The following is a 51,071-nucleotide window of genomic DNA, read 5'->3' as shown; positions in this document are numbered from 1 at the left end:
GCCTTCGCCCTGCTGCTCACCGACGCCAACGGCCAGACCGCCAGCGACAGCCTGGACATCCTGATCACCGACACCCAGCCCGTGGCCGAAGGCGAAAGCCATGCCCTGGTCGAGGACAGCGGCAGCTACGCAGTCGAAGGCGACGCCCTGGCCAACGACAGCGCCTTCGACGGCCCGGTGACCTTCGCCGGCTGGAGCGCCGGCAACGCCGCCCAGTACGGCAGCGTCACCCTCAACGCCGACGGCAGCTACGGCTACCTGCTGAACAACGCCCACCCGCTGGTCAACCTGCTCCAGGACGGGCAGGTCCTGACCGAGACCTTCAGCTACACGGTGCAGGATGCCGACGGCGACCAGGCGATCGCCACCGTCACCATCCGCATTGAGGGCCATACCGACGGACCGCCGAGCATCTCGGTGCCGGACAGCAACGGCCCGCTCCTGGGCGATCACTCCATCGCCGAGGATGCCGGCACGCCGATCAGCGGCAGCTTCAGCATCGCCGGCGCGGCCGGCATCGTTTCCCTGCAGATCGCCGACACCACCCTGACCCTCGTCCAGCTCCAAGCGCTGAGCCCCGCCACCCCGGTGAGCCTCGACACCGCCAAGGGCCTGCTGACCCTCACCGGCTTCGACGGCAGCAGCGTCAGCTACAGCTACGCCGTGGACGGCGCCCAGGACCACAGCGCCGGCGACACCAGCGTGCTCGACGCCTTCGCCCTGCTGCTCACCGACGCCAACGGCCAGACCGCCAGCGACAGCCTGGACATCCTGATCACCGACACCCAGCCGCTGGCCGAAGGCGAAAGCCATGCCCTGGTCGAGGACAGCGGCAGCTACGCAGTCGAAGGCGACGCCCTGGCCAACGACAGCGCCTTCGACGGCCCGGTGACCTTCGCCGGCTGGAGCGCCGGCAACGCCGCCCTCTACGGCAGCGTCACCCTCAATGCCGACGGCACCTACGGCTACGTGCTGGACAACGCCCACCCGCTGGTCAACCTGCTCCAGGACGGGCAGGTTCTGACCGAGACCTTCAGCTACACGGTGCAGGACGCCGACGGCGACCAGGCGATCGCCACCGTCACCATCCGCATCGAGGGCCATACCGACGGGCCGCCGAGCATCTCGGTGCCGGACAGCAACGGCCCGCTCCTGGGCGATCACTCCATCGCCGAGGATGCCGGCACGCCGATCAGCGGCAGCTTCAGCCTCGCCGGCGAGGCCGGCATCGCCTCCCTGCAGATCGCCGGCACCACCCTGACCCTGGCCCAGCTCCAAGCGCTGAGCCCCGCCACCCCGGTGAGCCTCGACACCGCCAAGGGCCTGCTGACCCTCACCGGCTTCGACGGCAGCACCGTCAGCTACAGCTACGCCGTGGACGGCGCCCAGGACCACAGCGCCGGCGACGCCAGCGTGCTCGACTCCTTCGCCCTGCTGCTCACCGACGCCAACGGCCAGACCGCCAGCGACAGCCTGGACATCCTGATCACCGACACCCAGCCGGTCCTCGGCACCCTGGCGCCGGCCGTGCTGAACCTGGAGGCGGGCACGACGGCCATCGGCGACCTCAACCTCGAGCCGATCGTCGATCTGGATGGCGCGAGCATCAGCTTCAGGGGCGCGGTCGACGCCAGCGGCTACATTCTATCCACCACGCTCAACGAAGACGGCACCACGACCGCGGCCTACCTGACCTACCAGGGCAGCAAGCTCACCTATGTCAGCAATCCGGACGGCTCGCTGACCGCCGTGGTCGCGGGGACCAGCACCGCGATCTTCACGGTCTCGGCCAATCCGCTGACCGGCCTGTACAGCATCGAGCTGCTCCAGGATCTGGACCCGGCCATCACCACGACCACCCAGGAGAACTTCACCATCTCCGGCGGCAACCAGGACTCCTACACGGTCTCGGCCGCCCTTGGCGAGCAGTTCAATCTGATGGCCACCGCCCTGGAGTCCAATGGCACGGCGGCGACCGTCAACACCAGCAACTTCTCCTTCGGCGTCTCCGACGGACAGAGCATCGATCAGGGCGAAAAGCTGACCTTCCAGTTCCTCGACCAGTCGACGAACGCCGCCGCCGGCATGTCCTCCCTCAGCCTGACCGCCCTGCAGCTGGGATATGGTGAAAGCCTCACCTGGCAGGCCTTCGACGCCTCCGGCGCGCAGATTGCCACCGGCACCGTTCAGGGCCAGAACAGCCAGGGCACGCACGGCAGTGCGCTGGACATCGCCTTCACCATCACGGACGCAGGCGCGCGAATCGCCAGCATCACCCTCACCAGCGACACCGCCAGCACCTCGTTCAAGCTGGAGCTCGAAGCGGTTTCCGGCCAGTCCAGCACCCATGCCCAGCAGATCGAGCTCTACGCCACCGCCGAGGACGGCGATGGCGACAGCAGTGCCGAACAGACCCTGAGCGTGACTTTCGAGCCGGAGTCGACCCTGGCGGCCGGCGACAGCGGCTCGGCCCTGGCCGGCGACAGTGCCGACAACCTGCTGATCGGCAGCGACGAGGACGACATCCTCATCGGCGGCGCGGGCGACGACACCCTGACCGGCGGCAACGGCGCCGATACCTTCGTCTGGCGCGCCGGCGATACCGGCAACGATGTCGTCACCGACTTTGACCCCAGCGAAGGCGACACCCTCGACCTGAGCGACCTGCTCCAGGGGGCCGGCGAAAGCAACATTCTCGAGTTCCTGCAGCTGGACCAGGGCACCTCGACCCTGCGCATCAGCACGACCGGGGAGTTCGACACGGGCGGAACCGCGGATGCGACCATCCAGCTGCAGGACGGGGCCGGCGGCGCGCTGGATCTGTCCGCCTACGGCTCCACGGCGAACGACATCATCACCGAGCTGGTCAAGCAATCGGTCGCCAAGGTGGAGAACACCTGACCGGCCTGCCCCGCCGCCTTCCGGCGGCGGCTTGCCAGCTCACCCATTGGTCATGCGAGCGGGAGGCTCGATGCTGTATGTGAAACGCGATGCCCACGGCAACCTGCTGCGGGTGGAACAGGTGCCGTTCGAGGACATGGACGGCGGAATCGACGCGGCCAGTCCCGAGGCCCTGGCCTGGAAAGCCGGGCAGGCGGCGCAGAGCAGCCTGCTGCAGTTGCGCCAGAGCGACCTGGAGATGATCCGGGTGCTGGAAGACCTGATCTACGCGCTGATCGACAAGGGCGTGCTGCGCATCACCGACCTGCCGGAGGCCGCCCAGGCCAAGCTGGCCGGGCGCAGCCGGGCGCGCGACGCGCTGCAGGGACGCCAGCGGCTGCTCGACGAGGAGGACGGCGGGCTGATCTGAAGGCCCGCCAGCCTGTTTACAGTCCCCATGCCCAGGGCGCCGGCTCGCCGAGTCGGCGTCCCTGCCCGCCGGCGAAGCCCATCGCCTGCACGACCTGCCATTCCCCGTCGCTTTCCACCCGCTCGGCGATCAGCGGCAGGTCGATGCTGTGGGTCGCGCGATACATGGCCTCGATGAACAGCCGCTTGTCTTCCTCGCGGTCGATGTCGCGGATGTAGCTGCCATCCACCTTGAGGTAGGCCAGTCCGAGCCGGGCGAGGTTGCCGATCAGGCTGAAGCGTCCGCCGAAGTGCTGTACGCCGAGCGCGAAGCCCAGCTCGTGCAGACGCCGGACCAGGGCCTCCAGCGCCCCCGGCTCGGGCAGCTGCTCCTCGTCCGCCTCGAGAATCAGCCGCTCCCCCAGGCGGGAATGATGCTGCAGCAGCTCGGCCAGCCGCTCGAGGGCCAGGGGATCGCGCAGCGTGGCCCCGGTCAGGCTGAGGGCGAGCTGACCGTCGTGCTCCTCCAGGTGCCGCAGGACCTGCTCGAGCATGGTCAGATCAAGGCGCGTGCTCCAGCCGAAACGCTCCAGCCAGGGCAGGAACTGCCCCGCCGGCAACAACCGGTCCTGCCCGTCTGGCAGGCGGGCGAGCACCTTGTAGTGGAGGACGCGCCCGGACTCGCCGGCGCCGACCACCGGCTGGAAGTGCAGCTGGAACAACCCTTCCCGAAGGGCGTGGTCGAGCCGGCGATACCAGCCGTCCCGCTCGTCCGCCGGCGGCGCCACGGTGCCGGGCTCGCCGCAGGCCCAGCGCGGCCCGCTCTGGCTGGAGGCCTGGGCCAGCGCCTCGTCGAGGGCGCGATAGAGATCTCCCGGCACCTCTCCGGCGCTGAAGGGCGTCAGGCCGATATGGGCGACCGGCAGGCGATCGCAGGCGCCGGTGTGGTAGAGGCTGCTCATCGCCTGGTCGAGCCGCTCGGCCAGCCGCTCGGCTGCATCGCGCTCCAGACCCGCCGCGAGGATGGCGAACTCGCCGCCGCGGGTGCGCGCCAGCAGGTCATGCTCGGCACAGGCCAGGCGCAGCTGCTCGGCCACCGCGACCAGCAGACGGTCGGCACGCTGCCCGCCCAGGCGCTGGTTGAGGCCGACCAGATCGTCGATGCGCAGCAGCAGCATGAAGCCGCTGCTGGCCCGCTCCTCGCCGGTCAGCCGCGACTGCAGCTGGAGGTCGAAATGGCGGCGGTTGCCCAGCCCGGTGAGACTGTCGCGGTAGGCCTCGGCGTGCAGCCGCTCGCTGCGCAGGGCCTCCTCGCGGAACAGCGCCTTGAGCTTTTCCACCATCTGGTTCATCGCCTCGACCACCCGGCGCAGCTCCGGGGTGCGCGGCAGCTCGGGCAGGCTGAGGAATTCCCGCCGGGCGATGGCCCGCGACTGCTCGACCAGATAGTCCAGCGGCCGCAACTGGCGGCGCAGCAGCAGGGCGCCAAGCACGGCGCTGACCGACCCGCAGAGCAGCAGCCAGCCGAGCCAGCCCAGCGCGCTCTGCCACAGGCGGTCGATGGCGAACAGCGGATGGCTGATCACCTCGACCCGCGCCGCCTGCTGCCAGCCGCGGCTGACGATGGCGTCGGCACCCTCGGCGCGCAGGCCGACCAGCCGGGCGAACCAGTCCGGCGCATTGCCGCCGTCCGGCCCGCCCTGGCGCTCGACGATGAGCCTGTCGTCCAGGCCGACCACCCGGATGCTCGAGTAGTAGCCGCTGTCGAAGATCGAGCTGACCATCAGCTCGGCCATTGCCGGATCGTCGATGTGCGGCGCGAGGGACAGGCCGAGGGCGGTGGCGGCGTCCTGGGCGTGGGCGCGCAGCTGGTTGGCGTACTGGCCGCGCGAGGTTTCCAGGCTGACCACGAAACTGCCGGCAAAGGCGACCAGCAGGAACAGGCAGATGGCGATCAACAGCTGTTTGAACAGCGACATTTCGGCTCCTAATGCTGCAGCGGGAAACCCTCGGCCTGCATCTTCTTCAGCAGATCCTGCCAGCGCGACAGCCGCTTGCTGTCGCCGACCTTCCTGTCGACCGCACCGCCGGGCAGCCAGAGGCCTTCGCCGTTGAAGGCGTACACCGGCAGCAGATCGTCGCGCCGGCTGGCCGGGAGGATCTCGCCGATCAGGTTGTCCAGCACCAGCGGCACCGCGTCCGGGCGCGGGTAATAGGTGAGCACCATGTGCGCCTGGTTCAGGCGCAGCGCCTTGACGTAGGTGATGCGCAGCTTGCCGGCGGGCACGCCGAGGCGGCGCAGGCTGACGTACTTGGCGATGGCGAAGTCCTCGCAGTCGCCGGCGCCGCGGCGCAGCGCCTCGACCGGCGTGGCCCAGTAGTCGGCCTGGCGCCAGAGCACGGCGTCGTCCTTGAACTGCAGGCGCAGGTTGAAGAAATCGTTGATGGTACGCAGCTTGTCCAGCTCGCTGTCCCTGGCGCTGTCGGCCAGCAGGCTCTGCCAGGCGACGAGCCGCGCGCGCCCTTCGCCCAGCGGCCCGTAGAGCTTCTCCGCCCGTTCGAGGATGCGGGCGAAATCCCAGTCCTGCGCCAGCGCGCCGAACAGGCCGCCGAGGAACAGGCCCAGCACGGCGACGACGGCACCCATTCGACTTCTGCGCGGTCGCCTCGGGCGGAACATTCGACTGCAATCCAGGTGGAGGGGACGGGCCAGCGGCGATCTCCGCACGCATAATGGCTCATTGCCATTTAATGGCCGGCATGGTGGACAGTCGCCGGGGAAAACACAAGGCCGCCGCGCCTGCGCCCGGCCGTTATAATCGCCCTCCCCTGTGGCCGCTGCGGCCACCTTCCCCCGCCCAAGCAGGAAGTCATATGGATAGCATCAACGCCCGCATCGCCGAGGAACTCGGCGTCCGCCCGCAACAGGTCGCCGCCGCCGTGGCGCTGCTCGACGAGGGCGCCACCGTGCCCTTCATCGCCCGCTACCGCAAAGAAGTGACCGGCAGCCTCGACGACACCCAGCTGCGTACCCTGGAGGAGCGCCTGCGCTACCTGCGCGAGCTGGAGGAGCGGCGCACGGCGATCCTTTCCAGCATCGAGGAACAGGGCAAGCTGACCCCGGAACTGGCCCGCGAGATCGGGCTGGCCGACACCAAGACGCGCCTGGAAGACCTGTACCTGCCGTACAAGCAGAAGCGCCGCACCAAGGGCCAGATCGCCCTGGAGGCCGGCCTCGGCGAACTGGCCGACGCGCTGTTCGGCAACCCCGGGCTGGCCCCCGAGGCCGAGGCGGCACGCTTCGTCGATGCCGAGAAGGGCTTCGCCGATGTGAAAGCGGTGCTGGAAGGCGCCAAGTACATCCTCATGGAGCGCTTCGCCGAGGACGCCACCCTGCTCGAACGGCTGCGCGGCTTCCTCAAGACCGAGGCCACCCTGAGCGCCCGCCTGGTCGCCGGCAAGGAGCAGGAAGGCGCCAAGTTCAGCGACTACTTCGAGCACGACGAGCCGCTCAAGGGCGCGCCCTCGCACCGCGCCCTGGCGATCTTTCGCGGACGCCAGGAGGGCGTGCTGAGCGCCGCCCTCAGGGTCGGCGAGGAGCTGCCGGGCAGCATGCACCCCTGCGAAGGGATGATCGGCGAGCGCTTCGGCATCAGCAACCAGGGCCGCGCCGCCGACAAGTGGCTGGCCGAGGTGGTGCGCTGGACCTGGAAGGTCAAGCTCTACACCCACCTGGAAACCGACCTCTTCGGCGAGCTGCGCGAGGCCGCCGAAACCGAGGCCATCAACGTGTTCGCCCGCAACCTGCACGACCTGCTGCTCGCCGCCCCGGCCGGCCCACGGGTGACCCTGGCCCTCGACCCGGGCCTGCGTACCGGCTGCAAGGTCGCCGTGGTGGATGCCACCGGCAAGCTCCTGGACACCGCCACGGTCTACCCGCATGCACCGCGCAACGACTGGGACGGCACCCTGGCGACCCTCGCCAGACTCTGCGCCAAGCATGGGGTAGAGCTGATCGCCATCGGCAACGGCACGGCGAGCCGCGAGAGCGACAAGCTGGCCGGCGAGCTGATCAAAAAGCACCCGGAGCTGAAGCTCACCAAGATCATGGTCAGCGAGGCCGGCGCCTCCGTTTATTCGGCGTCCGAGCTGGCCGCCCGCGAATTCCCCGCGCTCGACGTGTCGCTGCGCGGCGCGGTGTCGATCGCCCGCCGCCTACAGGACCCGCTGGCCGAGCTGGTGAAGATCGAGCCCAAGGCCATCGGCGTCGGCCAGTACCAGCACGACGTCTCCCAGCTGCAGCTGGCGCGCTCGCTGGATGCGGTGGTCGAGGACTGCGTGAACGCCGTCGGCGTCGACGTCAACACCGCCTCGGCCGCGCTGCTGGCGCGAATCTCCGGCCTCAACGCGACCCTGGCGGGCAACATCGTCGCCTACCGCGACGCCAACGGCGCCTTCAAGAGCCGCGCCGAGCTGAAGAAGGTGCCGCGCCTGGGCGACAAGACCTTCGAGCTGGCCGCCGGCTTCCTGCGGGTGATGAACGGCGACAACCCGCTGGACGCCTCGGGCGTGCACCCGGAGGCCTACCCGGTGGTCAAGCGCATCGCCGCCGACACCGGCCGCGATATCCGTTCGCTGATCGGCGACTCGGGCTTCCTGAAACGCCTCGATCCTGCCAGATTCACCGACGAGACCTTCGGCCTGCCGACCGTCACCGACATCCTCAAGGAGCTGGACAAGCCCGGCCGCGACCCGCGCCCCGAGTTCAAGACCGCCGAGTTCCAGGAGGGCGTCGAGAGCCTCAAGGACCTGGTGCCGGGGATGATCCTCGAAGGCGTGGTGACCAACGTGACCAACTTCGGCGCCTTCGTCGACATCGGCGTGCACCAGGACGGCCTGGTGCACATCAGCGCGCTGTCGGAGAAGTTCGTCAAGGACCCCTACGAGGTGGTCAAGGCCGGCGACATCGTCAGGGTCAAGGTGATGGAGGTGGACATCCCGCGCAACCGCGTCGGCCTGTCCATGCGCATGGGCGACACCCCCGGCGAGAAGGTCGAAGGTCCGCGCGGCGGCGGCAAGCCGCGCGGCAATGCCCCGCGCAGCGAGCGCCATTCCGGCCAGGACAAACCGGCGCCGGCGAACAACGCCATGGCCGCGCTGTTCGCCAGCGCCAAGCAACTGAGGAAGTGAACCCCGTGAGCATGCAAGAAGAAGCCATCGGCAGGAGCAGCGCCTTCGGCCGCCTGCTCGGCCTGGAGATCCTCGCCGCCGGCGGCGGCGAGGCGACGGTGCGCCTGGCCATGCACGACGGCCTGCGCAACCTGCACGGCAAGCTGCACGGCGGCGCGCTGTTCTCGCTGATCGACAGCGCCATGGGCCAGGCCAGCCACAGCCTCAACGACGGCACGCCGGACAGTGTCACCCTGGAGTGCAAGGTCAACTATATCCGCCCGGTCAGCGAGGGCGAGCTGACCTGCCGCGCCTGGGTCGAGCACAGCGGCAAGCGCACCCAGGTGATCGAGGCCGAGGTGCACCAGCACGGCAAGCTGGTGGCCAAGGCGCTGGCCACCTTCGCCCGCCTGTAGGCGCTCCGTTGCCCCGCTTTGGGTAGGGTGGGAAACGGCCGCCGGCCTTTCCCACCACAAGCGGCGCCCTGCTCCTGTCCTGCCGCCGCCATTTCCCCTCCGGCCCCGGGCCGACGATACTTGTATAGCCGTCCGTCCGTCCCCATATTGGGCCGACCGTGCCTGAAGGAATCCGAACTTGAGCGAGCTACTTTCCCGCCGTCTGGCCCTGCTGGGCGAGCCCGCCAACCAGTCCCTGCTCAGGCACTGCCTGCACGGCATCGAGCGGGAATGCCTGCGCGTCGATGGCAATGGCGAGCTGGCGCAGACCCCTCACCCAGAGACACTGGGCTCGGCGCTGACCCACCCGCAGATCACCACCGACTACTCCGAGGCGCTGCTGGAGTTCATCACCCCCGCCGAGACCGACCCGGCGGCGACCCTCGCCGACCTGGAGCGCATCCAGCGCTTCGCCTGCGCCACGCTCGACGGCGAATACCTGTGGAGCCCGTCGATGCCCTGCCCGCTGCCGGAGGAAGAGGACATCCCCATCGCCCGCTACGGCAGCTCCCACATCGGCCAGCTCAAGCACGTCTATCGCAAGGGACTGGCGCTGCGCTACGGCAAGACCATGCAGTGCATCGCCGGCATCCACTACAACTTCTCCCTGCCGGAAGCGCTCTGGCCGCTGCTGCAGCAGGCCGAGGGCGACACCCGCAGCGTCCGCGACTTCCAGTCCGAACGTTACATCGCGCTGATCCGCAATTTCCGCCGCTACAGCTGGCTGCTGATGTACCTGTTCGGCGCCTCGCCGGCGCTCGACAGGAGTTTCCTGCGCGACCGATCGCACCATCTGCAGGAACTCGACGCCGAGACCCTCTACCTGCCCTGGGCGACCAGCCTGCGGATGAGCGACCTGGGCTACCAGAACAACGCCCAGGCCGGTCTCACCCCCTGCTACAACGACCTGGCCAGCTACACCGACAGCCTGCGCCGGGCGGTTTCCACGCCCTATGCGCCGTATGCCGCGATCGGCACCCAGCGCGACGGCGAATGGCTGCAGCTCAACACCAACGTGCTGCAGATCGAGAACGAGTACTACTCGAGCATCCGCCCCAAGCGCATCACCGGCAGCGGCGAGCGGCCGATCCAGGCGCTGGTCGCCCGTGGCGTGCAGTACGTCGAGGTGCGCTGCCTGGACATCGACCCCTTCCTGCCGCTGGGCATCGACCTCGACGAGGCGCGCTTCCTCGACGCCTTCCTGCTGTTCTGCGCCCTCGAGGACAGCCCCTGCCTGGCCCCGGACGAATGCGCCAGCTGCACCGGCAACTTCCTCAAGGTGGTCAAGGAAGGCCGCCGCCCCGGCCTGCACCTGCAGCGCCGGGGCAAGCCAGTGCTCTTCGCCGACTGGGCCGGCGAGTTGCTCGAACGCCTGCAGCCCTGCGCCGAGCTGCTCGACCGGGCCTACGGCGGCGACGGCTACGCGAGCGCCCTGCGCGCCCAGCAGGCCAAGCTCGCCAACCCGGACCTCACCCCCTCGGCGCGCGTCCTCGCGACCCTGCGCGAACGCGGCGAAAGCTTCCGCGCCTTCGCCCTGCGCCAGAGCCTGGCCCACGCCGAAAGCTTCCGCGCCCGCCCGCTGGGCGAGGAGGAGCGCCAGGCCTTCGAAACCGAGGCCCGCGCCTCGCTGGCCGAACAGGCCGAACTGGAACGCCGCGACAGCGGCAGCTTCGACGACTTCGTCGCGGCGTATCAGGCGAGCATCCAGACCGCCGGAGCCTGAGCGCTACCACCAAGGCCGGCAAGCCGGCCGTCTTGTCGGCAGGCGCCCCCTAGCGAATCCACCTGCCGCTTAACGGGGCATTCATTGCGGCGCAAGCTTTTGCGCCCGCCCGCTGGACGAGGAGGCGCGCCAGGCCTTCGAGGCAGAGGCCCGCGCCTCCCTGGCGGACCAGGAACGCCGGGGCAGCGCTAAACCAGACGCTTGCTTCGCCGCCTATCGGTCGGCCTGGACACCACCACCAAGGCCCTTTCAGCCAGTCCGTGCAGTTAAGGGCGGGTTACAGCCGAACGAACTCGTCCCGTCACCCAAGGACTCCTCCAATCCGGCAGGATTGCTCCTTATTTTCTCCTTTTCACCGCAATTAGCTAACGAAGAATGCAATGTGTCGATCAACCAAACCGTTCATCGAAGTCAACATATACGAATGTATATCAGCATGTTATCGTTAGCTTGCTTGTAAAGACAGCGCTGTCTTTTGGACAGCACCACAGCTTCGCTCCCTTGGTCAACTCACTCCACGTGAGCGGAAGCTGAACTGAAAAAGGCAAAACCATCGAAAGATGGCGACGCAAAGTCTCCGGTCTAAAGGAAATTTTCCGATGATAGCGGGACCGCCAGTTTTGTATGTCGACACGGTTTCTGTGCTCGCTTCTGAACTATTGCTCTTTCACTCGCCCCTGCTGGTACCCCGTGCCTGCAGTGCGGTCGCGTCGCGTGCGGATCAGGCCGCCCGAGTGAATGCAGCAATGCCTGGCAAGACTGCGCATGTCCTCTTTCGATGGGTCATTCAACCGAGAAGAGTCAGGGATATCGACATGAGCACACCCGACGCCACCCTGGCCAGCAGGAAGTTGCCCCTGGCAGCGCTCCTGTCGTGACTTCTCATCACACAAGGTAAAGCGACTCCCCATGAGAACATCACCAAGCCAATTTTTTGCAATTTCCCTGCTCAGCATCGCAATTTCAGGCCTGTTGTCAGGCGCAGCGGTTGCGGCACCAGCCACCCCTCCCGCGGCACTCGAGCAGGTGCCCGACGGCAAGGGCGGCGTGAAATGGCAGGAAGTCCAGGCCGACGAAGCGACCACGGAAGAGCAGAAAGGCCAGGGGCGGAAAAAGTTTCTCGGCATCCAGGCGATCACCACCGAGCCGGATGGTAGCGTGAAGGTCGAGATGGGCAAGCCCGAAGTCCGGCAGCCCGCGTCGGGTGACGTCTTCGTCTCCAACGAGAAACTCGACGAGCACGTCATCTTCCAGGCGTTCGCGCTCTATCAGCCGAACGACAATGCGACCTACAAGGCCCTGGCCGAGAATGCCCCGCAGTTGGCGCAGTGGGGCATCACCGATGTCTGGTCGCCGCCGCCCTACCGCGCCGCTTCCGACTCCAAGTACGGCGAGGGTTACGCGATCGCCGACCGCTACGACCTCGGCGCCTACGGCAAGGGCCCGACCAAGTACGGTACCGCCGACGAGCTGAAGGCGGCCATCGGTGCCCTGCACAACAACGACATCCGCATCCAGGTCGACGTGGTCCCGAACCAGATCATCGGTCTGAACGAGCGCCACGTGCTGCCGGTGACCGGGATCGACATGTACGGCAAGCCGATGAACCCCTTCCTCGACCACTACCTCTACTCGACCTACAGCAAGGGCTCGGCGCCGGGGCAGACCGAGCACGGCGTGATCAAGGAATGGGACTACTTCCACTTCCACGGCACCACGACGCAGTACCAGGGCCTGTTCCGGGTGCTCAGCGATGCCAACAGCAAGCTCTACCGCTATCTTGGCCCGAACCATCCCGAAAACTACCTCCCGGCTTTCCTGGCCGAGAGCGACGCGGCCAAGTACGGCAAGATCAACACCATCGACGGCTATCTGCTGGCCGATACCTGGTTCGCGGTCGAGAACGCGGAGAGCGAAAACGCCGTGTATGCGCCGCTCTTCCTGTACTACGAAGAGCCGCGCTCCGATGTCGTCGTCCAGACCTTCATGGACTTCGCGCGCAGCAAGGGCTACACGGGCAGCGACGAAGAGATCCGTGCCACCATGCTGGCCGAGCTGCGCATGACCCCCAACCCCATCGGCCCGCTGATGGACGAGTACCTGGCCGCCCAGCCCGGCTACTCGAAGAAATCGGAAGACGACGCCAAGGTCACCGCGCTGCGCTACGATGGCCCCGAGAACGACGCATCGCACATCGGTACCAACGTGCTCGACTTCGAGTTCCTGGTGGGCAACGACCTCGACACCATCCGCGAAGACGTGCAGCAGGAGCAGCTGAACTGGCAGAAATATCTGCTCGACTTCGGTTTCGACGGTTTCCGTATCGATGCTGCCTCCCACATCAATACCGATATCCTGCGCGACGAAGTGACTCAGCGGCTCAACTACTTCGCCGGCGAGGACGTCAACGAGCATCTGAGCTATATCGAATCCTATGTGGCCCAGCAGGTCGATTTCGAGCAGTCCAACAACTACGGCCAGATGGCCATGGACGCCGGCCCCTTCTCGGGCCTGATGTTCTCCTTCGGCCGCGACTGGGCGCCGCTGCGCTACGCCTTCGAGGCGTCGCTGATCGACCGGGTCAACGGCGGTCCGGCACTACCCAACTGGTCGTTTGTGAACAACCACGACCAGGAGCACAACATCCTGGTGAACGTCCCGCTGACCGAGGAAGAGGCCGGGGGCTACGAGCCGAACAGCCAGCCCTACGAGCTGCGTCAGCTGGAGAAGTACGACGCCGACCGCAACAGCGTCGAGAAGCAGTGGGCGCCCCACAACGTCCCGGCCATGTACGCCATCCTGCTGACCACCAAGGACACCGTGCCGACGGTCTTCTACGGCGACATGTTCATGTCCTCGAAGCCGTACATGTCGGCCCCGACACCGTACCGCGACGACATCGTGAACATCCTCAAGCTGCGCAAGCAGTTCGCCAAGGGCGAGCAGGTGATCCGCTACGAGGACAGCAACACTGGCGGCAACGGCGAAGACCTGATCAGCAATATCCGCCTCGGCAACGACCGCAAGACGGGCGTGGCCGTAGTCGCCGGCAACAACCCGGCGCTGGACACGACCATCGTCGTCGACATGGGTGCGCAGCACCGCAACCAGTGGTTCGTCGACGCCATGGGCTACCAGCCGGAGCGGCTCAAGACCGACAAGGACGGCCGCCTCACCGTTCAGGTCAAGGGCACCCAGAACGTGGACGTGAAGGGCTACCTGGCCGCCTGGGTTCCGGATCTCCAGGCCCAGGAGTGAACCTGCTCGTCACCGAGCGGTTCGCTTGAAGGGAGGGCGGCTCGCCAGCGGGCCGCCCTCTTTGACCGATATTTTGACCTGCTCCGTTTTGAAACCTCTCGACGCATGTTGATAGGCGCATCGAATCCCTCGAGCTGATGCGGAAGACCCGATGCACTGCATCGGGTCGACAACCATCGACTCCAACTCTGACGAAGTTATCTTCGGGGCCACCGATCAGACATGCTTAGCGGACGTCCGAAGGCCCGAGTTTCACAATCCGCACCTTGGCAATGCTGGCCCGATTGACAGGACCGCCTATTCCGCCGCTACCGGAATAGATGGCATTCGACTTCAGATAACTCATATTGAAATAATCGCTGAACACGAGACGATAGGTTCCGGGCTCCAGATCGACCGCCATCTCCGTAGACGTCCTCAGCGGTTGCTCACCATTACGCGGATCGACATGCGGCATTTGCACGATACCGGTAGCTACCACCTTGTTGCGGCCTCTCAGCACATCAATTTGTTTCACCGCGTTGGTGACCCCGGTATTAATGGCATATTGATGGTTGTTATAGACCAGCTCGATGGCGTAGCGACCAGACTCCCTGATAGAGATGTCCTGGATTTCCAGCGTATCGGTGGGAGCACCCCAGTCGCGCAACGTCGGCTCGGTAATACCGTCAGAGGGCGGCGTTACCGCAACATTACTAAGCACGCGAGCATCGGTCACAGGAATGACCTGGACCGCTGCCTCCTCGGAGCAGAACGGCGCCGAATGATGCGAACGATGGCCACTGCTGCTGAAGACTGCCTGCACTGCATAGCAGACACGGGATCCGGCGGGAGCCTTGCTGCGGTCAGTCCAGCTCATCTGCGTCAATCGATCGTCAACGAGCTTGCCATCCCGGAAAATACGATAGTACACCGAGTCGCTCGAAACCCCGGTATTTCCATTATCCGTAAAGTGGACAGTGTACTTGCCATCTTTTTGCACAATGGAAGTGACCTGCGGCTCGACAGGAGCAAAGACACGCGGATCCCGATGATCGCCTGGATCGACCTCTGGCGCCATGGTGATACGCGTATCACCGGCATGCAAGTCACCGAAGTCGACTTCGATGACATTCGCAGCATCGTTCAGCTGACTTTCTTCGATGACGCCGGTAACCGGCGCTCCGTTCAAGCGTACCGTCTCAACCATGTAGTAGCCTGTCCCGGACATCGCCTCCGGCAAATTCAGCACCACGTCGAGAGAGCGGCCCTTGTAGTGGAGTCCGGAAAGCCGTGCCTGGGGTGAATCACCGAACAACTGCCGTGCTTTGGCCGTAAGGAATGGTTCGACCGTAATTCCAGACTTGTCGACTTGATATCCAAATATCGTCCCGATGACCATATTCAGATAACCCGCGACAGACCACAGCTGACGCCGGGAGTTGATCACCGGGCCATCATCATAAAAAGGCTTTCCGGTCAGCCACTCCAGGTTTTCCATGTTGGAGAGATTCAATGCCGCTCCCCGCATGAGGGATTGGATCGCGTTATCTGCGACCGCCGAATTACGGACCTTGGCAGCCGCCTGCAGCTCATATGCAGTGACAAAGGGCCATAGCGCACGGTTGTGATAGACCTCTATACCCGGCTGCTGCGGGTAATACACCGGAACGCCCCGCTCGCCATGCGGATAGTTGGCCAGAACCTCCGATGCACGGCTTGACGGAGCGATCCCGCTCAGGATGGCCAGAGCCGAGCCGAGCATGTCGAATTTTTCGACGGGCGCCTGATCCTCGGCCGCGCTCGTCAGACTCGCGTATAAACCAGCCTCTTCCAGCCAGAAATGTTTATTGATTTTGTCCTTCAGCGCATCGGCCCAATCATCATAGCGCTGCGCCAGCGGCGCATCACCATGTTCACGGGCCAGTCGCGCGGTCAGTCGCAGCGCCTGGTAATGAACGACGTTGGTCGACAGAGCCTTGGACTCGGACATGTGACTCAGGTTATCGACGATCCAGGTCGCGTAGGTCTGCGTGCGCCAGTCAAGATAGGATTGCTCACCGTTATACAGGCCGAGCGCCTGATCGAACGCCGCCTGGCGATCAGCTTCAATGGTGCCGCGCAAGGCGGCGTAGGCATAATCCGAGAACTTGTCGTAGGCCTCACCGGACAGGCTGTTGAGAACGCTTTCGGCCGCCAGAGCCCAGGTCACACGGTCCGTGCTCACCGGCCAACTGCCACCGGAGCCGGTATCCTGAACAATCTGAAGGCTGCCCTCGGGAAGGCTCGCAGGCGACTGAGCCCCTTCACGGAAGTCGCTGGTCTTGAAGCGCAGAGAATTGATAACTTGCGCAGGATAAAGCTCGGCCAAGCCGAGCCGGGCCGCATAGGACAAGTCACGGGTCCAGACGTAGGTCCATTTTTCTCCCGTCTGGAAACAGTTGCAGTCAATGGGCTCGCCAGCGTTGTAGCTGCCGTCACGGATCTCGCTGACACTCAGCATCTGCAAGTCGTCCATGGCCATGGCGAACAGGCCATCGAACATCAAATTGCCACTCCGCAGCAAGGGGTGCGCGGCATCTTCGGTGAAAACCCGCCGCTTCTCGGCATCGTCACGAAGGTCCATCGTCGTGCTGATCGTATAGGTGCGCTGCGCCGCTTCCTGATTGGTTACCGACACGGAGACCGTTTCATCGCGACCGTTCGGCTCGAGTGGGTAGGCTGGGAAGATCACCGAGTTATCTACCCCGCCCTCCCCGGTCTGGGCTGCCTGGGGATTGTCAGCATAAGCGCCCCCGTAGAGCGACGCCAAGGACAGCGCTACAGCGGTCATAGCAGTGGTGCCAAGATATTTGCGACGAAACATACGAGCTTCCTATTGTTGGGCTTATTGGTAAGCAGGAGGTGCGTTTCCTTGCGTATCGCGCTTTTTCCTTGAGGTGTACGACCTCAGGACCAAGGGCCCCAGGGTCGGAAGTCAGTGGCGGAGGGATTTGACTCGTAGCTGCAGATAACCGCAGCAGGCAATGTCCGCTGTCCTCCCGGTGCAGAGTGGCTGCCAGGGAAAGGCCAAGGACATCCAGGGGAAGGAGGAACATCGCCCACGATCGTGCGCGCATGGACAGCTGGAAGCATTAGGGATACCTCTTAGCTCTGAGACAGCGCTTTCTTTGCGATCCATAACACCGCAAGGCAGAGTCTGCTGCCGCCATTTTGTTGTTTTTATCGATTGCCATCAGGGCCACCCAACGCGGGCAGGAGAGTAAGCTTGCGCCCAAGTCAATGCCAATGGGATAGCGCAACCCTAGTGCCTGAAGTTTTGTTTGACAAGCGGCTTATTCCATAAAGTTCGCCCAGGTAAAACGATTCATCTAGATTTCCCGGCAATCGCATGAACCCCTTTCTCCCGTCTCCCAAGAATGGAGAGGGGCCGGGGAGAGGCCGTGAATGGCTGCATCCACCCCATCATGCGATTGCCTCGTCTAGATTTCCTTGCACAAAGCTCAATGAATAAGATAACGTTACCAAGAGAAAGTCGGCAGTCACCTACGGTCATTGGGCTTGATTCTTCTTAGCTATTTAGCTATCTGTTCGTTTCGGAGCGACAACGCCCCCCGGATGACAAGAGACAAAAACAACAAAATCACGGTGACAGATGGTTGTGCGGCGAATTCAGACCCCACAAAGACAGCGCTGCCTCCGAATTAAGGTATCCTATGCTTCCCCGACAAGGCTTCAGTGCCTATGGGTGTCGCTGCTTGCGGCACATTCACGGCTCGTCAGGCGCTCTGCCCACGCCCTGCTGCCGCCCTCTTCGTCTCCCACGGGAAACTCGACGAACATGTCATCTTCCAGGCACTCGCGCTCTATCAGCCGAATGACAGCGCGACCTACCTACCACGCGGAGCGGCTCACGAGTGGCAAGGACGGCCGCCTCACCGTTCAGGTCAAGGGCACCCAGAACGTGGACGTGAAGGGCTACCTGGCCGCCTGGGTTCCGGACACCCAGGCCCAGGAGTGAGAGTGAGCCTGCTCGTCACCGAGCGGTTCGCTTTAACGGGGGCGGCCCGCCAGCGGGTCGCCCCTCCGACCGAAATTCCGATCCGCACCGTTTCGAGACGGCTTTACGCATGTTGAATGATCTGATTGGGCACCGGATAGCCGCCGCGACGCTACCCAGAGCGCTCAGCATGATTCTGCTGACAGTTGCCTCGATCCAGGCGGTGGGGATCGCCAAAACGCTCTTTTGGCCTGAGTCATCGGCCTCCGCGGCGCCGGTCAAGCCACGAGAGGCAACGCCGGGCGATACGCCGATGCTGGATCTCAAGGCGATCCAGCAGGCGGAACTGTTCGGCTCGCTTGCAGAGGAGCCGGCCCAAAAGGCGCTTGCGACGCAGGTGAAAAGCCGTCTGAGCGTCAAGCTGCTGGGCGTCGTCAAGGCCCCCCAGGGGAGCACTTCCGTGGCCATCCTCGCAGAAGCCGGTCGGCAGCGAGCCTATGCCGTCGGCGACAGACTGTCAGGCAACGGCGACGCCAGGCTGATCGAAATCCTGGCGGACCGGGTGGTGTTCGAGGTGTCCGGTCAGCAGCAATACGTCGAGCTGGAAAAGCCCGCCCTGAATGACACAAAGGTCTCCATCGCCGCCACGGCGCCGCTCCAGACGAGCCGATCGCCACGGCCTAGCGGAGCCGGCGCGGTCGGCGAAGCGGATTCGAGTCGCCGTGCGCCGGGGCGAACGGACCCGGGCTATCAAAATTGATCCATGAGCTGTCTTTTGAAGAGGTACGGAACCGGATGACCCTCCGCCGATCAGCCAGCCGCCTCGTTGCGCTCGCCTTGCTGGCAGGGCTGGCGACTGGCTGCACCCCCTTCGGAAAAAACCTGCGTTCCGCGTCGTCCCCAGGAGAATCACGGGAGCAGTTGCTCTACGACGAGAGCATGGAGCTCATCCAGTCCCGTCAACATGAGGCGGCGGCAGCCCGGCTGGTCGAGCTGCTGCGCTCCAATCCGCAGGGCAGGCAGCGCATCGAGGCGGCTCTGGCCCTTGCCTACAGCCAGCTGCAGCTCGACCGGCCGAAGGAAGCAGCCCAGATAGTGACTCAGGTGATCGAGGAAAATGCCGAAACAGAGCGTATGGACTATGCGCTCTATCTGCGCGCCAATGCATTGCTGGCCCTCAGCCCCGCCCCCTCGGCCGCGCAGGTTCGTCAGGCAGCAGAGGATCTCGAGCGCCTGAGACAACGCTACTCCGACAGCCAATACGCCGAACGCGCCAAGGAAACGCTGGCCAAGGTCGAGGAACGCCTGGCGGACAACGAACTACAGGCCGCCAGGCTCCAATGGCAGCGCGATCAGCCCGTGGCGGCGCTGAACCGCTGTCGCTACATCATCGAGCGCTATCCCGATAGCGCCGCCGTCGGCGGCGCGCTGGAGATGATGGTTGGCGCCTATCGAAAACTCGGCCTGAATGAGCTAGCCGACAGTACCAGGGCGATACGCAAAGGCAGCGTGCCACCCTAGCCTTGGACTCCGCCTCGCTTTCCTGAGAAATATTACGGATGGATCCGTTTAACGTGAAATTTCATAGTTTGCCGAATAAACGGATACAGCCGTGCATTATAAATACCCATTTACTTTTGACTTATCTGCCTCAGTATCCTCTCGATACGCAGATGCAGTGGTTACCCAGTCGATGGGGTGTGAAAGCCGGGCAGAGTCCTTCTCTGACCTACACCAGCCGACGTATGCAGGCAGATCAGGAAAACTGTCTATCAAGACGCTTGTGGCGTCATTACTGTTCACTTCGTGGCTGCTGGCATGCCCGGCCGGGGCCGACGACTACAGCCTCGACATGCGCGACACCGATATTTCGGAGTTCATCGCCAGCATCGGAAAGCTCACGGGCAAAACCATCGTCATGGACCCGCGCGTCAAGGGAAAGGTCAGCATCAGCACTCCGAAATCGGTGACGAAAGAGGAGCTCTACGAAATCTTTCTGGTGCAGCTCGGCGTCAATGGATACTCCGTCATCAATGTGGGAAAAGACATTCTGAAGGTGATTCCCCAGCAAGGCGCGAAACTGGAAGGGATCGAAGTTCAGGGTGGCAACAATTCCCCGACGCATACCAGTGAAAGAATCGTCACCCGGGTAGTTCAGGTGCAAAACGTCGACGTAGCCGCCCTGGTGCCCATCCTGCGTCCGCTGGTGGATAACCAGAGCGGTATCATCACACCCTACCCCGCCTCCAACGTCATTCTGATCACCGACCGCGAGGCCAATGTTCGGCGGCTATTGGAGGTCATCGAGCGGGTGGACAAGGCCGATAGCGACGATACCGAGATCATCTGGCTACAGAACGCCTCCGCGCCGGAAGTGAGCGAAACCCTGACGGCATTGATCCGCGAGCAGACCAAGGGCAGCGAAGGCTCGCGCCTGATGCCCATCATCAAGGCGGACGATCGGACCAACAGCCTGTTGATCCGGGCCGACAAGGCGAATCGCGAGTATCTCCGCCAGGTCATCGGGCAACTCGACAGCGAGGTCCAGACCGACAACAACACCCGGGTCCACTACCTCAAATACGCCAAGGCCGAGGACCTGGCGGAGGTGCTGGAAAAGATCAGCGGCACCATCAGCGAAGAGGAGGGCAAGGCCCCCCCGGAATCCGCCGGGACCAATCAGGACGCCATCCATATCAAGGCCCACGAGGCGACCAACAGCATCGTCATGTCGGGCAGCCCGAGGATCATTCGCGACCTCGGGCAATTGATCGAGCAACTCGATATCCGCCGCGCGCAAGTCCTGGTGGAAGCGATCATCGTCGAGATGGGGGAAGATCGGGCCAAGGAAGTGGGCGTCCAGTGGCTGCTCGCGGATCGCAACGGCAGCGGACGGGCACTGGCCGGAACCAACTTCACCAATCTCGGCAATGGCCTCAACGGGATATTGGACGCCACCTCCGATGGCGAGCAGTCGGTGGCAGGCGCACTGAGAAACGTCGGCGGCCTGACTGCCGGCGTGGGGCGCCTCAGCGGTTCGGGCCTGAATTTCGCCGTGCTCTTGAAGGCGCTGCAGGACGATACGAAATCGAACATTCTCTCCACCCCCAGCCTGCTGACCCTGGACAACCAGGCGGCCTCCATACTGGTGGGCCAGGAAATACCCGTGTCCACGGGTTCGACGCTCAGTAACGACAACGACGCGAACAACCAATTTCGGACGATCGAGCGCAAGGACGTCGGCGTCAAGCTGCTCATCACCCCGCAGATCAACGAGGGCGGTGCCGTGCAACTGCAGATCGAACAGGAAGTCTCCTCGGTGGGCGAGCAGGTTGGCGATGACGGCGTCAGCTTCAACAAGCGTCAGATCAAAACCGCCGTCCTGGTCGATAACGGTGCGACCATCGTCCTGGGCGGATTGATCGACGACGACATCCGCGAGGGGGGATCGAAGGTGCCCGGGCTGGGCAGCTTGCCGGTGGTGGGTCGCCTATTCCGCTCGGACGTCAGTCGGATTACCCGTCGCAATCTGATGGTCTTCATACGCCCCACCATCATTCGCGACCAGGAGATGCTGACCTCGGTCAGCAAGGCCAAATATGGTTTCATTCGGGACCGGCAATTGATAGACAAGGACAGCGCCGTGGAGCTGTTTCCGGAAGAGAGACCGGCGGTCCTGCCCGAGTGGACGGGGCTTGGCCCCACGTCGATCAACGTTCTGCCGCCCAAGAAGTAAGCCGAGATGGCCGATTCAGTGTTTCCCGATGAAGAAGTCCGGGCGGGTGCCACGCCCCCTCCTCAGCGGCTGCCGTTCAGCTTCGCCGACCGCTATCGGCTGGTTGTCGAGCCCGAGACGAATCGATTGAGGTGTTACCACATCGAGCAGACGCCTCTCGAGGCGATCCTCGAGGCCAGGCGTTTCCTCGATGCGGAATTCGAGCTGGTGCTGGTCACGGCCGAGCAGCTGGAGCGGCGCCTGGGAGCGCTCTACCAGCAGAGCGGTCAGGCCGATATGCAGCTGATCGAGAAGATCGGCGACGACGACGATCTGTTCGAGCTGATCGATGAACTGCCGGAGAGCGAAGACCTGCTCGCCGCCGAGGGCGATGCGCCGATCATTCGCCTGATCAATGCGATGTTGACCGAGGCGATCAAGGAAGGCGCATCCGATATCCATATCGAGCCCTACGAAAAGCGTCTGTCGGTGCGCTTTCGCATCGATGGCGTGCTGCGCGAGATACTGTCGCCCAACTACAAGCTGGCCACCCTGCTGACCTCGCGCATCAAGGTCATGGCCAAGCTCGACATCGCCGAAAAGCGCGTGCCGCAGGACGGCCGCACGGCGCTGCGCATCGGCGGCCGCGCCCTCGACGTGCGGGTTTCCACCCTGCCGTCCAGCTACGGCGAGCGCGTGGTGATGCGCCTCCTGGACAAGCAGACGGCACGCCTCAGCCTCAGCGACCTCGGCATGCCCGAGAACGCCCACCGGACCTTCGAGCGCCTGTTGCTGCAGCCCAACGGCGTCATCCTGGTCACCGGCCCCACCGGCTCGGGCAAGACCACCACGCTCTACGCCGGCCTCGGCATGCTCAACAACAGCTCGCGCAACATCCTCACCGTGGAAGATCCCGTCGAATACGCCATCGAGGGCGTGGGACAGACGCAGGTGAATACCCGCGCCGGGATGACCTTCGCCAAGGGGCTGCGGGCGATGCTGCGCCAGGACCCGGACGTGCTGATGATCGGCGAGATCCGCGATGCGGAAACCGCCGAGGTGGCGATCCAGGCCAGTCTGACCGGCCACCTGGTGCTGTCGACCCTGCACACCAACAGCGCGGCCGGCGCGATCACGCGCCTGCGCGACATCGGCATCGACTCCTATCTGGTGGCGTCCAGCCTGAAAGGCGTGCTGGCCCAGCGGCTGGTGCGGCGACTCTGCCAGCACTGCCGCGAACCGGCGCGGATCACCGAGGAGGAAGCGCAGTGGCTCAACAAGCCCGAACTGGCGGGAACGGATGGCTATCGCAGCCGCGGCTGCGAGCAGTGCAACCAGACCGGCTATCGCGGCCGGGTCGGCATCTATGAGCTGGCGGTGGTGGACGCCGGACTGGCGACACTGATCAACCAGCGGGCCGGAGAGATGGAGATGCAGCAATACTTGAGTAGCAAGATGAATTCCCTGATGGACGAGGCGCGCCTTCTCGTTACCTGCGGCATGACGAGCGTCGACGAAGTGCTGCGCATCATTCGCAGCGATTGAACGCCATGGCCGCCTTCAGCTACCGCGCACTGACTACCGACGGCAAGACCAAAAACGGCCTGATCGAAGCCGACTCGCCGCGCCATGCCCGCGCCATGCTGCGCGAACGGGGCCTGCTGCCCACCGCCGTGGAGGCGGCCGGCCCGGCTCGCGCTGCCAGGACCGGCAAATTCCGCCTGGTCCGGCCGCTGCCGGCGCGCGACGTCGCGCTGCTGACCCGGCAACTGGCGACCCTGATCGACTCCGGCCTGCCGCTGGAAGAGGCGCTCTATGCCATAACCCGGCAAACCAACAATGCCTTGTTGAAGGCGACCGTGCTGTCCGTGCGGGCACGGATTCTGGAAGGCCACAGCCTCGCCTCGGCACTCTCGGAATACCCGCGCAGCTTCAACGAGCTGTATCGGGCGATGATCACCGCCGGCGAGGAATCGGGGCACCTGAGCGGCGTGCTCCTGCGCCTGGCGGAATATGGCGAGAGGCTGCAGAAGATCCGCAGCAAGGTGCAGGTGGCGCTGATCTATCCGGTGTTTCTGACGCTGGTGGCGCTGGGGGTCATCATCCTGCTGATGACCTACGTGGTGCCCAAGGTGGTGGAACAGTTCACCCATGCCGAACAGACGCTGCCGCTCCTGACCCGCTACCTGATCCTGATCAGCGATGTCCTGCAGCAATACGGCCTGCACATGCTCGCGGCGCTGGCGGGCCTCGCGCTGCTGGCGCGCTGGTGGCTGCACGATGTCGGGCGACGCACCCGCTGGCACAAGGCGCAGCTGCGCCTGCCGCTGGTCAGCACCTTCGTCCTCGGCCAGCAATCGCTGCAGTTCGCCCGGACCCTGGCGATCCTGGTCGGCAGCGGCATCGACCTGCTGCACAGCCTGAAGGTGTCCGCCGGGCCGATGACCAACCTCCATCTGAAGCAGGCGGTGGTCAACACCGGCGACCTGGTGCGGGAAGGCTGCTCGCTGTCCCGCGCCCTCGAACAGTCCGGCCCCTTCCCGCCGCTGCTGGTGTACATGATCGCCAACGGCGAGCGCAGCGGCGAGCTGGAGAAGATGCTGGACAAGGCGGCCGAGAACCAGGAGGCGGAGTTCGAAAGCCGTGTCGCCTGGCTGCTCGGGCTGTTCGAACCCGCCCTGATCCTGGCCATGGGCGGCATCGTGCTGTGCATCGTCCTGGCCATTCTCATGCCGATCCTGGAACTCAACAACCTGACCTCGTTTTGAAGGAGATACGCTCTTGAAAGCAACGATCCGAACGCACCGGCAACAGGGCTTCACACTGCTGGAAATCATGGTGGTGCTGGTGATTCTGGGCCTCCTGGTGGCGCTGGTGGCGCCGAATGTCCTGCAGAACCAGGACAGGGCAATGGTCGAAAAGGCCAAGGCCGACGTCGCCCTGCTGGAGCAGGCGCTGGACATGTACAAGCTGGACAACTTCCAGTACCCCACCACCAACCAGGGGCTGGAGGCGCTGGTGACGAAACCGGAAATCGACCCGCAGCCCAAGCGCTACAACAGCAACGGCTACATCAAGCGCCTGCCCCAGGACCCCTGGGGCAATCCCTACCAGTACCTGCAGCCGGGCACGAAGAAGGCGTTCGACGTCTACTCGCTGGGCGCGGATGGCGAGATGGGGGGAGAAGGGCTTGCAGCCGATATCGGCAACTAGCCCTGTCCGCGGCTTCACCCTGCTGGAAGTGATGCTGGTGATGGCGATTCTGGGCATGCTGGCGGTCACCGTCTCCCTGGCGCTGCCGGAGTCGTCCCAGCAACGCCTGGAAAGCGAGGCGCGCCGCCTGAAGGCGCAGATCGGTCTGGCGGCGGAACAGGCCATCTACCGCAATCGCGACCATGGCTTGTGGCTGGGCGAGGCCGGCTATCGCTTCTATCGACGCGAGAAGGCGCGCTGGCTGCCCGTGGACACCGATTCGCGGCTGGCGGCCCTGGCGCTGAACGAGGGGACTACGCTGCGACTGCGCATGGCGGGACAACCGGTCGACACGAGCGGGAAGGCGCGCGAGCCGCAGATCCTCATCGCCAGCGACGGCCAGATCAGCGAGTTCGAATTGACCCTCGGCCATCCCGGCGCGCAATGGCCGCAGGTGATCCGCGCCAGTTTCGCGGGCGATCTGCGGCTGGTGCAGGCGGAGCGGCCGTGAATCCGTCGCGACAGCGCGGCCTCACGCTGCTGGAGGTGCTGGTGGCGCTCTCCATCTTCGCCCTGGCCGCCGGCGCCCTGCTCAAGATCGTCGGCGAGCACGGACGGCATGCCGGGCAGCTCGAACTCCGCTACTTCGCCCAGCTGGCGGGCCAGAACCACCTGGCGAGTCTGCATCTGCAGCCGGCCTGGCCAGCCACCGGCAAGCGCACCCGGAAGGTCGAGCTGGCGGGGTACAGGTTCACCCTCACCGAACAGGTGGAGGGAACCGACAATCCCGATATTCGTCGGGTGACGGCCCGGACGACGGGCGATGACGGCCGGCTGCTGAGCGAATTGCAAGCCTTCATGGGAGCGACGCCGTGAAGGGCAGTGGCGGCTTCACCCTGCTCGAAGTGCTGGTGGCAATGGCCCTGCTGGCACTGCTCGGGCTCGCCGCGGCGCTGACGCTCAACAGCGGTCTGCGCAGCCAGCAGGTGGTGGGCGAAAGCATCGAGTCGCTGCAGCGCCTGCAGCTGGCCCAGCAGCTGCTGCGCCGGGATCTGGAACAGCTGGTCGTCCGCCAGGGACGGAACGAACGGGGCGACGTTCGGGCCCAGGTGCTGGTGGCTCCTGCCGACGGCGATCCGCAAGGGGTGCTCCTGGATTTCTACAAGACCGGCCGGCGCATCCTGTCCCGCTCGTCGCCGGGGTCCAGCCTCGAGCGCGTGCGCTATCGCCTGCGCGACGGCCGTCTGATTCGCGAAAGCTCGCCCCTGATCGACACCCCGGTGGGCACGCAATGGCACAGCGCCACGCTGCTGGAAGCGGTGGAGGGCATCGACCTGCGCTTTTTCCACAACCGCACCTGGAGCGACCAATGGCCGCCGGTGCGCGACGCGGCGGGCCAGGCTTCGCCCGCGATGCTCCCCCAAGCGCTGGAGCTGACCATCGAAACCGACCGCTATGGAGCGGTGGCGCAGATCGTGCTGCTGCCGAGCGTCCCATGAAGGGCTCGGCAATGGCGGCCAGGCGGCATGGCCGCGGCATGGCGCTGATGGTCGTATTGCTGGTGGTGGCCCTGATCTCCCTCATCGCGACCCACCTGGGATCGCTGGTCCAGCTCAACATCCAGCAGGCGGCCAACCGCGAGCAGTATCAGCAGGCCTACTGGTTCGCCCTGGGTGGCGAGAGGCTGGCGCGCAAACTGCTGGAATCGGCCCTCAAGACCGACAAGCTCACCCACCCGCGGCAGGCCTGGGCCGATCCGCGGCTCAGCTACCCGATCGACGGCGGCGTCATCAGAATCCGCATCCAGGACCAGAACGCCTGCTTCAATCTCAATGCCCTGACCACGCTGAACACGCCCCAGGACGCCTCCCAGACCAAGGAACCGCTGCTCTTGCGCCAGTTCGTCCGCCTGCTGGTGGAACTGGGGGCCGACGAGTCGCAGACGGCGCAACTGGTCGAGCCACTGCGCGACTGGCTCGACAACGACACCCTGCCGACCGGAGTCAAGGGGGCCGAAGACCTGTTCTATACCGGCCTGGAGCCGGCCTATCTGCCGGCGAACGGTCCGTTGGCGGACCCGACGGAGCTTCATTTCATCGATGGCTTCCGGCAGTTGGCCGCCAAGGCTCGGGACGACGAAAAGGGTTTTCTGCACAGGCTTCGTCCTTATCTGTGCGCCCTGCCCGGCACCAAGCTGCTGGTCAACGTGAATAGCCTCGGCCCGGAGCAGGCGCCGCTCCTGTCGGCCCTGTTCGAGGGACAGGTCCCCTTCGGCCTGCTGACGCAATGGTTGAGCGAACGGCCCGCGGAAGGCTTTCGCAGTGTGGACGAGTTCTGGGCGCTGCTGACCCAGAGCGGCGACGACACGCTCTCCACCGACGTCGACGCGGCCGTCAAGACGCAGCTCAAGGTCTCCTCCGAATTCTTTCTGGCCCGGATCGAGGTCGACTACCACGACGCGAATCTGGTGCTGCTATCGCGCATCCAGATGCGCAACGGCACCTCCGCCGTGTACCAACGCCATTATGGAGCGCTCGATGAATGAATTTCTGCTGGTGAGTCTCGGGCCGCGGCCCGAGGCGCCCGTCGAGTGGCTGGTCTGGAACCCGGACGAGGCCCGCTGCGTCGACGCCGGACGGCTCGCCCATGCCGACGAGCTTCCCCAGCTGGCGCAACTGGCCCGTACTCATCCCTGTTATGCGCTGCTGCCCCAGGAGCAGGTGCTGGTGACCGAAGTCCGGCTGCCCAACGCCAGCCGCGCCGCCCGGCGGACGATACCCTACCAGCTCGAAGAACAACTCTGCGACGACCCGGCCCTGCTGCATTTCGCGGTGGGCAGTCCGCGCGCGGACCACCGCTACCCGGTGGCGATCGTCGCGCGCACGCTGATCGAGTCCTGGCGCGACCGCTTGCGCGCGGCATCGATCCCGGCCAGGGCGCTGTTCGCCGATGCCCAGAGCCTGCGCGGTGACCCGGAGCGACTGATCGCGACGCCCCTGGGCGAGCGCCTGCTGATCAACGGCGCCGGACTGGCCGGCCTGGCGTTCGCCAGCGCGGAACTGGCGAGCTGGCGACCGCTCCTGGAGCGGCACGGCGCCCTGGAAACACTGCCCGCCGCGCCGGACGACCCGCCACTGGCGGCGCTGGCCGCGCGCCTGTCGCCCGAGCAGGCCATCGACCTGCTGCAGGGCGAGTACCGGCTGCAGGATGCGCCCGGAACACGGCTGCGTCAGCTGAGGATTCCCGCGGTGCTGGGCCTGCTGGCGCTGATCCTGGGCTTCGCCGCCCTGGGCCTCGAAAACCATCGGCTGGCCCGCCAGAAGGAAGCGCTCGACAAGCAGGTCGTCGAGCTGTTCCGCGAGGCCTTTCCGGAGGTGCAGCGAATCGTCGATCCGCGGACCCAGCTGGAGCAGCGGCTCGACGAACTGCGTCAACGCCGGCAGGGCTCGCGCTTTCTGCGCCTGCTGGAAAAGAGCGTCCCGGCCTTTCGCCAGCACGGCGCCGTCAAGGTGACCGGCATGCGCTATGCGGAAGACGACCGGCGCCTGGAGCTGGAACTGCAGGCGGCCGAACAGCCCGCCCTCGAGCGCTTCGCCGCCGCGCTGGAACAGAACGGACTGCGGGCCCGGCTCGGCGAGGTGCAGAAGCGCCAGCAAGACACCAGCGCCCAGATGGCCGTAGAGGGAATCGAGTAGATGATCAAAGCCTGGATACAAGAGCTGAGTGACCGGGAAAGACTGCTTCTTGCAGGAGGCGCGCTGCTGGCTTTCGCCACGCTGCTCTACCTGCTCGCCTGGCGCCCCATGGCGGCGGAGCGGTCGCGCCTGCAGGAACAGGTAGACCGCAAGCAGGCCCTGGTCGTCTGGATGAGCGCCGCGAGCGAAGAGGCGAAACGTCTGCAGCCGTCCGGCACGCTGTCGGCGCCGGGCGACAAGCCCCTCGAACAGCTGCTGGCGGATCAGGCCTCCCGCCTGCAGCTCAAGGTGGCACAGGTCACGTCCGGCGGCGCCGGCGAGGTCACGCTCGCCCTCGACAACGCCGACTTCAACCGGCTGCTGCAACTGCTGGAGCAGTCGAGCCGGGACGGCATCCGGCTGCTCAAGGCCGACCTGCGCAGTGCCGCCGCGCCCGGCCGGGTGGGCGCGCAGCTGACGTTTTCGAAGTAGCGCCCCGACCGTTCGCCTCTCAGCCTAGCGCCTTCTCGAACACCTTCGACTGCCGCTGGTAGTTGTACAGCGAGGCGCGCGCCGCCGGCAGGCGCTCGACGCCGCTGGGCTGGAAGCCGCGCTCGCGGAACCAGTGGGCGGTGCGGGTGGTGAGCACGAACAGGGTCTTCAGGCCGAGCGCGCGGGCGCGCGCCTCGATGCGCTCGAGCAGCTCGTCGCCGCGCCCGCCGTGGCGGTAGTCGGGGCTCACCGCCAGGCAGGCCAGTTCGCCGGCCTCGGAGTCGGCGATCGGATAGAGCGCGGCGCAGGCGATGATCAGCCCGTCGCGCTCGACGATGCTGAACTGGCCGATCTCGCGCTCCAGCACCTCGCGCGAGCGGCGCACCAGGATGCCCTGCTCCTCCAGCGGGCTGATCAGCTCGAGCAGCCCGCCGACGTCCTCGATGGTCGCCTCGCGCAGCTTCTCGAACTGCTCCTGGGTGACCAGGGTGCCGCCGCCTTCGCGGGTGAACAGCTCGGTGAGCAGCGCGCCGTCCTCGGCATAGCTGACCATGTGGCTGCGCGGCACGCCGGCGCGGCAGGCCTGGGCGGCGGCGTCGAGCAGCTCGCCCTGGTAGTCGCCGCCCAGGCGCGCGAGGTGCGCCGGCACCTGCTGCGGACGCAGCTCGCGGATCAAGGCGCCGTGCTCGTCGAGCAGGCCCGGCTCGGCGCCGAACAGCAGCAGCTTGTCGGCCTTCAGGTCGATGGCCGCACGGGTCGCCACGTCCTCGCAGGCGAGGTTGAAGATCTCCCCGGTGGGCGAATAGCCCAAAGGCGAAAGCAGCACGATGGCGCGCTCGTCGAGCTGGCGACCGATGCCCTTGCGGTCGATGCGCCGCACTTCGCCGGTGTGCAGGTAGTCGACGCCGTCGACCACGCCGATCGGCCGGGCGGTGACGAAGTTGCCGCCGACCAGCCGCAGCCGGGCGCCCTGCATCGGCGAGGCGGCCATGTCCATCGACAGGCGCGCCTCGATGGCCAGGCGCAGGCTGCCGACCGCATCGATCACACACTCCAGGGTCGGTGCGTCGGTGATCCGCAGACCGCGGTGGTAGCGCGGCGTCAGCCCGCGGGCGGCCAGACGCGCCTCGATCTGCGGGCGCGAGCCGTGCACCAGCACCAGGCGTACGCCGAGGCTGTGCAGCAGCACCAGGTCGTGAACGATGTTGCCGAAGTTGGGATGCTCGATGCCCTCGCCCGGCAGCATGACCACGAAGGTGCGCTCGCGGTGGGCGTTGATGTAGGGCGAAGCGTGGCGAAGCCAGTTGACGTAGTCGCGCATGGAAAACCTGTCGATGGAAAACGCGTATCTGCGGTCGTGTGGGGGAGCGAGGCAATGATGTCCGATCAGTTCGAGTCGCGAATGAATTCGCTCCTACAGGGCAGGAACGGGGTCGAGGCAATAATGTCCGATCAGTTGGCGCAGCAGCTGCACGGTCGGCTCGACCCGCGCCAGCTCCAGGTATTCGTCGGGCTGGTGGGCGCAGGCGATGTCGCCGGGGCCGAGGACGATGGTCTCGCAGCCGAGCTGCTGCAGGTAGGGCGCCTCGGTGCCGAAGGCCACCGCCTCCGCCCGATGCCCGGTGAGGCGCTCGGCCAGGCGCACCAGCTCGCTGCCGGCAGCCTCCTCGAAGGGCGGCACGCCGGGGAACAGCGGGGCGTAGTCGATGCGCACGCCGCGCCGCTCGGCCAGCGGCTGCAATTTGCCGCGGATCGCCGCGCGCAGCTGCTCGGGGTCCATGCCCGGCAGCGGGCGCAGGTCGAACTCCAGGGCGCACTGGCCGCAGATGCGGTTGGGATTGTCGCCGCCGTGGATGCAGCCGAGGTTGAGGGTCGGCTGCGGCACGTTGAACAGCGGGTTGCGGAATTCGCGCTGCCACTGGCCGCGCAGCTCGAGCAGCTCCCCGATGGCCTCGTGCATCGCCTCCAGGGCGCTGTTGCCGAGGCTGGGGTCGGAGGAATGGCCGCTTCTTCCCTGGATGTCGATGCGCTCCATCATCACCCCCTTGTGCAGGCGGATGGGTTTGAGGCCGGTCGGCTCACCGATCAGCGCGGCCCGTCCCAGCGGCCGGCCGGCGGCGGCCAGGGCGCGGGCGCCGCTCATCGAGCTTTCCTCGTCGCAGGTGGCGAGGATCAACAGCGGCTGGCGGAACGGCTGATCCAGCAGCGGGCGCACCGCCTCGATCACCAGCGGGAAGAAGCCCTTCATGTCGCACGCGCCGAGGCCGTACCAGCGGTCGTCGGCCTCGCGCAGGATCAGCGGATCGCTCTGCCACAGCGCGGCGTCGAAGGGCACGGTGTCGCTGTGCCCGGCCAGCACCAGGCCGCCTGGGCCGCTGCCGCAGGTGGCGAGCAGGTTGGCCTTGCCGGGGGCGATGTCCTGGATCTCGCAGGCGAAGCCGAGGTCGCCGAGCCAGCTCGCCAGGCGCTCGATCAGCGGACGGTTGGGCAGGTCCAGGGAAGCCTGGGTGCAGCTCACCGAGGGCAGGGCGATCAGCTCGGCGAACTGCTGCTTGAGACTGGGAAGGGGCATGGCAGGCACTCGGAAGACGGTGCCCTGCATGATAGGTCGCATGGAGCGCGGGGGAAACCAGCCCTCTCCCCCGGCCCCTCGCCCCTGCATGGGCGAGGGGCCGGGGAGTCTCGGTCAGACGAAGATCGCCTTGAGCACGGTGAAGAACACGATCGACAGGATCGCGCCGGCCGGCAGGGTGATGATCCACGACACGAAGATCGAGCCGATCACGCCGAGGTTCAGCGCGCCGATGCCGCGGGCGATGCCGATGCCCAGCACGGCGCCGACCAGGGTGTGGGTGGTGGACACCGGCAGGCCGATGGCCGAGGCGCCGACCACCGTTGAGGCGGTGGCCAGCTCGGCGGCGAAGCCGCGGCTGGGGGTCAGCTCGGTGATTTCCTTGCCGATGGTGGCGATCACCTTGTAGCCGTAGGTGGCCAGGCCGATGACGATGCCGACGGCGCCGAGCAGCAGCACCCAGCCCGGCACCGCCGACTTGGCGCCGACCGCCATGTCGCCGCCGGACTGGATCACGCCGACGATACCCGCCAGCGGGCCGACCGCGTTGGCCACGTCGTTGGCGCCGTGGGCGAAGGCCATGGAGCAGGCGGTGAACACCATCAGCACGGCGAACACCTTCTCCACGCTGGCGTAGTGGAAGCCCTTGTCCGCCTCGGCATCGACCTGGATGCGGCTGAGGATGGCCATGCCCAGCAGCATCACCAGCACGCCGATGCCGATCGCCAGCAGGGTGCCTTGGTTGCCGGAGAGGTGCAGGCCGACATGCTTGAGGCCCTTGGTCACGGTCATCAGGGCGACCATGAAGCCGGTGAGGAACATGTAGACGGGCACGAAGCGCTTGGCGTTGCGGAACGGCTCATCGGTGTCGATGATCAGCTTCTGCACGCTCATGAACAGGCCGAAGGCGACCAGGCCGGAGAGAAACGGCGTCACCACCCAGCTGGCGACGATCGGGCCGATGGCGCTCCACTGCACCGCGTCCATCGACACGCCGACCGCGGCGAAGCCGATCACCGCGCCGATGATGGAGTGGGTGGTGGATACCGGCCAGCCCTTGGCGGTGGCCACCAGCAGCCAGATACCGGCCGCCAGCAGCGCCGACATCATGCCCAGTACCATCAGGTCGGGGGAAATGACCTCGGCATCGACGATGCCGTTCTTGATGGTTTCGGTCACCTCGCCGCCGGCCAGGTAAGCGCCGCAGAACTCGAAGATCATGGCGATGAAGATCGCCTGCCGGATGGTCAGTGCGCGCGAGCCCACCGAAGTGCCCATGGCGTTGGCCACGTCGTTGGCGCCGACCCCCCAGGCCATGAAGAAACCGAATGCGCAGGCGAGCAGAAGCAGGACGAAGCCATGGTCCGCAATAAGAGACATGAGATTGAGTACCTTTGAAACGCAGAAAGACCTTGGCGCTTCAGCGCGCCAGCAGTTGCTCCAGACGGCCGCCGACACGCTCGGCCCGGTCGGCGACCTCGCCGATCCATTCGATGATGGTGTAGAGGAACATCACGTCGACCGGCGGCAACTCACCCTCCAGCTTGAACAGCGCGCGGCGCACCTCGATCTGCAGGCGGTCGGTGTCCTCCTCGATCGCCTCCAGCTCCTCGACCATGGCCACCACCAGGCTCGCCTCGCGACCGGCGAAACCGGCCTCGAGCAGATCGTCCAGCTCGTTCATCGCCTTCAGCGCCTGGGCGCTGGCATCCACGCAACGCTGCACGTAGGTCAGCATCAGCGGCTGCAGGGCGGGCGGAACGATCATCTGCCGGCCGAGGACCAGCCCGGCGATGTCCTTGGCACGGTTGGCGACTTTGTCCTGTACACTCAGCAGCTCGAGCAGATCCGAGCGCGGCACCGGCAGGAACAGGCTCTTGGGCAGGTGGATGCGCACGCTCTTCTTGAGCTGGTCGGCCTCCTTTTCCAGACGCACCATCTCCTGCTGCTCCTGTTCCACCCGGGCCCAGTCCTGAGCCATCACCGCCTCGAACAGCGGCACCAGGTGCGCGGCACACTCGTGCGCCTTGGCGATGTGCTGCTGCATCGGACCGATGGGCGAGCGGCCGAACAGACTGACGAAGGGATTGGTTGGCATAGGGTCGACCCCGTCTTCGAAAAGGCGGCAAGTATACGGAGCGTCCCGGACAGCCGCCAGAAAATGTCATATTCCTGAAACACCCCAATGATAGGCGCCTGAAGCCACCACCATGGTCAAAGAAACCGAAATCAAGCTGCGCGTCAGCCGCGCCACCCTCGCCGCCCTGCGCGAACATCCCCTGCTGAAGGCCCGCAGCGAAAGCGGCTGGCAGCGCCACGAGCTGTTCAACCAGTATTACGACACCCCGGCGCGGGACCTGGCCCGCGCGCGGGTCGCCCTGCGCCTGCGGCGCGACGGCGGGCAGTACATCCAGACCCTGAAGAGCCGCGGGCAGAGCGTCGCCGGGCTGTCCGAGCGCAACGAATGGGATTGGTACCTGGACCAACCCAGTCTGGACCCGGCACGGCTCGACGACCAGTGCTGGCCGGCGGAACTGGCCGGCCTGGACAAGACCCTCCTGCAGCCGATCTTCAGCACCGATTTCGTCCGCGAGAAGGCCGACCTGGTCTGGCAGCGCGACGAGCAGCGGATCGCCGTCGAGGCGGCGCTGGACCTCGGCAGGGTGGTCGCCGGCCCGTGCGCGGAGGAAATCTGCGAGCTGGAGCTGGAGCTGCGCGAAGGCGAGCCCGCCGCCCTCCTGGAGCTGGCCCTCGCCCTGGCCGCCGACCTGCCGCTGATGCCCTGCGACATCAGCAAGGCCGAGCGCGGCTACCGGCTGTTCGACCCGGCCAGCTACGCCCTTGCCCTGCCGGCGCCGGCCCCGGGCGCGGAGCTGCCGCTGGACGAAGCCTTAGCGCTCCTGGCCTGGCACCTGCTCGGCAGCAGCCAGCGGCTGGCCGAGCAGTACCGTTTCAGCGGTCACTGGAAGCTGCTGGAACAGTGGCTCGCCCAGTTGATCGACCTGCGCGCCCTGCTCGGCAGCCTCGGCCAGGCCGCCCCGCGGGCCAGCTCCAGCGGTCTGCGCGGCGCGCTGGACGCGCTGATCGAGGACTGGCGGCCGCAGCTGCTGGCCGGCCAGGACGACGAATCCGTGCGCCAGGCAGCCCCGGCCCGCTTCACCGCCGAACTGGAGCAGACCCGCTGGGGACTGTTCTCGCTGGAGGCCTCGCACTGGCTGCTGACCCGCGCCTGGATTGCCCGGCGCAGCGCCGCCGGCCAGCGCCAGGGCGCCGCACCGCTGGGCCGCTGGCTGGCGCATCTGCTGGCGGACGAGGCGCACGCCTTGCCGCTGGCGCGTTACCGCCTGCAGCCGGAAGGTCTAACGGAGCAACTTCCGCGTCTCGAGCGTATGTTAGTCTGGCTGCGCCTTGCCCGCGGCGTGCTGGAAATGCCCGAGCCAGACCGCCTGTACGGCGAATTGGCCAAGCTCGGCGAGCTGGCTGCCCGCCCGCTGGACGACGACCTGCGCGAGCGGCGCGCCGCCCAGGCGCAGACCGTGGCGACCCTGAAACCCTGGAAAGCGCTGCTGAAATAGGCTCCCGCCGGCAGGGCGAGCCCTGCCGCGCGACCCCGTCCGGACGCACGCAATGTTCAAGCTAAGTCTCAAAACGATCTTCGCCACCTGGCTGACCGGCCTGCTGGCGCTCCTGCCGCTGACCCTGACCCTGGTGCTGCTGGCCTGGATCATCAGCCTGCTGGACCGCCTGATCGGCCCCTCCACCCTCGCCGGGCAGATCTCCGCCGGCCTCGGCCAGTACTTCGTGAGCAATCCGTCGCTGGCCTACCTGTTCGGCGGCTTCGTACTGCTGGCCTGCCTCTATCCGCTGGGCCTGGCCGTGCAGTTGGGCCTGCGCGGGCCGCTGACCCGGCTGATCGACGTCACCCTGCGGCGCACTCCGCTGATCGGCCAGCTCTACAACCTGGCGGACCGCTTCGTCGCCCTGCTGGACAAGGACAAGAATCCCGACATCGGCGCCATGAGTCCGGTCTGGTGCTTCTTCGGCGGCGACGGCACCGCCGTGCTGGCGCTGCTGCCGAGCCCCACGCCGATCGAGATCGAGGGCCGCAGCTACCATGCCATCCTGGTGCCCACCGCGCCGATCCCGGTCGGCGGCGGGCTGCTCTACGTGCCGGTGGAGTGGGTGCGCCCGGCGCACATGGGGATCGACGAGCTGACCAGCATCTATGTCTCCATGGGCCTCACGCCGCCCCCGAAAGCCAGGACCAGGCGCGACCAGAGCCTCGACCTGGATCACGGAAAAGGCTTCTGAAGACGGCCGCCGCTTCGTCCCGGCGGCTCCATCGGGCATGCTGACGGCAGACGCAGAACCACCGAGACCCCGCATGCCTTCCATCGCTTCTTCCCCCGAGAACCGCTGGCTCGACCTGGGCGACCTGCTGCGCGCGCTGGTCGCCCAGGGCCGGATCGGCCAGGACAGCGCCGAGCAGTGCCTGGCGATCCGCCGCAGCGCGCAGGACAGCCAGCAGCATCCGCTGGAATTCCTCGCCGCCCAGCAGCTCGACGACCGCGCCCAGCCGGGGCGCAAGCTCGACTTGGAAAGTCTCACCCGGTGGCTGGCCGACTATGCCGGACAGCCCTACCTGCGCATCGACCCGCTGAAGATCGACGTCGCCGCGGTCACCCCGCTGATGTCCTACGCCTTCGCCCAGCGCCACAGGATCCTCGCCGTGGCGGTTGCCGCGGACGGCGTCACCGTCGCCAGCGCACAGCCGTTCGTCGGCAGCTGGGAAGCCAACCTGACCCACGTGCTCAAGCGGCCGATCCGCCGGGTGGTGGCCAATCCGGCGGAGATCCAGCGCTTCACCGTGGAGTTCTACCGTCTGGCCAGGTCGGTCAGCGGCGCCTCGGCCACGGAGCAGAAGATCAGCGGCGTCGGCAACTTCGAGCAGTTGCTCAAGCTCGGCGCGGCGGACCAGGAGCCGGACGCCAACGATGCGCACATCGTCACCATCGTCGACTGGCTGTTCCAATACGCCTTCCAGCAGCGCGCCAGCGACATCCACATCGAGCCGCGCCGCGAGCAGGGCAGCGTGCGCTTTCGCATCGACGGCGTGCTGCACAACGTCTACCAGTTCCCGCCGCAGGTGGCCATGGCGGTGGTCAGCCGGCTGAAGTCCCTCGGCCGGATGAACGTCGCCGAGAAGCGCAGGCCACAGGACGGCCGGGTCAAGACCAAGGCCCCGGACGGCGGCGAGATCGAGCTGCGCCTGTCCACCCTGCCGACCGCCTTCGGCGAGAAGCTGGTGATGCGCATCTTCGACCCCGAGGTGCTGCTCAAGAGCTTCGATGCCCTCGGCTTCTCCGCCGACGATCTGCGCCGCTGGCAGAGCATGACCGGCCAGCCCAACGGCATCATCCTGGTCACCGGGCCAACCGGCTCGGGCAAGACCACCACGCTCTACACCACGCTGAAACAATTGGCGACGCCGGAGGTCAACGTCTGCACCATCGAAGACCCCATCGAGATGATCGAGCCGGCGTTCAACCAGATGCAGGTGCAGCACAACATCGACCTGACCTTCGCCAGCGGCGTGCGCGCGCTGATGCGCCAGGACCCGGACATCATCATGGTCGGCGAGATCCGCGACCTGGAAACCGCCGAGATGGCCATCCAGGCGGCGCTCACCGGCCACCTGGTGCTCTCCACCCTGCACACCAACGACGCGCCCAGCGCCATCACCCGCCTGCTCGAGCTGGGCGTGCCCTACTACCTGATCAAGGCCACCCTGCTCGGGGTCATGGCCCAGCGCCTGGTACGCACCCTGTGCCCGCACTGCAAGGCGCCGGTCGAACTCGACGCGGCCGACTGGCAGACGCTGACCCGGCCCTGGAACGCCCCGCTGCCGAGCGGCGCGCACCGGGCGGTGGGCTGCCCGGAATGCCGCGACACCGGCTATCGCGGGCGGGCCGGGGTCTACGAGATCATGCTGCTGAACGATGCCCTCAAGCCGCTGATCGCTGCCGACACCGACCTGCTCGCCCTGCGCCGTGCCGCCTTCAAGGACGGCATGCGCAGCCTGCGCCTGTCCGGCGCCCTGAAGGTCGCCGCCGGATCGACCACCCTGGAGGAGGTCATGCGCGTCACCCCACAGAGCGAGCAGCGCTAACCCGGTAGGATTGCAGCCTCCGGCCTGCTGCCGTATACCACCCGTCCATCGCCAGGGAGTCCCCCATGCCAAGCCGTCGCCTCGCCAGCCCCCATCCCGGTCCCGCCCGTGCCGGCCTGCGGAGTCGCCGATGCTGCTGACCTTCCTGCAAGGACTGTCGCCCTGGCACTGGCTAAGCCTCGGCATCCTGCTGCTGATCGTGGAAGTCTTCGACGCCGGCGGCTACCTGCTGTGGCTGGCCCTGGTCGCCACCGGCCTCGCCCTGCTGCTGCAGGTCCTGCCCGACTTTTCCTGGAAGCTGCAACTGCTGCTGTTCGTCAGCCTGTCGACGCCGCTGCTGCTGCTCTGGAAGCGCTGGCGCCGCTACCTGCTGGACCGCTGATCCGATCGAGCGCACCCGCGCCCTGCGCCAGGGAACTCGACCCAGCCCGCAGTAATCTCATTTAGGCATCACTCTCTGGAGTTTCCCATGAAAAGCAAGCTCGCCGGCCTCGCCGTCACCCTGGCCATCCTCCCCTTCGGCGCCGTGCAGGCCGATGATGACTTCGTGCGCGACATCATCTCTTCCGGCCTGACCACCGCCTCGACCTACCTGACCTTCAAGGACGACAAGCTGATTGTCGCCGCCCAGGAGGATGCGGGCAGCTTCGTCGCCAGCGACGGCCAGATCCGCGGCCCCTATCTGGAAGCGGCGCTGCGGCAGCTACGCGAGACCAGCCCGCAGCTGCAGGCCAGCGACATGGAGCTGGCCAGCGCGATTCTCGCCAGCCAGAACGAAACCCCGGCGCGTTTCGGCAGCCACTGAAACCTGCCTGAGCGCCGGTAGCAGCCGGGCGTTACCTCTGCATGGCGATGGGCGCCCAGCTGTTACCCCTACTTGCCCTGTGGGTAGCAAATCTGGGTGGATCGGAAACAGAATTTCCCCTCAGCAGGCTCTACAGAAAACCACATTTTTACTAACTAACTGATTTAAAAGGATTTTATTTTTCTGGCACGGGTAATGCTCTATCTCATGCACAACAAAAATAAAAAACGGCATCTCTAAAGAACAACAACATGAAACGACTCTGACACAATAAAAATAAGCACGGCAGAGACGGCGCAAACTGATTTTTTTGGAGAGGATACGCGTTTCGGGGTCTAGTCCCCGCAGTCGGACAGAGAACAATAAAACTACCTTGAGGTAGCGCCCGGACTGACTGGATCACCTGGTGATCATCGCGATATCGGCGATCAAAGAAATACGTTTGCTCTTGGCCCGGCTGGGGCCGACTGAAGCATCTTCAGGGTGGCGGTCGACAAGAACAACAACAGATCGAGCACAAGAAGAACAAAGCACAAAGTCGATTTGGAGGGGAGCTCAGGCTCCCCTCCGTGCTTTGGCACGGTCTACTCCCGCAGCCTGCCGCCCGCCAGTTCCCCTTCCAGTTTCGCCAGCCGCTCCTCCAGCTCGGCGATGCGCGCCTCCAACGCCTCGATCCGCCCACTCGCCGCCCCGTCGCTACCCGTCGCCTGGGTCGCACGCACAGCCAGCAGCTCCTCCAGATCCTCCGGCGTGCCCAGCTGGTGCATGTAGCGTTCCTCGCGCTGCCCCGACTGGCGCGGCAGTCGGCAGACCAGCTCACGACCGATCAGTCGCTCCAGCTGGTGCTGCAGGTCTGCGCCGTCGTCGAAGTCGTGCAGGCGGGCGCTGCGGGTCAGCAGCTCGTTGACGGTCTGCGGGCCGCGCAGCAGCAGCAGCCCGATCAGCACCAGCTGCGGCGGCGTGAGTTGCAGGGCCTTGTCGAGGCGGTGCTCCCAGCGGTCCGCCCGGCTGCCCATGACCAGTTGCACCAGCGAGCGTCCCTCCAGTTGGCGCAGACTCTGGCCGACCTGAGCGGGGCCGAGGTTCATTAGCGGCTCGCGGCTGGTCTTCTGGTTGCAGGCAAGCACCAGGGCATTGAGGGTCAGCGGGTAGCTTTCCGGGGTGGTCGCCTGCTTCTCGATCAGGCAACCCAGAATGCGGACCTCGATGGCGTTGAGCGGCTCCTGGGCAGGCGGCGCTTCGGACCGATCGGACATGGCAGAACATCCTCGACGTGGAAAACTGTTAGGGTCTGTTGACGTTTTGGCGTGAGCCTACGCCAAAACGTCAACAGACCCTAGCCTAGCGGCCGCGGCGCAACCTCGAACATAGTCGCAGGCGCCACCCAGCGCATGCTGTGATCGAAAAACGGGACTGCTATGATCCTCCGGAGATTCGCCGCAAGTCCCCTCGCAAGGCGACATGGACAGGGCAACGATGCACCCGACCCCCTCACCACCAGGTCAGCTGCAGCTGCGCGGCGACGGCCAGCCCCCCGGACTGAGCATCGCCGGTGACTGGACGCTGCAGCACTACCCGCGCCTGAAACGCGAGATCGAGCGTGCCCGGCCGCGGCTCGATGCTGCCTGCCCGGTCGAGCTGGACGGCCTGGGCGCCCTCGACACCGCCGGCGCCAGCCTGCTGGTGGAGCTGCTCGGCCCCCAGCGCCTGGCGGATATCGCCCGCTGGGCGCCGCAGCTGCCGGCCGAGCGTCTGGCCCTGCTGCACACGGTCGCCACGGCGGTCGCCGGCGCCGCGGCCGCTCCCGAGGAGGAAGCGAAACGCTCCACCCTCCGGGACGAGCTGGCGCACATCGGTCGGGTCGTCGAGATGCTCTGGGAGCAGCAGCGCACCCTGTACGGCTTCATCGGCCTGACCCTCAGCACCCTGCTGCTGAGCCTGCCGCGTCCGCGGCGCTGGCGCGTCACCCCGCTGGTCGCGCACATCGAGCGGACCGGCCTGGACGCCGTGCCCATCGTCGCCCTGCTGACCTTCATGGTCGGCGCGGTGGTGGCCTTCCTCGGCGCCACCGTGCTCGGCCAGTTCGGCGCCACCATCTATACCGTCAACCTGGTGGCCTACTCCTTCCTGCGCGAGTTCGGCGTGCTGCTCTGCGCCATCCTGATGGCTGGTCGCACCGCCAGCGCCTTCGCCGCGCAGATCGGCGCGATGAAGGCCAACGAGGAAATCGACGCGATCCGCGCCCTCGGCCTCGACCCGGTCGAACTGCTGGTGCTGCCGCGGGTCCTGGCGATGCTGGTGACCCTGCCGATCCTCACCTTCATCGCCATGCTCTGCGGCATCCTCGGCGGCCTGGCGGTCTGCGTCCTGGCGCTGGACATCTCGCCGGTGCAGTACTTCGCCATCCTCGAACAGGAGATTTCCGTCAACCATTACCTGGTCGGCCTCGGCAAGGCGCCGCTGTTCGCCTTCCTGATCGCCGTGATCGGCTGCCTGGAGGGCTTCAAGGCCGGCGGCAGCGCCCAGTCGGTCGGCGAACGCACCACCTCCAGCGTGGTGCAGTCGATCTTCATGGTGATCCTGCTGGATGCCCTGGCCGCGCTGTTCCTCATGGAGATGGGCTGGTGAGCGCCGGCATGCCGCCGCAGGAGCCCCTGATCCGGGTGCGCGGCCTGGTCAACCGCTTCGGCCGGCAGACGGTGCACGACGGCCTCGACCTAGACATCCGCCGCGGCGAGATCCTCGGCGTGGTCGGCGGCTCAGGCACCGGCAAGTCGGTACTGCTGCGCAGCATCGTCGGCCTGCAGCGGCCCAGCGCCGGGCGGATCGAGCTGTTCGGCGAGGACCTGCTGAGCCTGCCGGCCGCCCGGCGCTCCCGGCTGGAACGACGCTTCGGCGTACTCTTCCAGCAGGGTGCCCTGTTCACCTCGCTGAACCTCGAGGAGAACGTCGCCCTGCCGCTGATCGAGCATGCCGGGCTGACGCGCCCCGAGGCCAGGCATCTGGCCCGGCTCAAGCTGGCCCTGGCCGGACTGCCGGCCAGCGCCGCCGGCAAGTACCCGGACGAGCTGTCCGGCGGGATGATCAAGCGCGCCGCCCTGGCCCGCGCCCTGGCGCTGGACCCGGAGGTGCTGTTCCTCGACGAGCCGACCGCCGGGCTCGACCCGATCGGCGCGGCGGCCTTCGACCAGTTGCTGCTGACCCTGCGCGACGCCCTCGGGCTCAGCGTGCTCCTGGTCACCCACGACCTCGACACCCTCTACACCAGCTGCGACCGGGTCGCCGTGCTGGCGCAGAAACGCGTGCTGGTCGCCGACCGCCTTGCCGTGGTGGCGGCCACCGACGACCCCTGGATCCGCGAATACTTCCACGGCCCGCGCGGCCGTGCGGCGCAACAGGCCGCCGAACTGCAGGAGACCCCCTGATGGAAACCCGCGCTCACCACGTGCTGATTGGTCTGTTCACCGTCGTGGCGGTGGCCGCCGCCCTACTCCTGGCCCTCTGGCTGAGCAAGTCCAGCCTGGACCGCGAATTCGACCATTACGAAGTGCTGTTCAACCATTCGGTGAGCGGCCTGGCGGTCGGCAGTTCGGTGGAATACAGCGGCATCCGGGTCGGCGACGTGGAGCAGCTCTGGCTCGACCCCGAGGACCCGCGCATGGCCCGCGCACGCATCCGCCTCGACAGCGGCACGCCGATCAAGCGAGACACCCGCGCCCGCCTGCTGCTGGCCAACATCACCGGCGCCCGCAGCATCCAGCTGTTCGGCGGCACGCCGCAAAGCCCGAAGCTCGAAGGCGAGGGCGGCAAGCCGCCGCTGATCGTCGCCGATCCCTCCCCGCTCAGCACCCTGCTCGACGAGGGCGAGGATGTGATGAGCAGCATCAACAGCATCCTGACCGGCGCCAGCCACCTCTTCTCGACCGAGAACGCCAGCCGCCTCGGCCGCACCCTGGAGCATCTCGAGCAGGCTACCAGTGCAATCGCCGAACAGCGCACCGACCTCGGCCAGGCCGTGCAGCAGCTCAACCGGCTCGGCCAGCAGACCGGCGTCCTGCTCGAGGAAATCACCCGCCTGGCGCGTAACGCCAACGGCCTGCTGGACGACAACGGCCGCCAGCTGCTGGCCAGCGCACAACGCTCGATGGGCGCCCTCGAGCGCAGCACCACGCGCCTGGACCGCCTGCTGGCGGACAACCAGCAAGCCCTGGACAACGGCCTGAACGGCATCGCCGATCTCGGCCCGGCGATCAGTGAGCTGCGCACCACCCTCGGCGGCCTGCGCCGGGTCACCCGCCACCTCGAAGACAATCCTTCCGGCTTCTTCCTCGGCCGGGAGCAGATGCAGGAGTTCGCACCATGAGCCTCGGGTCCCGCCACCTCCCCGCCCTGCTCCTCCTGCTCGCCAGCCTGAGTGCCTGTTCGGTGCTGCCCGAGGCCGAGCCGATCCACGTCTATCGCCTGCCCGGCACGCCACTCCAAGCCCAGCCGGCCAGCTCCCGCCTCGACCGGGCGCTGCGCATCGCTACCCCGAAGGCCGACCGCATGCTCGGCAGCGCGCGCATCGCGGTGGTGCCGGAAGGCAACCGGATCAGCGCCTACCAGGGCGCACGCTGGAGCGACGACGCCCCGACCCTGCTGCGCGACCGGCTGATCGCAGCCTTCCGCGAGGACGGCCGGACGGCCTCGGTGAGCAGCGACGACAATCACCTGCATGCCGACCTGGAGCTGCTCGGCGACCTGCGCAGCTTTCACGCCGAATACGTCGGCGGCAAGCCGCAGGTACGGGTCAGCCTCGATGTCAATCTGGTGCACAGCACCAGCCAGCGCGTCCTCGCCAGCCGCCGCTTCGAGGTGCGCCAGAGCGCCGGGGACGAACGACTCGACAGCGTGGTCGCCGCCTTCGGCGCGGCCGGCGACCAGTTGAGCCGGCAGCTGGTGGACTGGACGCTGGCCCAGGGCGGGCGTCTGGCTGGCCGTTAAGCAGCGCCGCTCAGCGCCTGGCGATGATGTACACCGCATGGATGATGCCCGGCAGGTAGCCGAGCAGGGTCAGCAGGATGTTCAGCCAGAAGGCGCCGGCGAAGCCGACCTGCAGGAACACGCCGAGCGGCGGCAGCAGAATGGCGATGAGAATGCGCAGCAGGTCCATGGAAGTTCTCCGTCAATGCCCGGACGGGCCCCTTCCTGAATCGACCTGCCCTGCTCCTCAGGGTTCCTTGGCGCCCGCCGCCGGCGCTGGCCATACTTGCCCGGCAGCCGGCACAGGAGCTTCCCCATGGCGATCACCCGCAGCGATCTCGACGAAAACGGCCTGCTGATCGGCGTGTCGCCGGAGCGCTTTCGCGAGGTCGCCATGCCGCTGCTGTTCGACCAGCTGAATGCCCGCTGCGAAGGCACCATCGCGGTCAACCGCCAGGCGCAGATCGTCTGGATCAACGACAAGTACGCCGCCCGACTGGGCGTGGCCGACCCGCGCGGCGTGCTCGGCCGGCCCGTCGAGGAGATCCTCCCGGCCAGCCGGCTGCGCCAGGTCGCCCAGGGTGGCCAGCCGCCGCTGCTCGACCTGATGGCCTTCGGCGACGAGCACTTCGTGGTCACCCGGATGCCCCTGCGCGACGATCGCGGCATCCTGGTCGGCGCCATCGGCTTCGTCCTGCTCGACCAGGCCCGTCAGCTGGAACCGCTGATCGCCAAGTACAGCCAGCTGCAGAACCGCCTGGCCGCTGCCCAGCGCGAACTGGCCCGGGCGCGCCAGGCGCGCTACAGCATCGCCGGCTTCATCGGCATCAGCGTGGCCGCCAGCGAACTCAAGCGCCAGGCCCGGCGCGCCGCACAGCTGGACGCCACCCTGCTGCTGCGCGGCGAGACCGGCACCGGCAAGGAACTGCTCGCCCAGGGCATCCACAACCTCTCGCCGCGCGCCCGGGGGCCCTTCGTCGCGCTCAACGTGGCGGCGATTCCCGACAGCCTGGTGGAAGCCGAGCTGTTCGGCACCAGCCCGGGCGCCTACACCGGCGCCGAGCGCAAGGCGCGGATCGGCAAGTTCGAGCTGGCCGACGGCGGCACCCTGTTCCTCGACGAGATCGGCGACCTGGCGCCGCCCCTGCAGGCCAAGCTGCTGCGGGTGCTGCAGGAACAGGAGGTCGAGCCGCTCGGCTCGAACCGGGTGAGGCGGATCGACGTGCGGGTGATCGCCGCCACCCATGTCGATCTGGAGGCGCGGGTCGCCGCCGGCACCTTTCGCGGCGACCTCTATTACCGCCTGAACGTGCTGAGCCTGCGCCTGCCGCCGTTGCGCGAGCGCCGCGAGGATATCCGCCCGCTCGCCGAACACCTGCTCGACGAGATCGCCAGCCGTTCCGGCCAGCCGCGGATCGAACTGGACGAGGCGGCACTGGAACTGCTGGCCGTCCAGCCCTGGCCGGGCAACGTCCGGGAACTGGGCAACCTGCTGGAGCGCGCCCAGCTGCAGACCGACGGCTCCCCCCTGGACCGCCAGGCGCTGCTCGCCCTGCTCGACGGCAGTCTGCCGGCCCGCCCGGAAGCCACGCCCGCCGTCTCCGGCAATATGCCCGCCATTCCCCCACTGGCCAGCAGCCTGGCCAATGCCGAGCGCGCCGCCCTGCTGGCGGCCCTCGCGGCCTGCAACGGCAACCGGCGGCGGGCCGCCCAGTGCCTCGGCATCGCCCGCGCCAGCCTGTACAACAAGCTGCAGCAACACGGTCTCAACAAGCGCTGAACCGCGCCCTTGTCCCGAGAACTGGACAGCGCAAGCGTCCAGAAAACTGGACATGTCCTGCCTGCAGGATGCCATTTGCTCTTGCACTTTGCCTTTATCCGGCACAATTGGCGTCACTCGCCGAAAATCATCGCCAATGAGCGCCCTCCCTGTGCCGGCACGAATCTCGCTGGAGCCTCCACAATCCCTTGCTCTCGCGAGTCGGCCAGAGCAACGGCAGCGCAAAGGTTCAGCACGGTTTGGCGTGAAGGTTGGGCAGCATTCGGGCCCAGCCTCTTTTTTTCCTCGCAATCGCGTTTTCACCCTCCAGCCGTCTCCGCTGCAACGGCAAGCGCCCCACATTTCAAACGGGCAAAAAAACGCCCCGGCATTCCTGGCGGGGCGGCTGCGACTTCGCAAGAGACGGTATTCAGTTTCGGCCGGAGATCCGGCCAAGCGCACGCGTCAGGCGCTTGAGCATTTCGTCGATGTTGCCGTGACTGACCGTCAGCGCCGGTGAAAAGCGCAGACAGTGCGCCTGCGGCGCATTGATCAGCAGACGCTCCTTCAGCGCCGCTTCCACCACCGCCGGGGCCGACAGGCCGACCAGCGGCAAACCCAGTAACAGGCCCTGACCGCGCAGCGGACCATGGCCATGATGGCGGGCCAGTTGTGCCAGCCCCTTGCGCAGATGCTCGCCGACTGCGCGAACGTGCTCGAGAAAGCTCGGCTCCAGTACGGTCTCGAGCACCGCCAGACCGGCAGCGGTCGCCAGCGCATTGCCGTGGCAACTGCCGACCAGATCGCCCGGCTCGAAGCAGCAGGCACTGCCACGGGCCACCAGGGCCGCCAGCGGCACGCCGCCCCCCAAACCCGTACCGAGCGCGATGATGTCGGCACGCACGCCATACAGTTCCTCGGCCAGCAGCACCCCGCAACGTCCGATCCCGGTCTGCACCTCGTCGAGGATCAGCAGCAGGCCCCGCTCGTTACACAGCCGAGTGACGCCCTGCAGGTATTCCAGGCTCGCCGGGATCGCTCCCGCCTCCCCCTGCAGCGGCTCCAGCATCACCGCCACGGTCTGCTCGTCGAGTGCGGCCGCCAGCGCCTCCAGATCGTTGAAGGGCACCCTGGCGAAACCCGACGTACCGTCCTTGTCCCTCGGGGACATGCAGCCCGAAGCTGCCAAGGCCCCTCGAGTACCGCCAGCAGGGCTGTCGAACGCAGTGACGATGCGCCCGGCACCGCCGCGATGCAGCCACCCCCACTTGCGCGCCAAGCGAATTGCCGCCTCTCTGGCCTCGGCACCGCTGCTCAGGAAGTACGCCTGATCGCTGTCGGTGGCTTGGCACAAGCGTGTGGCCAGCTTGAGCATGCCGAGGTTGTAGTACCCGGCGCCCGGGTTGATCAGGCTTTCCGCCTGACGCCGCAGGGCGCTCACCAGCACGCTGGGGCTGTGCCCCAGGCTGTTTGCCGTCAGCCCCTGGGTGAAGTCGAGGTAGGCATTGCCTTGGATATCCCACAGCCACGAACCCTGGCCGCGCACGAACAGCTGCGACGGACGCTCCATGGTGCGCATCATCCGCATGCAGGCCAAGGCATCACGCACCGGACAACTCCTCACGGCGGCAGCCGTCCCGGAACAGCGGCTTCGTACGCCGGCGTTCGGAGCAGGCGCTCCGGCAAGCTGCAGCACGGATCAACCCATAATTTATTTCTTCAGCTTTACCTATGAACAGCTCTGGCACTACCGCCTGGTACATTACTCAGCCCAGCCTCCAGAGCGCTGTAAGCATGATCGACAGGCACTAGACTAAGAAGAATAGCCCCCGCGGGCCATTTCGATTTTCCAGATTTATTGATAAGAGAAAATTATGAATTTTCGCCAGCTACGCTATTTCGTGGCGCTGTACGAGGAAGGCCATGTCGGGCGCGCCGCAGAGCGGCTGAGCCTGTCGCAGCCGGCGCTCTCGCAGCAGATCCGCCACCTGGAGACGGACCTCGACGTCAACCTGTTTCAACGCACCGGCAAGCGCCTGCTGCCGACCCTGGCCGCACAGACCCTGTACAGCCATGCGGTGCCGCTGCTGGATGGCCTGGAGCGCGCCCGCGATGCCTTGCGCGCCTTTCGCGGGCAGTCGGCGCGCAGCCTGGCGGTCGGCGTGCTGCAGACGGTCAGCACCAGCCTGGTGCCGCCGCTGCTGGAGCGCCTGCGCCAGGCACAGCCGCATCTGGTGGTACAGCTCTACGAACTGTCCGGCATCGATATCGAGCGGCGCCTGCTGACCGGCACCCTGGATATCGGTATCGGCTTCCTGCCGCCGCGCCAGCCCGGGCTGCACAGCCTGCCGCTGTACGAGGACGAGCTGCAGCTGGTGATTCCGGAGAACCATCCGCTGAAGGACTTCAAGAAGGTTTCCCTGGCCCAGGCAGCGGAGCTGCCGATGCTGCTGCTCGGCGAGGAGTTCCGCGTGCGGCAGATCTGGCAGGAGCAGCTCGCCATGCTCGGCCGCCGTCCGCAGGTGCAGGCCGAGCTGAACAACATGAACAGCATTCTCGACAGCCTGCCGCAGACGACCCTGGCCACTGTGCTGCCGGGCTGCTCGCGCCCGCCGCACAGCCACCCGGACCTGCTGTGGAAACCGCTCAGCGAGCCGCGCATACCGCTGAAGATGGGACTGGTCTATCGCGACGCACAACGCCAGCAGGGCATGCTGGATCTGCTGCACTCGCTGCTGGAAGGGATGCCCGGCCTTCATGAGGCCCACGGCTGAACGCAGGATGCGCCCTTTCGGAGCGCACAAAAAAGAAAACCCCGCAGAGCGGGGTCTTGCAGACTGATTCTGACATCCGTGACTATCCGCCATCCTGGCAGAGCATCCCTGAATCGTCCCTGAGCCATCCATGAGTTTCGCCGCGCATCCTGCGCACATCATCCATGAGCAACGCCATCCTGGCGATCATCCCTGAGTTCCCCAACGCATCCTGCGCCAACCATCCCTGCGGCTTCACCCTCCCGGTGAATTCTCGACGACATCCCTGCCGTTCGATGCGCCTCCTGCGCGACCTCCCTATCACCTGCCATCCTGGCGGGGGCCTGCGACGCCTTCCCTGTTTTTCGGTGCGCTTCCTGCGCGACGTCCTTGAGCAATAGAATATGCATCCCCCCGCAGGGTAAACAGTCGTGATCACCATCACACCATGTAAGCCTTTGCCTACATGCCTTGCCGGACCGGTCCTGTCCTGTCGCTCAGGTCCGAAATTCCTGGCACACAGGATGCATAAAATCTGGCAAAGGTTTCGGGGACCCCGGTACAGGCAGGCCGGGAACTCCCCTCTTTTATGCCTCCAGCCGGCCCTGCAGGCGTCAGACGCCCTCCTCCGGCAGCGCCGATACCGCCCCCCCGACCCCAGCCGCAGCGTGCACAGCCAGCGGGCAGAGACGGTGCCTCAGGTACGGCAAGGGTGCAGCGGCAGGGTAGAATGCCGGCCTCCCCGCCTGGAGCCGTGCATGTTTCACGTCATCCTCTTCCAACCGGAAATCCCGCCGAACACCGGCAACATCATCAGGCTCTGCGCCAACACTGGCTGCAGCCTGCACCTGATCGACCCGCTGGGTTTCGAGCTGGACGACAAGCGCCTGCGCCGCGCCGGGCTGGACTACCACGAGTACGCCACCCTCAAGCGCCATGCCGACCTGTCCGCCTGCCTGGACAGCCTCGGCCAGCCGCGCCTGTTCGCCTTCACCACCAAGGGATCGCAGCCCTATCACAGCGTGAGCTACCGGCGCGGCGATGCCTTCCTGTTCGGCCCGGAAAGCCGCGGCCTGCCGCAGGAGATCCGCGAAAGCCTGCCGCCGGAACAGCGCCTGCGCCTGCCGATGCGCCCCGACTGCCGCAGCCTGAACCTGTCGAACACGGTGGCCGTGGCAGTCTACGAGGCCTGGCGTCAGCTCGATTTCGCGATGGAGTGAGCACGCACAAAAAAGCGCCCTGCAGGGCGCTTTCTTCGGCAGGGCTGCAGCCTTACTGCACCGTGCCCGATGCCTGGCCCTCGGCCTGCATGCGCGCCAGTTCCTGGGCGTAGAGCACGTCGAAGTTCACCGGCGCCAGCATCAGGGCCGGGAAGGAGCCGCGCACGACCAGGTTGTCCAGCGCCTCGCGAGCGTAGGGGAAGAGCAGGCTCGGGCAGAAGGCGCCCAGGGTATGAGCCATGGCCTCGGCATCCAGGCCCTTGATCAGGAAGATGCCGGCCTGCTGCACCTCGGCGATGAAGGCCACCTCCTCGCCAGTCTTCACGGTGACCGAGAGGGTCAGCACCACCTCGTAGAAGTCGCCGCCGTTGAGCGGCTTCTGCTTGGTATTCAGGTCCAGCTGGACGCTCGGCTTCCAGTCCTGGCGGAAGATCTCCGGGGCCTTCGGAGCCTCGAAGGAGAGGTCGCGCACGTAGATGCGCTGCAGGGAGAATTGGGCGTTCTGGCCGTCTTGTGCGGCGCCGTTGCTAGCTTGTTCAGTCATGGCAGAGCCTTGTTCGATTTGCGGATTCAATCCCCGAGCAGCGCGTCCAGACGGCCCGCGCGCTCCAGGGCATGGAGATCGTCACACCCACCGACATGGGTATCGCCGATCCAGATTTGCGGCACCGTGGTACCTCCAGCCGCCTTGCGGATCATTTCCGCATGTAGCTCCGGCCTGCCGTCGACGCCGATCTCTTGGTAGGCGACGCCCTTCCTATCCAGCAGCTGCTTGGCGCGAATGCAGTAGCCGCAGGTGCGCCTGGTGTAAATGACAACGTGTGGCATGGCTCCCTCACTTGACCACGGGCAGATTGTCCCCACGCCAGGTTCCCATGCCGCCGCCCAGCCTGGCCACGCTGAAGCCGGCCTTCTGCAGGTCGCGACAAACGGTGCCGGCGTGCTGGCCCATGGCATCGACCACGATAAGGGTCTTGGCCCTGAACTTTTCCAGCTCGGCCATGCGGCTGGCCAGCTTGTCGTAGGGAATGTTGAGGGCATCGACGATGTGCCCGCCGGAGAACTCCTTGTGGGCGCGCACATCCAGCACCATGCCCTGGCCACCGTTGAGCAGCGAGGTCAACTCGCCGCTGCTGAGGCTACGACCACCGCGGCGCAGCTCGGTCACCAGCAGCAGGACCAGCAGGACGACCAGCAGGCCGACGAGGATGTAGTGGTTGGAAGCGAATTCGATCAGCTTGGGGACCATCGGGAAGTTCCAGAGCGGTAAAATCCCGGCAGTATACACAGCCCCCCAGGCCGGCTGAACCCGCCGCCGCCGCCGCAGTCAATGGCCATGACGCTGCCCCTGCGAGGCAGTAGACTGTCGCCCCCTGCATGCCCCGGGCTGCCGGGCGCCCACATCACCGCATCATCAGAGTCGGAACCATGACTGCCACCCCCAAACCGCTGGTACTCATCATCCTCGACGGCTTCGGTCACAGTGACAGCCCCGCCCACAACGCCATCCACGCCGCCCGCACCCCGGTCTACGATCGCCTGCTCGCCACCCGCCCCCACGGCCTGATCTCCGGCTCCGGCATGGACGTCGGCCTGCCCGACGGCCAGATGGGCAACTCCGAGGTCGGCCACATGAACCTCGGCGCCGGCCGCGTGCTCTACCAGGACCTCACCCGCGTCACCAAGGCCATCCAGGACGGCGAGTTCTTCGAGAACCCGGCCATCTGCGCCGCCGTCGACCAGGCGGTCGACGGCGGCAAGGCGGTGCACATCCTCGGCCTGCTCTCCGAGGGCGGCGTGCACAGCCACCAGGACCACATCGCCGCCATGGCCGAACTGGCCGTGCGCCGCGGCGCCGAGAAGATCTACCTGCACGCCTTCCTCGA

Annotated in this window: 44 protein-coding genes, 1 pseudogene and 1 riboswitch; of the genes and pseudogenes, 32 read left to right on the top strand and 13 right to left on the bottom strand. The window is 66.3% G+C overall.

Annotated features, from left to right (window positions below; genetic code table 11):
- Both EV691_RS17340 and EV691_RS17335 read left to right on the top strand, forming a co-directional pair.
- Positions 1–2,901, top strand: a 2,901-nt coding sequence (locus EV691_RS17340; protein WP_131837557.1) for a VCBS domain-containing protein, incomplete at its 5' end; no start/stop codon positions are given.
- Positions 2,902–2,971: 70 nt separating this feature from the next.
- The gene (locus tag EV691_RS17335) at positions 2,972–3,310 is read left to right on the top strand and encodes a tryptophan synthase subunit beta (RefSeq protein WP_131298638.1); all 339 of its coding nucleotides are present in this window, start codon (positions 2,972–2,974) and stop codon (positions 3,308–3,310) included.
- Positions 3,311–3,326: 16 nt separating this feature from the next.
- Here EV691_RS17335 and lapD read toward each other — a convergent pair whose 3' ends face one another.
- Both lapD and lapG read right to left on the bottom strand, forming a co-directional pair.
- Positions 3,327–5,267 (bottom strand): cyclic di-GMP receptor LapD, encoded by a 1,941-nt coding sequence (lapD, locus tag EV691_RS17330; RefSeq protein ID WP_131298639.1) that lies wholly within the window; start codon positions 5,265–5,267, stop codon positions 3,327–3,329.
- Positions 5,268–5,275: 8 nt separating this feature from the next.
- The gene (gene lapG / locus EV691_RS17325) at positions 5,276–5,935 is read right to left on the bottom strand and encodes a cysteine protease LapG (protein WP_131298640.1); all 660 of its coding nucleotides are present in this window, start codon (positions 5,933–5,935) and stop codon (positions 5,276–5,278) included.
- Between the two features lie 227 nt (positions 5,936–6,162).
- Here lapG and EV691_RS17320 point away from each other — a divergent pair, with 227 nt between their 5' ends.
- The 4 genes from EV691_RS17320 to EV691_RS17305 all read left to right on the top strand — a co-directional run bounded on the left by EV691_RS17320 (position 6,163) and on the right by EV691_RS17305 (position 13,893).
- The gene (locus EV691_RS17320) at positions 6,163–8,478 is read left to right on the top strand and encodes a Tex family protein (protein ID WP_131298641.1); all 2,316 of its coding nucleotides are present in this window, start codon (positions 6,163–6,165) and stop codon (positions 8,476–8,478) included.
- Between the two features lie 5 nt (positions 8,479–8,483).
- Positions 8,484–8,873: a PaaI family thioesterase gene (locus EV691_RS17315; RefSeq protein WP_165901260.1), complete on the top strand. Its 390-nt coding sequence runs from the start codon at positions 8,484–8,486 to the stop codon at positions 8,871–8,873.
- A 178-nt stretch (positions 8,874–9,051) separates the two neighbouring features.
- Positions 9,052–10,635 carry a glutamate--cysteine ligase gene (gshA, locus tag EV691_RS17310; RefSeq protein ID WP_131298642.1) on the top strand — a complete coding sequence of 528 codons (1,584 nt, stop codon included), beginning with the start codon at positions 9,052–9,054 and terminating at the stop codon, positions 10,633–10,635.
- Between the two features lie 533 nt (positions 10,636–11,168).
- Positions 11,169–11,254: riboswitch (cyclic di-GMP riboswitch) on the top strand.
- Positions 11,255–11,661: 407 nt separating this feature from the next.
- On the top strand, positions 11,662–13,893 hold the full coding sequence (locus EV691_RS17305; protein WP_165496545.1) for a glycoside hydrolase family 70 protein: 2,232 nt from the start codon (positions 11,662–11,664) through the stop codon (positions 13,891–13,893).
- 226 nt (positions 13,894–14,119) lie between these two features.
- On the opposite strand, the gene EV691_RS17300 is transcribed toward EV691_RS17305, so the two are convergent.
- Positions 14,120–16,738, bottom strand: coding sequence for an alpha-L-rhamnosidase-related protein (locus EV691_RS17300; protein ID WP_131298644.1), 2,619 nt, complete (start codon positions 16,736–16,738; stop codon positions 14,120–14,122).
- Positions 16,739–17,749: 1,011 nt separating this feature from the next.
- Between EV691_RS17300 and EV691_RS23405 the strand changes: the two genes are divergently transcribed.
- The 13 genes from EV691_RS23405 to gspM all read left to right on the top strand — a co-directional run bounded on the left by EV691_RS23405 (position 17,750) and on the right by gspM (position 28,945).
- Entirely contained in the window at positions 17,750–17,893 is a 144-nt protein-coding gene (locus tag EV691_RS23405) for a hypothetical protein (protein ID WP_165496546.1), read from the top strand.
- 169 nt (positions 17,894–18,062) lie between these two features.
- Entirely contained in the window at positions 18,063–18,632 is a 570-nt protein-coding gene (locus EV691_RS17295; protein WP_165496547.1) for a type II secretion system protein N, read from the top strand.
- 35 nt (positions 18,633–18,667) lie between these two features.
- Positions 18,668–19,393 (top strand): outer membrane protein assembly factor BamD, encoded by a 726-nt coding sequence (locus EV691_RS17290; protein ID WP_131298646.1) that lies wholly within the window; start codon positions 18,668–18,670, stop codon positions 19,391–19,393.
- A 262-nt stretch (positions 19,394–19,655) separates the two neighbouring features.
- The gene (gspD, locus tag EV691_RS17285) at positions 19,656–21,608 is read left to right on the top strand and encodes a type II secretion system secretin GspD (protein ID WP_207390200.1); all 1,953 of its coding nucleotides are present in this window, start codon (positions 19,656–19,658) and stop codon (positions 21,606–21,608) included.
- Between the two features lie 6 nt (positions 21,609–21,614).
- The gene (gene gspE / locus EV691_RS17280) at positions 21,615–23,132 is read left to right on the top strand and encodes a type II secretion system ATPase GspE (RefSeq protein WP_131298647.1); all 1,518 of its coding nucleotides are present in this window, start codon (positions 21,615–21,617) and stop codon (positions 23,130–23,132) included.
- A 5-nt stretch (positions 23,133–23,137) separates the two neighbouring features.
- Positions 23,138–24,355 (top strand): type II secretion system inner membrane protein GspF, encoded by a 1,218-nt coding sequence (gspF, locus tag EV691_RS17275; RefSeq protein WP_131298648.1) that lies wholly within the window; start codon positions 23,138–23,140, stop codon positions 24,353–24,355.
- A gap of 13 nt (positions 24,356–24,368) precedes the next feature.
- Entirely contained in the window at positions 24,369–24,800 is a 432-nt protein-coding gene (gene gspG, locus EV691_RS17270; protein WP_377802237.1) for a type II secretion system major pseudopilin GspG, read from the top strand.
- The gene (gene gspH, locus EV691_RS17265) at positions 24,778–25,290 is read left to right on the top strand and encodes a type II secretion system minor pseudopilin GspH (protein WP_165496548.1); all 513 of its coding nucleotides are present in this window, start codon (positions 24,778–24,780) and stop codon (positions 25,288–25,290) included. The genes gspG and gspH overlap by 23 nt, the downstream gene beginning before the upstream one ends.
- Positions 25,287–25,655, top strand: coding sequence for a type II secretion system minor pseudopilin GspI (gene gspI / locus EV691_RS17260; RefSeq protein WP_165496549.1), 369 nt, complete (start codon positions 25,287–25,289; stop codon positions 25,653–25,655). The genes gspH and gspI overlap by 4 nt, the downstream gene beginning before the upstream one ends.
- A complete protein-coding gene (gene gspJ, locus EV691_RS17255; protein WP_131298651.1) occupies positions 25,652–26,278 on the top strand; it encodes a type II secretion system minor pseudopilin GspJ in 627 nt (208 codons plus the stop codon). Before gspI ends, gspJ begins: the two co-directional genes overlap by 4 nt.
- Entirely contained in the window at positions 26,275–27,324 is a 1,050-nt protein-coding gene (gene gspK / locus EV691_RS17250; protein WP_165496550.1) for a type II secretion system minor pseudopilin GspK, read from the top strand. Before gspJ ends, gspK begins: the two co-directional genes overlap by 4 nt.
- A complete protein-coding gene (gene gspL / locus EV691_RS17245; protein WP_165496551.1) occupies positions 27,317–28,474 on the top strand; it encodes a type II secretion system protein GspL in 1,158 nt (385 codons plus the stop codon). The genes gspK and gspL overlap by 8 nt, the downstream gene beginning before the upstream one ends.
- Positions 28,475–28,945, top strand: coding sequence for a type II secretion system protein GspM (gspM, locus tag EV691_RS17240; RefSeq protein WP_131298654.1), 471 nt, complete (start codon positions 28,475–28,477; stop codon positions 28,943–28,945). It abuts the gene before it with no gap.
- Between the two features lie 19 nt (positions 28,946–28,964).
- On the opposite strand, the gene argA is transcribed toward gspM, so the two are convergent.
- From argA to EV691_RS17220, 4 genes are all read right to left on the bottom strand, one after another.
- Positions 28,965–30,266: an amino-acid N-acetyltransferase gene (gene argA / locus EV691_RS17235; RefSeq protein ID WP_131298655.1), complete on the bottom strand. Its 1,302-nt coding sequence runs from the start codon at positions 30,264–30,266 to the stop codon at positions 28,965–28,967.
- A 93-nt stretch (positions 30,267–30,359) separates the two neighbouring features.
- Positions 30,360–31,517 carry an acetylornithine deacetylase gene (gene argE / locus EV691_RS17230; RefSeq protein ID WP_131298656.1) on the bottom strand — a complete coding sequence of 386 codons (1,158 nt, stop codon included), beginning with the start codon at positions 31,515–31,517 and terminating at the stop codon, positions 30,360–30,362.
- 114 nt (positions 31,518–31,631) lie between these two features.
- Positions 31,632–32,897, bottom strand: a complete 1,266-nt coding sequence (locus EV691_RS17225; protein ID WP_131298657.1) for an inorganic phosphate transporter — start codon at positions 32,895–32,897, stop codon at positions 31,632–31,634.
- A 40-nt stretch (positions 32,898–32,937) separates the two neighbouring features.
- Positions 32,938–33,615, bottom strand: coding sequence for a TIGR00153 family protein (locus tag EV691_RS17220; RefSeq protein ID WP_039806344.1), 678 nt, complete (start codon positions 33,613–33,615; stop codon positions 32,938–32,940).
- Between the two features lie 112 nt (positions 33,616–33,727).
- Between EV691_RS17220 and EV691_RS17215 the strand changes: the two genes are divergently transcribed.
- The 5 genes from EV691_RS17215 to EV691_RS17195 all read left to right on the top strand — a co-directional run bounded on the left by EV691_RS17215 (position 33,728) and on the right by EV691_RS17195 (position 38,491).
- Positions 33,728–35,092 carry a CYTH domain-containing protein gene (locus EV691_RS17215; protein WP_131298658.1) on the top strand — a complete coding sequence of 455 codons (1,365 nt, stop codon included), beginning with the start codon at positions 33,728–33,730 and terminating at the stop codon, positions 35,090–35,092.
- Between the two features lie 52 nt (positions 35,093–35,144).
- A complete protein-coding gene (locus EV691_RS17210) occupies positions 35,145–35,828 on the top strand; it encodes a DUF502 domain-containing protein (protein WP_089169420.1) in 684 nt (227 codons plus the stop codon).
- 73 nt (positions 35,829–35,901) lie between these two features.
- The gene (gene tfpB, locus EV691_RS17205; protein WP_131298659.1) at positions 35,902–37,686 is read left to right on the top strand and encodes a type IV pilus assembly ATPase TfpB; all 1,785 of its coding nucleotides are present in this window, start codon (positions 35,902–35,904) and stop codon (positions 37,684–37,686) included.
- Between the two features lie 130 nt (positions 37,687–37,816).
- Positions 37,817–38,068: an NfeD family protein gene (locus EV691_RS17200; RefSeq protein ID WP_089169422.1), complete on the top strand. Its 252-nt coding sequence runs from the start codon at positions 37,817–37,819 to the stop codon at positions 38,066–38,068.
- An 87-nt stretch (positions 38,069–38,155) separates the two neighbouring features.
- A complete protein-coding gene (locus EV691_RS17195) occupies positions 38,156–38,491 on the top strand; it encodes a DUF2388 domain-containing protein (protein WP_089169423.1) in 336 nt (111 codons plus the stop codon).
- Between the two features lie 584 nt (positions 38,492–39,075).
- Here EV691_RS17195 and EV691_RS17190 read toward each other — a convergent pair.
- Positions 39,076–39,747 carry a YceH family protein gene (locus EV691_RS17190; protein WP_131255145.1) on the bottom strand — a complete coding sequence of 224 codons (672 nt, stop codon included), beginning with the start codon at positions 39,745–39,747 and terminating at the stop codon, positions 39,076–39,078.
- Positions 39,748–39,967: 220 nt separating this feature from the next.
- Between EV691_RS17190 and EV691_RS17185 the strand changes: the two genes are divergently transcribed.
- Genes EV691_RS17185 through EV691_RS17170 form a run of 4 tightly spaced genes read left to right on the top strand, consistent with a single transcriptional unit; the run spans position 39,968 to position 43,474 of the window.
- The gene (locus EV691_RS17185) at positions 39,968–41,119 is read left to right on the top strand and encodes an MlaE family ABC transporter permease (RefSeq protein ID WP_089169425.1); all 1,152 of its coding nucleotides are present in this window, start codon (positions 39,968–39,970) and stop codon (positions 41,117–41,119) included.
- 8 nt (positions 41,120–41,127) lie between these two features.
- Complete coding sequence (locus EV691_RS17180) at positions 41,128–41,916, top strand: ABC transporter ATP-binding protein (RefSeq protein WP_207390201.1); 789 nt, start codon at positions 41,128–41,130, stop codon at positions 41,914–41,916.
- Positions 41,916–42,854, top strand: coding sequence for an MlaD family protein (locus tag EV691_RS17175; protein ID WP_131255143.1), 939 nt, complete (start codon positions 41,916–41,918; stop codon positions 42,852–42,854). The genes EV691_RS17180 and EV691_RS17175 overlap by 1 nt, the downstream gene beginning before the upstream one ends.
- A complete protein-coding gene (locus EV691_RS17170) occupies positions 42,851–43,474 on the top strand; it encodes an ABC-type transport auxiliary lipoprotein family protein (protein WP_131255142.1) in 624 nt (207 codons plus the stop codon). Before EV691_RS17175 ends, EV691_RS17170 begins: the two co-directional genes overlap by 4 nt.
- Positions 43,475–43,484: 10 nt before the next feature.
- On the opposite strand, the gene EV691_RS17165 is transcribed toward EV691_RS17170, so the two are convergent.
- On the bottom strand, positions 43,485–43,643 hold the full coding sequence (locus EV691_RS17165) for a YqaE/Pmp3 family membrane protein (protein WP_012699156.1): 159 nt from the start codon (positions 43,641–43,643) through the stop codon (positions 43,485–43,487).
- Positions 43,644–43,769: 126 nt separating this feature from the next.
- Between EV691_RS17165 and EV691_RS17160 the strand changes: the two genes are divergently transcribed.
- Positions 43,770–45,233 carry a sigma-54 interaction domain-containing protein gene (locus EV691_RS17160; RefSeq protein ID WP_131298661.1) on the top strand — a complete coding sequence of 488 codons (1,464 nt, stop codon included), beginning with the start codon at positions 43,770–43,772 and terminating at the stop codon, positions 45,231–45,233.
- Between the two features lie 409 nt (positions 45,234–45,642).
- On the opposite strand, the gene EV691_RS17155 is transcribed toward EV691_RS17160, so the two are convergent.
- Complete coding sequence (locus EV691_RS17155) at positions 45,643–46,821, bottom strand: aspartate aminotransferase family protein (protein ID WP_232487142.1); 1,179 nt, start codon at positions 46,819–46,821, stop codon at positions 45,643–45,645.
- 265 nt (positions 46,822–47,086) lie between these two features.
- On the opposite strand from EV691_RS17155, the gene EV691_RS17150 reads away from it, so the two are divergent.
- Both EV691_RS17150 and trmL read left to right on the top strand, forming a co-directional pair.
- Positions 47,087–47,986, top strand: a complete 900-nt coding sequence (locus EV691_RS17150) for a LysR family transcriptional regulator (protein ID WP_039806376.1) — start codon at positions 47,087–47,089, stop codon at positions 47,984–47,986.
- 737 nt (positions 47,987–48,723) lie between these two features.
- A complete protein-coding gene (trmL, locus tag EV691_RS17145; RefSeq protein ID WP_039806378.1) occupies positions 48,724–49,185 on the top strand; it encodes a tRNA (uridine(34)/cytosine(34)/5-carboxymethylaminomethyluridine(34)-2'-O)-methyltransferase TrmL in 462 nt (153 codons plus the stop codon).
- Between the two features lie 52 nt (positions 49,186–49,237).
- Here trmL and secB read toward each other — a convergent pair whose 3' ends face one another.
- The 3 genes from secB to EV691_RS17130 are packed head-to-tail and all read right to left on the bottom strand — an operon-like array spanning position 49,238 to position 50,434.
- On the bottom strand, positions 49,238–49,729 hold the full coding sequence (gene secB, locus EV691_RS17140) for a protein-export chaperone SecB (RefSeq protein WP_131298662.1): 492 nt from the start codon (positions 49,727–49,729) through the stop codon (positions 49,238–49,240).
- A 26-nt stretch (positions 49,730–49,755) separates the two neighbouring features.
- Entirely contained in the window at positions 49,756–50,013 is a 258-nt protein-coding gene (grxC, locus tag EV691_RS17135; RefSeq protein WP_089169428.1) for a glutaredoxin 3, read from the bottom strand.
- 7 nt (positions 50,014–50,020) lie between these two features.
- Positions 50,021–50,434 carry a rhodanese-like domain-containing protein gene (locus EV691_RS17130; protein ID WP_039806384.1) on the bottom strand — a complete coding sequence of 138 codons (414 nt, stop codon included), beginning with the start codon at positions 50,432–50,434 and terminating at the stop codon, positions 50,021–50,023.
- 179 nt (positions 50,435–50,613) lie between these two features.
- Between EV691_RS17130 and EV691_RS17125 the strand changes: the two are divergent.
- Positions 50,614–51,071, top strand: a pseudogene (locus tag EV691_RS17125) (2,3-bisphosphoglycerate-independent phosphoglycerate mutase); the annotation flags it as partial.

The sequence above is a fragment of the Azotobacter chroococcum genome (assembly GCF_004339665.1).
Classification (GTDB): Bacteria; Pseudomonadota; Gammaproteobacteria; order Pseudomonadales; family Pseudomonadaceae; genus Azotobacter; species Azotobacter chroococcum.
Note: the sequence above shows the minus strand (reverse complement) of the source record. Positions and strands in the feature narration are given on the sequence as shown.

Coding starts and splice junctions, on each gene's coding strand:
- EV691_RS17130 (WP_039806384.1), bottom strand. CDS start 50,434: ATGGTCCCCAAGCTGATCGAATTCGCTTCCAACCACTACATCCTCGTC.
- EV691_RS17225 (WP_131298657.1), bottom strand. CDS start 32,897: ATGTCTCTTATTGCGGACCATGGCTTCGTCCTGCTTCTGCTCGCCTGC.
- EV691_RS17220 (WP_039806344.1), bottom strand. CDS start 33,615: ATGCCAACCAATCCCTTCGTCAGTCTGTTCGGCCGCTCGCCCATCGGT.
- EV691_RS17320 (WP_131298641.1), top strand. CDS start 6,163: ATGGATAGCATCAACGCCCGCATCGCCGAGGAACTCGGCGTCCGCCCG.
- EV691_RS17150 (WP_039806376.1), top strand. CDS start 47,087: ATGAATTTTCGCCAGCTACGCTATTTCGTGGCGCTGTACGAGGAAGGC.
- EV691_RS17195 (WP_089169423.1), top strand. CDS start 38,156: ATGAAAAGCAAGCTCGCCGGCCTCGCCGTCACCCTGGCCATCCTCCCC.
- gspL (WP_165496551.1), top strand. CDS start 27,317: ATGAATGAATTTCTGCTGGTGAGTCTCGGGCCGCGGCCCGAGGCGCCC.
- EV691_RS17175 (WP_131255143.1), top strand. CDS start 41,916: ATGGAAACCCGCGCTCACCACGTGCTGATTGGTCTGTTCACCGTCGTG.
- EV691_RS23405 (WP_165496546.1), top strand. CDS start 17,750: ATGACAGCGCGACCTACCTACCACGCGGAGCGGCTCACGAGTGGCAAG.
- argE (WP_131298656.1), bottom strand. CDS start 31,517: ATGCCCCTTCCCAGTCTCAAGCAGCAGTTCGCCGAGCTGATCGCCCTG.
- EV691_RS17300 (WP_131298644.1), bottom strand. CDS start 16,738: ATGTTTCGTCGCAAATATCTTGGCACCACTGCTATGACCGCTGTAGCG.
- EV691_RS17165 (WP_012699156.1), bottom strand. CDS start 43,643: ATGGACCTGCTGCGCATTCTCATCGCCATTCTGCTGCCGCCGCTCGGC.
- EV691_RS17170 (WP_131255142.1), top strand. CDS start 42,851: ATGAGCCTCGGGTCCCGCCACCTCCCCGCCCTGCTCCTCCTGCTCGCC.
- EV691_RS17180 (WP_207390201.1), top strand. CDS start 41,128: ATGCCGCCGCAGGAGCCCCTGATCCGGGTGCGCGGCCTGGTCAACCGC.
- EV691_RS17295 (WP_165496547.1), top strand. CDS start 18,063: ATGATTCTGCTGACAGTTGCCTCGATCCAGGCGGTGGGGATCGCCAAA.
- EV691_RS17200 (WP_089169422.1), top strand. CDS start 37,817: ATGCTGCTGACCTTCCTGCAAGGACTGTCGCCCTGGCACTGGCTAAGC.
- lapD (WP_131298639.1), bottom strand. CDS start 5,267: ATGTCGCTGTTCAAACAGCTGTTGATCGCCATCTGCCTGTTCCTGCTG.
- argA (WP_131298655.1), bottom strand. CDS start 30,266: ATGCGCGACTACGTCAACTGGCTTCGCCACGCTTCGCCCTACATCAAC.
- EV691_RS17160 (WP_131298661.1), top strand. CDS start 43,770: ATGGCGATCACCCGCAGCGATCTCGACGAAAACGGCCTGCTGATCGGC.
- grxC (WP_089169428.1), bottom strand. CDS start 50,013: ATGCCACACGTTGTCATTTACACCAGGCGCACCTGCGGCTACTGCATT.
- gspE (WP_131298647.1), top strand. CDS start 21,615: ATGGCCGATTCAGTGTTTCCCGATGAAGAAGTCCGGGCGGGTGCCACG.
- EV691_RS17335 (WP_131298638.1), top strand. CDS start 2,972: ATGCTGTATGTGAAACGCGATGCCCACGGCAACCTGCTGCGGGTGGAA.
- trmL (WP_039806378.1), top strand. CDS start 48,724: ATGTTTCACGTCATCCTCTTCCAACCGGAAATCCCGCCGAACACCGGC.
- EV691_RS17185 (WP_089169425.1), top strand. CDS start 39,968: ATGCACCCGACCCCCTCACCACCAGGTCAGCTGCAGCTGCGCGGCGAC.
- secB (WP_131298662.1), bottom strand. CDS start 49,729: ATGACTGAACAAGCTAGCAACGGCGCCGCACAAGACGGCCAGAACGCC.
- tfpB (WP_131298659.1), top strand. CDS start 35,902: ATGCCTTCCATCGCTTCTTCCCCCGAGAACCGCTGGCTCGACCTGGGC.
- gspK (WP_165496550.1), top strand. CDS start 26,275: ATGAAGGGCTCGGCAATGGCGGCCAGGCGGCATGGCCGCGGCATGGCG.
- EV691_RS17290 (WP_131298646.1), top strand. CDS start 18,668: ATGACCCTCCGCCGATCAGCCAGCCGCCTCGTTGCGCTCGCCTTGCTG.
- gspM (WP_131298654.1), top strand. CDS start 28,475: ATGATCAAAGCCTGGATACAAGAGCTGAGTGACCGGGAAAGACTGCTT.
- EV691_RS17210 (WP_089169420.1), top strand. CDS start 35,145: ATGTTCAAGCTAAGTCTCAAAACGATCTTCGCCACCTGGCTGACCGGC.
- EV691_RS17190 (WP_131255145.1), bottom strand. CDS start 39,747: ATGTCCGATCGGTCCGAAGCGCCGCCTGCCCAGGAGCCGCTCAACGCC.
- EV691_RS17215 (WP_131298658.1), top strand. CDS start 33,728: ATGGTCAAAGAAACCGAAATCAAGCTGCGCGTCAGCCGCGCCACCCTC.
- gspF (WP_131298648.1), top strand. CDS start 23,138: ATGGCCGCCTTCAGCTACCGCGCACTGACTACCGACGGCAAGACCAAA.
- lapG (WP_131298640.1), bottom strand. CDS start 5,935: ATGGGTGCCGTCGTCGCCGTGCTGGGCCTGTTCCTCGGCGGCCTGTTC.